Below are 52,535 nucleotides of genomic sequence, written 5' to 3' on the forward strand. Positions count from 1 at the left end.
ATGTTAAAACGTTAAATGGATGGTCTTCCGACTTCCGTGAAGCCATCGACTTTTCGGCTTACATCTATCACATTAGGTCAAAAAATGTATTATTCTCCCAAAAATAGTAGTTTTGCCATGCTGGTCGCGCGGACACATGGCACCTGCCGCCGACATGAAATGGGATTCTGTGGCCATGGATGAGTGTTTCTATTTCACCAATTGCTGCCCACAGGATGCCACATTCAACGATGGCAAATGACATAGCTTAGAGAAGAAGACCCGCGCCATTGCCAGGCAATATGGCCGCGTGTATGTCGTCACTGGGCCGATTATCGGTAAGAACGTAAACGGCACGATTGGCGAAAATAGGGTAGTGGTGCCCGATGCATTCTTCAAGGCTTGGTTGGTGCCGGTCAATGGGACGTATTCGGCCATCGGTTTTGTGTTGTATAATTCGCCTGAAGATCAGGATATTTCGGCCTCGGCCTGCACCATTGACGAACTTGAACTGCTGACGGGTTTCGATTTCTATCACAATCTGGACGACAAGACCGAGAAACGTGTTGAAGCCAGCATTGATTGGAAATATTGGAAAGGCGTTGGGATAGTTCCTTGATAGGAGAACATGCCATTTTTTCTTGCCAGATTTTGTTGGAAACAAAAACAATGGAAATAATATACTTTTTGACCCATAGCGGTTCATCTTATTAGCGTCCGTCAGGCAAGGACTTGCATCAGCAAGGCCACATTCGCCCGATTCGCGGTTCTTTCTCAACGTCCGGCAGGAAAGAACACTGCAATCCAATTTGTAACCACGATTGTCTTTTTCCAACCGCGAATCTCACTAATCCTCACGAATAAAACCCAGCTTTGCTGACAAAACCCCTTCGTGTAAATTCGTGCAATTCGTGGTTCATCTTATCAGCGTCCGTCAGGCAAGGACTTGTATCAGCAAGGCCACATTCGCCTGATTCGCCCGATTCGCGGTTCTTTCCTTGCGTCCGGTAGGCAAGGACACAGCAATCCGATTTGTAACCACGATTGTCTTTTTTCAACCACGAATCTCACTAATCCTCACGAATAAAAACCAGCTTTGCTGACAAAACCCCTTCGTGTAGATTCGTGAAATTCGTGGTTCTCCTTATCTGCGTCCGGAAGGTATTTGTTTTTCGGGCTCCGCGCCTCCGATGCTCTGCAGGGTAAGAATCGAGCGGTTGCGAGATTCAAAGACGGATAGAGAAAGATTTTGCGGGTTTTGTATGTTTTGGTTATAAAAAGGTCAAATTGTATATTGTTGCCTAAAAATAAGAGACGTAGCACGCTACGTCTCTACAGGTTAAACTACAAATTTGTCACAGTTTTGCAATGACTTTCAGCATCTGTTCGCCCAAGCCGATGGTGTAGCCTTGCGAAACGAAAACCACTTCATTGTTTGAGTTGGCGATGATGAATATTGGCAGCGTGGCATTGCTTAAATGCAGGTTGCTGATGATTTCATCTTGCATCTGTCGGTCGTTGATACCGTAGGTGATGTTGGATGGCAATTCGTTGAAGTTCTTTAGCTTGAATTTGCCGGAGTCTTCCTTGTTGTTGAATATGAAGAGCATTTGTAGACCGCAGTCTTCGAATTCCTTTTTGAAAGCCGAAATGTCTTGCATGGCGTGTGTGGTCGGCTCGCTGCCTTGGTCGAGGATGCCGAGGACATAGAAATTGCGGCCTGCGACTTGCAGCACGCTTTGGTTTTCATTGCTTTCGGCATTGTCGAAACGGTTTTCCGCATTGAAGTTGCCGATGATGCTCACGCCTTGGTCTGGCTCGCGCAAAATAAGGTTGATGTCGGTGGTTTCGCCTTCCTTGATAGTGAAAAATTCGCTGTGTTGCAGCACACTGCCATCGCTGAGGCGGGTGCCCGAAGTCAGGATGTAGAAACCGGCATCCAATGGTGTCGGGTGGTCGAAGGATGATAAGGTCATGCCGTCGTCAATGCCTGGGTCTTTGGCATCGTAGGCGAGAAGGTCGAAACTGCTGCCGTTGAATTTCTTGATGCTGAAATGGGTGTAGTATTTCGGGTCTTGTATGCCGTTGCTGATGCTGTAGTTGATGTTGAGGAAACCTTTTGCGTTGTCGGCGGACTTGGCAGCTTCAAAATTCACATTGTGCCATTGCGTGTCGTAATATTGCACTTGTCCCGTCACTGGGTCGATTTGTGCGGCAATGTCCAAGCTGCGTGCCATGGCTACAAAGAAAATGTCGCGTGAATGGCTGTCGGCGGCTTTGGCTTTCAAAACGCCGGTCGGGAACATCGGAATCTGGCGCACATTCAGCTCGTTCTTGATGTTGATGTTTTGTTTCACCCAATTGACAAGATTGTCAGGATTTGCCTTAAACTCTTGCTTCTCGGTTTCATTGAAATATTGTGAAAGCGTTCCTCTGTAAGGCGTAATCATTTCGTTGCTGACGCGAGGATTTAGGATGTATTGAGCGAAATGCATTCTTCTTTCAGCAATAGCAGTGCATGGTTCATCTTTTGGCATTTCGGAAGAATTGTCCAAATGGTCGATGAGCACATCTAAATTGACATCGCGAAGGTCTTTGCCAGAAATGACAAGGAGCAGGGCAGTGGCTTTGTCTTGTTGTCCTTTTTCGATGGCATAGTTCATGAAATGGCTGATGGTCTGGTGGTTGCCCCATGAATTGTTGAGGATTTCCGCCATCAAGGAATCGAAATGTTCGGCTTCGTTGGCTTGCTGTGCTTGGCAATTAGCGATATAGGCGTTGCGAATGGAATCTTCGGCGGCAAAGCGTCTTGTGTTTTCGGCTCGCATCTCATCGCTGACTTCGGGAAGGATGCTCGTAGCTACTGGCGGAACTATATCAAATTCAAAGTTTTCCGTGCAATTCGTGTCGTGGTCAAGGGTGATGGTGATTTCATCGGTTTTGCCGAAACGAATCATTTGGAAGCCGAAAATTCCGTCTTTGGCTGCGTAAGCCATCATGTCGCCCAAACCGCCTGTTATCCAAGTCTGACCGTTTTCATCGGTGTTTTTCGTGACGACGGTACAAAATTCGGCATAGTTGTAAATCTTGAACTCAACCGGAATGTTCGGCACAATTTGACCATCCTTGTCTTTCACCGTGATAGTGGCTTTTGCGGTCTCGGCATAGTTGTCAACCACGTTGATTTCGGTGTGGTTTTCGGTGCGTTCAATCACTTCTTCCGGACCGTAATAGCGGCCAAAGACGCGGGTGTGGAGCAGCAAGGCACGCGAAGCAGGCTCGTTGAACCAACCCAAGTCGAGGACAGGCTCGGGTTCGCAAGCACCGAGGAAATGCCAGTTGCCATCGACCCAGGCTTCCACCCAGGCGTGGTTGTCGTCGCAATGCGCCCAGCGTGGCGTGTAGACTTGCCGTGCCGGAATGCAAACCGTGCGCAATGCCGCCACCAATAAAGTCGATTCTTCGCCGCAGCGTCCCCAAGAGGTCTTCACGGTTGCCATCGGCGAACTGGTGCGCACGTCGCTGCCTTTGTAGTTGGCTTTTTCGTGGCACCAATGGTTCACTTCGAGAATGGCGTCGTAGAGGCTCAAGTTTTGTACGCGGGCTTTCAATTCCTCGTAATAGGTGGCGCGGAAATCGTCGAGGTTTTCGTTGTTGGTGCGCACGGGCAGCACAAAATGGTTGAATTCGCGTTCAGGAATGTCGTTTCCCCAAGGCATTTCTTCCTTCGCCTTGAAAGAAAGGTCGACATTCTCTTTGTAATAGTCGCCGGAATAATCCGTAATGTCGCCAAGCGGCATGTAAGCGTAAAGAAATTGTAAGGCTTCGCGCTCCTTTTGACTTAGTTCGGTGTCGAAAATGCTGAACAGGTCGCCTTCGGGCAGTTGCTGCATCTTGGCTTTCAAATCGTTTTCAACGTCGTTGCGTTGCTGTGCATCGCTGATGAAATGTGTTTCCTTTTGCGTGCAGGAAGCGAAAATCAGCAGAATCGAAATAAAGAAAATGATTGTTTTTTTGTTCATAATATTTATGATAGGTTAATCTGTTGTAAATCTAATGTTTAAATAAACGCTATTCAGCTTTTCAAGATTATTAAGGTCGCGAATTTACATCTTTTCAAGATTATTGCAATGAAAATGTTGGCTTTTTGGACGCAAATCTGTCATAAATCAGACATGAATCTATGCTGTTTGGGGAATTGCGGCAAGGCGTGAGTAGAATTAGAAAAGACGGTCCGAAGACCGTCTTTCCCTCTTACACGAAGCCCAACAATATGATGACATATTGTTTACTTTCTGTTCTTCTTGGCCAATGCGTAGGCTGCGCCCATGCCGATAAGCAGCAGGGCACCGCCGCCAAGTGGAGCATCCTGGTTTTCGTTTTGTCCGTGGATTGGAAGTAACGGAGTCCCAGAACCACCAAGTGTGTTCATGCTGGTTTCTGGGGTTTCGCCACGACCAAAGAGACCGCCGCCTTGTGGCTGGCCGTTGTCGCCGAAATACTGTGCTGAAGCACCGAATGTCATTCCGAGGACGATTGCGATTGTCAAAACTAATTTCTTCATTTTATTTCGTATTTATTTGTTCAACTTTAATTTATTTGGTTTCCGAGGCTGGGAGGTCTCGAGGTCTCGTGACCCCGAAGCCTCGCGTCTCGTATTCCATTTATTTAACAACAATCTTCTGTGTCATGCCGTTGAGGTTGATGATGTACAAACCAGCCTTCAGGTTCAGGGCCTTGTTGTAGCTGCCGCTGACGATTTCGGTGCTGACCACGCGGCCGAGCATATCGACGATCTGCATGGTGGCTTCGCCTTCGATGTGGTCGATGACGAGGTTGCCGTTGTTGATGTAAGCGTAGCTGTTGGCGTTGCTTCCGTTTTCTTCGACACCCGTCATGCTGAACACGAGCTTGAAGCGGTAAGCGTAGTCGCTTGTCGAAGCGTTGAAGGTGTAGCTTGGTGTGCTGAGCAGGTCGACATCGGCGCCGGTGAGGTTATCGATGAGGTGGATGTAGTGTGCATTCACGTTCTCGGTGTTGACGGTGATGGTGTAGCTGCCGTTCTTTTCGGCCTTGAAGCTGACCGGGATTTCGCCTTCGGCTTCGCTGCTGATGGCTGCAAATTCTTCGCCGTGCTTAGCCAAGCGGATGTTGGTGTGGTCAGGGTTGAGCATGAACTTGTGCAAGTCGTTGGCACCGTCGAAACGGACGATGGCGCGGTCGATGACATTGCCACGGTTCTGGCTGACGGTGAGGCTCAACAAGCTGGTTGGTGCTGGAACTGTCGTGCTGAGGGTGACGCTCAGGTCATCTTCGGCAGCTTCAACGAAGAAGCCTTCGCAAGGAGCGACGTAAGCGTTTTCGCTAAGAGTAAGTTCGGTGCCTTGAATCACATAGAATGACTTGCCGACGTAAGCGTTGCAAGCGTATGGGTTGCCGATGAGGTTGAAGCCTGGGAAGTCGATGCCATCACCAGCTCCAGCGTAGACAAGAACCACGTCGGTTGAACCAGCAGGAGTGAGTTCGCCGGCGAAACCGAGGGTGACAGTTTCGCTGTTAGCATAGAGGTAACCAGTTCCTCTTTCCACTTCGAAATTATCATCCTCTTTAGCGTTACGCCATTCAACTTCTTGAGCACCATCAAAGGTGTAGAGGTCAAAGTCATTGCTGGTAAGGTTGGTAACGGTTGTTTCATTGGTTGGGTTGGCGATGAGATAATAGTTGTCATTATCGCCAGTGTAGCCTGTGATGCTCTTTTGGAAGGTAGCCAAGACGGTTTCTTCACCAGTGTAGTAGAACTCTGCGCCATTGGCGAACACGAAGTTGGCAGTGTTTTCATTTCTGAAGAGACCGCCTTCATTCATTTCAAGTCTGCCGCTGACGGTGATTGGGCTGGCAACGATGATGTTCTTAACTGTAGCATCGGCAACTGTACCTCCAGTGAGGACTGATGTCATGTAGTAGGTGTTGGTGATGACAGATGCACTTTTCTTGTAGGCTTTGCAAGCTGAGTTTGCATTGTTTACAACTGTAATCCAATCTCCATAATCATATTTCCCGATGTACTGATAATTGTAAGTATTGTAAAACATTATACCTGAAGATTCAACCGCTGTCCATTCATCATAAGAACTATATCCCCAGCTTCCCCATTGGCCATAATAGCCCAAAAAGTTACCAGTATTATAAGATAATGTGGTTGTGCTGCTTATTTCACTTTCATAGTATTGCAGTTTCCAATTGCTTCCAGACGCTGCTAAAGTTAAAATATTTGCATTTGATGGTAAATTAGAGATTTCGTTATCCGCAATACTAACTTCATACATGTGATAATCTGTACTCCATAATCCACCCATAACATAATTATCGTACACTAATACGATTTCATCGCCAGCACTCAATTCTGTTGTGCTATTCACTTTCTTCCAAGTTTCGCCACCCTTAGCGGCAGGCACGCTTTCAGTGTAGCTGAGCACTGCATAAAGGTCATAGTTCTGTGTCGGTTGTTCCGCATTGCCTAAGACGGCTGGCTTTTCGGTGGTGTATGTGCCGATTTCAGCAACACCCCAGCCTTCGAATGACGTTCCTGCAGGAACGGCAACGTTTTGCGGACCGTCGTTGTTGACGAAACGGTCTTCCTGGCACTGCATGGTTCTGTCGAGTTGGTCATTCACATAATAATTAATGGTGTAGGATTGAAGTTGACGGAATGTAGCCGAAATAGTTACGTTGCTTGAAGGCATTGTGAAATAATAGAACCAATATTGTTGGGTCGGTTCGAAAGGATTACCTTCTTCCGGTGTAACTATAATGCTTTCGAGCGTGTAGCCTGTTTCAGGCTCTACTTCGAAATAAACAATAGCGCCAGCCAAAATGTCCTGGTATGGATTATCAAGGTAGATGGCACCGTTCACCACATCGCCGACAAAAACGCTGTAGCGCGGAAGTTCCTTGAATGTTGCGGTAACGGTGACATCGGAAGTCGGCATAGCGAACTGGTAAATGTTGCCATAGTTGTTGACTTCCACAGTTTCCTGGTTATCATTGCGTTTCACGACAAGTGAATTGACATCTTCAAAGTCGAAATAATAACCCTCGTAAGCATTGAAGTAAGAAAGGGTGACGGTTTCGCCAATTCCGACATGCGCGGTCTTGCTGACAGAGAATGAACCACTATACGTAGGTGTGATGACTTGCGAAACTGCGAAAGCTGTCTTATTGAAGGTAGCTGAAACGGTGACATTGCTTTCCGGCATAATGAATGAATACATCATATTCGTATAGGTGACGGTAGGACCTATCTCGCCGTCGGATCTTATAACGATGAATGAGTTTTCCACAAAGCTGTAGTCTTCATCAGGATTTGCGAAAAGGAAAACTTGTGTTCCGGCAGGATAGGCGGTGAGTGTGCCTTGGGTGCTCATCTGGGAGATGCTGCCGCCGACAAGTGCCATGTCGATGCTTATGTTGTAAACAGGTGAGAACACAGCCGAAACCGTGACATTGCTTTCCGGCATGATGAAGGTGCGGATGTTGGAGTTTTCAGGGTTGATAGTGACGTCTTGCTCATTTTCACCTTCGTCCAACACGTGAAGTTCTGTCAGGACGTAGCCTGTGGCAGGGCTGATGGTCAGTGTGACGGTGGTGCCGTCCAGAATGTCGCTGCTTGGGTTGGCGGTGATGTAGTCCTGAACGTCGGAGTCGATGGTTACGTCATAGCGTTCACGTTCGGTGAGGTCGACGCCAATTTCAACATTTCCTTCTGGCATTTCAAATGTGTTTCCTGGCAGTATTACACCGTCGAGTGTCCAGTAATTGAATGTGTAGCCTTCATCGAGATTGCTGTAACTGAGCGTGATTTCTGTTCCAGCAGGAGCCGCTGCGACAGGTTCACCGTTGTAGGTGGCCGAAACGCTGATGATGTCGTCATCAATTTCAGAATCGAAAGTAATGTCATACATATCAAGGGTGTTGTATGTGACAGACACGGTAACGTCGTGTTCAGGCATTTCGAAGGTGTTGCCCACAATCGGTTCTCCATCGACCCAGAATTGATCCAAGGTGTAGCCTAAATTGAAGTGAGTTGACAGAGTGACAGTGGTGCCAGCGGCAGCCTGTTCATAGTCTGCTGAGATTGTGCCGACTGCTGCATCCTCTGGCTGAGTGAGAGTGATGGCAAATTTTTCTGCACCATCTTCATAGGCAAAAGTGGTCTTTGGAAGGAATTGAATCGGACCAGTTGATTCGGAAAAATAAAAATACCGATAGTAAGCCGTGTTGGTTGATTGGTTAACACCATACCAATATGTATCAGTATAACTACCAGACTCTGTTTCATTGAATCCAATCAGCAGGTTGCCGCCATTATATTCGAAAGGTGTGGGGAAATTCACGGTTAATTTGCTGCCTGATATTGTCATTGTTTGCCCTTCAACAACATTTTCCAAGTCATCCCAATCATTAAGTCCCGAAAGCGTTGTGCCATCGACTTCACTTAAATAAACGCTCCAAGTTCCTGGAATATTCACATTCGCTTGTTGTGCATAAAATGTCATGCTCTTAATGATTCCGCCTTGCATGGATTCCAAATACTGCGCAGGAAAAATGAATTGTGATTTATAGTCACTATCAGCATAACCTCCGTAAATAGGTATCCTTGCATTCGTATTGTTTCCATCACATACGGTCAAAACCTTAGTTGCAGTTGGCATAAAGCTAACAACATCGCTCCATGCGCTTTCTTCTTCATCACTGCAATGAGCCTTAACTGCGCACTTGTATTCGGTTTCGGCGATGAGGCCAGAGAGCGTCACGCTTGTTGCGGTGAGGCCGCTTTGCAGTGTGTAGGTTGAAGAATTATTCAAATCGAAGGTAGAAGCAGCACCGCATGCGACATCGTAGCTTTCGGCAGAACCAGTCCAGCTTATGGTGGCACCTGTTGCGGTGATGTTGGAAACAGCCAAATCCTTTGGCTTCGGACAAGAACCGCTTTCAGTAATGTTTATGATTATGTTCGGACGTTCTGCAGTGTAACTATTACCAGCCGAAGGATTCATTGGATCAACATTAGTACCATCTGAGTATTGATAAATGCAAGTGTATTTAGGTGATGTTGATGTGTATTTAAAAGTAGCATATGAACTAGAATAATGCCCATAGTTGTTGTCGACAGCAATCATTAGGTTTTTGGAACTGTCATACTGGAAAGGCGTATCAAGTGTAAAGGTAACCCATCCTTGGCCAAAACTAACGGTACCTGTGTTGCAAACCAAATCTCCGTTGGTGACAGGTTCCCAATCGCTTTTATTTGAATAAGAATCGCGGTCAACACACTTCATGTAAATATTCAAATTTACTGTTGTAGAGCTGTTATTACTAACATTAAAGCTAATGGAATTGATTGTGCCGCTTGTTCCAATTTCACTTCCCAAATACAGCATTTGAGAGTATGAATAGTTGTAAAAGGCGTGGAATGGCGCATTAGAATTGGAATTCGTGCCTGTTCCAATCGGGATTTCTGTTTGTCCCCAGCTCTTAAAGCCGGCAAGCGCCAAGAGCGCCATGAGTAGAAATGTAAATTTCCGTGTCATTTTTTTTGTTTGATTTTAATTGTTTAACTTATTGATTTATTATTGTTTAAATTCGTGTTTGCCATACAAAAACCTGTGCCGAAACGGGCATAATGCGCCCAAAACGGCATAATTAACACGCAAATATAGAATTATTTAGGATAGGTTTGGAAAAAAAGTAAAAAAATTGGTAAAAAACATTTTAAACTGAACACGGATTGAACGGATTGGATTTTTTTGAACCGCAGATTACGCTGATTTTAGCTAACTACAATTTTTTCTCCCGCAGATAACGCTGATTCCCGCAGAGGTTTTTAGAACCACAGATTACACAGATTGCGCTGATTTTCAATAAACTACAGATTTTACAGATTACACAGAAATTATAAATTCGCCTTGCGCATAAATTGACAGATGGGCTGACGATAAATTGATAAAAGATACGCGCGATACGTGAAGTCAAGAAAAACCGCAGATAACGCTGATTCCCGCAGAGGATTTTCAACTACTTTAAACTGAACACGGATTGAACGGATTGGCACGGAAATGTTTTGCCCGCCAAATATCCGTCCGTAAGATCTGTGTTATCCGTGTTCTGAACATAACCGCACAAGCGGCTCCGGAAGATTCTGTAATTCCGATTAGGAAGTGGCGGACGGTAGGAAGCAAAGATTAGTGAAAGGATTTTTGTGAGATTTGTTTCCAAAAGACAAATAATTTCTACTTTTGCATTTCAAACAGCAAAAAACAGCAACGGTTATGGGACAGAAACTGCCAATCGGGATACAGAGCTTTGAGGACTTGAGGAACAAGGGATTCAAATATGTGGACAAGACTGCTATCGTTTACAAATTGGTTACCGAAGGCAAGTATTATTTCCTGTCGCGTCCGCGAAGATTCGGCAAAAGCCTGCTGCTGAACACCTTTGAGTCGTACTTCTTAGGCAAGCGCGAGCTTTTCAACGGCCTCGCCATTGCGGAACTGGAACACGACTGGACGGAATACCCTGTGCTGCACCTGGATTTGAACACCCAGAAATATGACTCGCCGGAAGCACTCAGCACACTCCTTGATGAAGAGGTTACAAAATGGGAACGCATCTACGGCAAGGATGAATCGGAATCCGCTATAGGACGCAGATTTCAAGGCATCATCCGCCGCGCCTACGAGAAGACAGGCCGTCAGGTGGTGATACTGGTCGACGAGTACGACAAGCCGATGCTTCAGGCCATCGGCAACACTGAGCTTCAGGAGGCCTACCGCGCCACGCTGAAAGGCTTTTACGGCGCCTTGAAGTCGATGGACGGCTGCATACGCTTTGCTTTTCTTACAGGTGTCACCAAGTTTGGCAAGGTGAGTGTCTTCAGCGACTTGAACAATCTGCGCGACATATCCATGCTGCCGCAATATTTCGACATCTGCGGCATCACCGAAACGGAACTTCGCGCAAATTTTGAAACGGAAGTGTCGGAACTTGCCGATGCACAGAAAATGACGGCCGAGGAAACCTACGCGGCATTGCGCGAAAACTACGACGGCTATCATTTCTGCGAGGAGGATTTGCCTGGAATCTATAACCCTTTCAGTCTACTCAATGCTTTTGCCAACCGGAGAATTGATTATTATTGGTTCGAGACGGGCACACCGACCTATCTCATGGAACTGCTCAAGCGGCATGATTATGTTCTGCCAGACTTAGAGCATGAGGAACCTGATGCCGATACGCTGAACAGCGTGGACATCGCCTCGACCAACCCGATTCCCGTCATCTACCAGAGCGGCTACCTGACCATCAAGGGCTATGACCCTGACTTTGAGCTGTACCGTCTTGGCTTTCCGAACCGTGAGGTCAAGCAGGGATTCCTGAAATACCTCATGCCCTACTATGCCAACACGGTGCAGGGCAAGTCGGGTTTCGAAATCAGCCGTTTCGTGCGCTCGCTGCGGGAGGGGGACATTGAGGGCTTCATGGAACGCATGCAGTCGGTTTTGAGTGCCTGTCCTTACGAGCTGGAGCCTCAGCAGGAACGCCATTTCCAGAGCGTGATGTTCATCCTCACCGCTTTGTGCGGTTACTACGTCGAGATTGAGGAACACACCAACAAGGGCCGCATGGACATGACCGTCAAGACGAAGGACTACATCTACATTTTTGAATTCAAGTTCAACAAGTCGGCGGAAGAGGCCTTGGCGCAGATTAATGAAAAGGGCTATGCTGAACCATTCATGAGCGACGGGCGCAGCATCGTGAAGGTGGGCGTGAACTTCAGCACGGCTTGTCGTAACATTGACAGGTGGGTTGTGGCGTGAGTTCTTGACGAACCGCAGATTACACAGATTACGCTGATTTTTAACAAACTGCAATTTATTTCTCCCGCAGATAACGCTGATTCCCGCAGAGGTTTTTTTGAACCGCAGATTACACGGATTACATTGAATTTCAATAAACTACAGATTTCCAGATTACACAGATAAATTTTTGAATGCGCCCTTCGACAAGTCCCTTCGACAAGCTCAGGGAGCGCAGGGAACAAAGCGCATCAATTTCACTGATTGGCTGGAACCAGAAAAGAAATTTACTTTAAATTTACTCTAAAATTTACTCCGAATTTAGTTCGGAGCTTGCTCCTCATGAATCAGTCGCCGCTAATGTAGAGCGGCTCTGATTTACTTTCTACCGCCTTGGCGGAACAGGCTTTTTTTGAGCCGCCTTAATTACTTTCTTTCACGTTCTGCCAGTTGGCATCGCGGTTTATGAAATCGATGCCAACGAATAAATATAGCTCTGAAACAAATACAAAGAGGCCGACCGAGAGCTGCACAATCGGCCTCGATGATAACCATTAAACTGAAACCTTAGTCTACATTGTCGTGCAGGAAGGAGTTTTCCGAACTCAAGCCGTTTTTTGAACTTGCATAGTGAGAAAGGTCGTTTCCGGCGTTGGTGCTGATGTCGATGTTGCGGCGCATGTAGGCGGGCTGGTTTTCCAGTTCTTCCAATCCTTTTGGTGTCCTGAAATTCATGCTTAAAGCTCTCATGCGTTGCTTTCTAAGCTCATCTTTGGGATCGACGGCCTTTTTCGACTCTTCTAAAGTGATGACATCCATTTTCACGGCATGTTTTGTCTCTAATTCCTCGTGTGTGATGACTCTCGAAGTGATTTCAAAGCCGTCGTTATCGTTGTCTTCTAAGAAAGGATTGTCGAAGTGTTTCACGGTTGATTTGCTTTCTTCGCCATTGAAAACCTTTGCAGGAGCTGGTGCGACTGGCTCGGTTGCAGGTTCCTTGACGGGCTGGAAAACAGGTTCGGCAGGAGTGAAATCGAAGCCTAAGTCTTCATTCAGGCTATGGACGATAGGCTTTTTCTCTTCCTGTGGCTTGATTTCCTCTTTCTTTTCGACGATTTCTGCCTTTGGCTCGACAACTTCTTGCTTGACAGGCTGTGTTTCGGCTGTTGCAATAGGTTGCTGCACCTTCGTTTCCTGCATTTGCGGCTTTTCGACTGTTTCTTGTTCTGGAATCACATTGCCGTTGAGGTCGTATCTTTTGCGTGTTGTCGGGCGTGAATCGCTATTGCTGCGCGAGGCCTGGCCGTAATAACTTGCAGAAGTGTTTTCACTTGCATCGTGATTGAAGCCTGTGGCAATCAATGTGACTACGAGGGCTTCGCCGATGCTTTCGTCGGTGCCGTTACCCCAAATCACGTCGCAGGTGTTGCCGCAGGCGTCGGTGGCTATGGCAAGGATTTCGTCCACTTCGTCGAGTGAGACTTCGTTGGTGCCCGATGTGATGTAAAGCAACACGTTCTTGGCGCCTTCAATGTCGGAATCGTTGAGCAGAGGAGAGTTGATGGCAGCCTTGATGGCTTTCTCGGCACGGCCTTCGCCTTCGGCTTTGCCTGAACCCATGATGGCTTTGCCGCTGTCGCGCATGACGGTCGTGACATCTTCAAAGTCGACGTTGACATAACCCGGCACGGTGATGATTTCGGCAATGCCTTTGGCGGCTGTGGTGAGCACGTCGTCGGCCTTGCGGAAAGCTTCGGAGAGCTTCATGTCGCCGTATTGGTCGCGCAACTTGTCGGTGCTTATGAGAATCAGGGTGTCGACGCACTTGCGCAGTTCCTCGATGCCGGCTTGGGCCTGCATTTTGCGGCGACGGCCTTCGCGTTCCATTGGCATGGTGACGATGCCGACGGTGAGAATGCCTTTTTCCTTGGCAAGTTTGGCTACTACAGGTGCAGCACCAGTGCCGGTGCCGCCGCCCATTCCTGCCGTGACGAAAAGCATCTTCGTGTTTTCGTCTAACAGTGCGTTGATTTCGTCTTTGCTGGTTTCAGCGGCTTGGCGGCCTATGTTCGGGTCGTTTCCGGCACCCAACTCGCGCTCGCCAAGGTGAACCCTATTCTGGACATTGCTTCTCATCAAAGCCTGGTGGTCGGTGTTGCAGAGTATGAAATCCACGCCTTGAATGCCTTCTTCCATCATGTGGTTGACCGCGTTGCCGCCTCCGCCACCCACACCGATGACCTTGATGTAGTTCGGTCTGTCCTGTGTTATTGGTCTAAACATTTCGTTCATGTTGTCCGTGTTTTGATCGTTTGTAAAAATTCTCTCGTAGTCTCGAACCGTTTATTTGATGTCGTCGGATGTGAATATTTTCCCGAATGTGTCAATGATTTTCGTGAAGTCGAACTTGGTGCCTTTTTTTGTTCCCTTGGTCTTCGTTTCGGGTTTAACAGGAGCAGCAACGGCAGTTTCCGTTTCCTCTGGGACGATGATTGACTTTTCGACCGGTGTCTTGCTTGCCTTTTCGTGTTCCAGCATTTCGCTCAATTCGGCACGGTTGATGCCTTCGATGACAAGGCCGATACCTGTTGAATACATCGGGCTGGCCAAATCCTTGTTCGTGTTTTCGGCAAGATGCTCGTTTGGATGGCCGATTCTGACCGGCATTCCGGTGCGGAATTCGGCGAGCATCTGAATGTGTTTCATCAAGGCGCCACCACCCGTGAGAACGATGCCGGCGATGAGTTTCTTGTCGGCATTGACCTTCTGGATTTCAACGTTGACGATTTCGAAAATCTCGTCCAAACGCGCTTGGATGATGTTGGCCAAGTTCTTGAAAGAGATTTCCTTGCCTTCTCTTCCGCGAATGCCGGGAATTGAAACCACTTCGTCTTCGCGGTTTTCGCTGGCCAAGGCTGAACCGAACTTCACTTTCACGTCTTCGGCATAATGACGGATGATGGAGCAGCCTGTGCAAATGTCGTCGGTGATGATGTTGCCGCCAAACGGAATGACAGCGGTATGGTAGATTTTCTTGTCCTTGAAAATGGCAATGTCGGTGGTGCCGCCGCCAATGTCGACGAGGGCGACGCCGGCTTCCATTTCGTCTTCTGCGAGAACGGCACGGGCCGATGCGATAGGCTCAAGAATCATGTTGTCCATTTCCAGGCCGGCGCTTTCGATGCACTTGATGATGTTCTTTGCAGCGGCTGTCTGACCGATGATGACGTGGAAATTGGCTTCAATCTTGCTGCCCAACATGCCTACCGGATTGTCGGCGATTTCGCCATCAACGTAAGTCTCCTGACGGTGAACGCCAATGATTTCCTCACCAGGTACCATGTTGATTTTATAAGTGTCCTGACGCATCTTTTCCAGCTCTTCGGCAGTGATTTCCGTTTCGCTGTTGTCGCGCATCAGTACGCCTCTGTGCTGCAGACTCTTGATGTGCTGCCCGGCAATGCCGACGTTCACGGTGTAGATGTTGACGCCCGACTGATCGGAGGCTTCTTTAACCGCTTTCTTGATGGCATCGACGGTTTCGAAGATGTTGGTTACAACGCCACGCTTCACACCTGTAGAAACGGACTTGCCGTAACCTAAGATTTCGATTTTGCCGTTTTCTGATTTTTTACCCACCATGCAGGCAACTTTGGTGGTGCCGATGTCTAAACCGACTATGATTTTACCTTCACTCATGACTTTATTTTTTTGTACACACTATTTGATTTTTAAACTTTAAATTCATTTTCTTGTAATTATTGAATTCCTCGCTGCCCAATTTATGCTTGAGAAAAATCTTCATTTTCAACAATTTGTCATCAATTTGGCAAGTGTCGCCCAAAATGACTTGCGCATTGACTTCGTTCACCGCAATTTCAAATTCCCCGGCATTATTGCGGAAAATCTGTCCGATGCACGATTCAATGAATTCGTCTTTCTTGATGGCTTGACGAATGTAGAGTGCGTCGGCAATGCCGCTGTTCTGATAGACGGAATCGGCCATTTTTACATCGGTTGGGAAGTCGAAGTTGCCGCTGGCTATCAGCACGCGGGGGGTATAGGCCTCGCAGGTCGGGAAAACTGCGCCATGCTCGGTCACATACATTGATTGGCCTGACTTGTTGAAAACCCTCAAGGCGGGTTCGTATTCCTTGGCGTTGATGTAAAGCACGCTGTCCAAGCCAATGTAGGATGCTGATTCCTCAATCCAAGGGTTGTCGTTCAAATGCCGCTCAATCTGCACCATGTCGATGTTGCCGATGGCGTTTTTTGAACTGATGTGGCAAATCCTGCCAATTTCGCAAAGCAGCGTGTCTTTGTTGACAAATTCATGTCCATTTGACCCTTCAAGGTTGATTGAAATGGATTTCAGCGGTGTCGAAAGATAGTTGGAACGGCTGAAAATGAAAAGCGTCACGATGCCTCCTGCCGTAATGATCCAGACCAAAATGCTTAAGATTTTCTTTACCATGTCTTTATTGTTTTTTCTAAAGGTTCAACAAATCTGTCGATGTTGCCAGCCCCCATTGTGACAAGGAGTTCAGGACGTTTGCTTTCGATTAGGCTCATCAGGTCTTCTCTTGGGCAGACCATTTTGGCACTCAGATTGATTTTTTCCAATAAGGCTTGCGATGTGATGCCTTCGATGGGCAGCTCGCGGGCTGGGTAGATGTCGAGTAAAATCAGTTCGTCGGCCATTGCCAGTGTGCTGGCAAACTCTTCCATGAAATCGCGTGTACGAGTGAAAAGGTGTGGTTGGAAGATGAGCGTGATTTTCCTGTCGGGGAAAGATGCCCTAATGGCCGACAAGCATGATTTTATTTCTTCGGGATGATGTGCATAATCATCTATGTAACAATGTCTTTTGTTGTTGACTCTGATGTCGAAACGGCGGCGGACACCCTTGAATGTCGACAAAGCCTTTGCAATGGCTTCACCATCAAGACCGGTTTGCCGTGCAGCGATGTAGGCTGCTGTGGCGTTCATCACGTTGTGCAGTCCCGCCATTGGAATCGTGATGCGCGTTGCCTCGTCTTTTCCATGAATGGTGAAAGTCGTGATGCCTTCGCAAGATGTGATTTTATCGGCGTAAAAATCGCAATCGTGTGAAAAACCGAAGCAGATGCCGTTTTTGCAATCGTCAACCGGCAGGCCTTCGCGATAAATCACGGCTTGTTCGGTGAGCGCGACAAAATCGCGGAAACTCTTGATCAAGTGTTCCTTGTCGCCGTAAATGTCCAAATGGTCGGCATCAATCGAATTGACGATGCTGATGTTGGGGTGCAGTTGCAGGAAGGAACGGTCGAACTCGTCTGCTTCGGCCACGAGAAGGCTGTCTTCCGTTTGTCCCAAATGTAGGTTGCTGTTGAAGTTGTTGGCGATGCCGCCAATGAAAGCTGTCGTGTCTTTGCCACATTCGCAGAGGATGTGGGCCGTCATGGCGGTTGTCGTGGTCTTGCCGTGCGTGCCAGCAATGGCGATGGTGAATTTCTCTTTCGAGATTTCGCCCAAGGCTTGGGCGCGTTTCATCATCTTCAGTCCACGACGCTTGATTTCGGCCAGTTCCTTTGATGTGCTCGGAATGGCAGGTGTATAGATGACAATATCAATGAGGGCTGGCAATAAGTTTGGGTTATCTTCATAATGGATTGCCATGCCCTCATTTTCCAATTGTTTTGTGAGAGGGGAAGGGGTGAGGTCGTAGCCGGCAATGGCGAAGCCGAGGCTGTGATAATATCTCGCCAAGGCGCTCATGCCGATGCCGCCGATGCCTAAAAAGTAAATGCTATGTTGTCCTTCGCCTGTTTTCATTTTGCTACTTGCAGTATGATGTTTACGATGTCTTCGGCGGCGTTAGGCCGAGCGAAGGTAGCGATGTTTTGTCTCATTTTTTGTTGTCTCTCGGTGTCTCTGAGCAGTTCCTGAACCTTTGAGACCAGAATCAGCTCGGTTTCGTCGTTTCTGACCATGATGGCGGCCTCGGCATCGACCAAACGTTGTGCGTTCTTGGTCTGATGGTCTTGGGCTGCGGTCGGCAACGGGACGAAAATGACGGGTTTTTGCACCAAAGCCAGTTCGGAAATCGATATGGCGCCAGCCCGCGAAATGACGATGTCGGCGGCAGTGTAGGCCAGATCCATTCTGTCGATGAAGACCGTAGGCTTCACCTTGCTTTCAAGATTATGCTGCTTGACTTCTTCGTTGGCTTTGTCGATGTATGATTTGCCAGTCTGCCAAATCAGTTGCATGTCGCTATTCTTGAAGGCTTCGATGCGGGCACTGATGCCTTTGTTGATGCCCAGGGCGCCTTGGCTGCCACCGACAAGCAGCACGATAGGCTTTTCAGGGTTCAGGCCGAAATATTGTGCGGCTTCTTCGCGTGTGCCGTCTGTTGCGATTATTGAGCGCAACGGATTGCCGGTCAGATGAATGCGGTCTTCAGGAAACCATTGGTCCATTTTTTCGTAGGCTACGCAGATGGCTTTGGCTTTCTTGCCGACATTGCGGTTGGTCTTGCCCGGGTAGGAGTTTTGTTCCTGAATGACGGTCGGAATATGGAGCCAGTTGGCGGCTTTCAAGGTCGGGCCGCTGGCGAAACCGCCGAAACCGATGACCACGTCGGGACGGAATTCCTTCAGTATGTTTCGGGCATCTTTCAGGCTCTTGATGAGTTTGAAAGGCAGACTGAAAATGGATTTGTCGAGTTGCAAACCGCTAATCCACAATCCTTTAATCGGATAGCCTGCTTTAGGCACACGATCCATTTCCATTCGGTTCAAGGCACCGATGAAAAGGATTTCGGTGTTCGGATATTCGCGTTTTAGCGCATCGGCTGTTGCTATGGCTGGAAAAATGTGTCCTCCCGTTCCGCCGCAACTAATCACAACTTTCAATTGCTCTTTCATTTGTATCAGTGTTTTCTGTTACTATTTCAGTGTTTTCGAGGTCTTGCCCTACCTTGTCATTTCCGCTTTCTTCCTCTTCGATGCTTTTGGTCACGCTCAGTATCATGCCGAGCATGAATCCGGTGGCCATGATGGAGGTTCCGCCCATGCTGATGAAAGGTAACGGCTGACCTGTGACGGGCAGCAATCCTATCGAGACGCCCATGTTAATCATGGCTTGCATGATCATCAGGAAGCAAAGTCCGAACGACATGTAGGCACCGAAAGTCATGGGGCGTTTGTTCATGATACGCATCACTCTCGTCAGTATGATGATGTAAATCAGGATGACGACGATGGCACCTAAGATTCCGTATTCTTCAACGATGATGGCGAAAATGAAATCGGAATAGGGGTGAGGCAGGAAATTGCGTTGTTCGCTCTTTCCGGGGCCTTTGCCGAAAAATGAACTTGATGCCACGGCGATTTTGGCGTAAGTCTGCTGATAATGGTGGTCGTCGAATGGGTCGAAGGCTTCTTCATCGTCTTCAAACATGGTGTTGATACGGTTAATCCAGGTCTGAACTCGTGATTGTTTCGGTGTGAATTCAAGGCTTACGGTAGCATCTTCGCTGACCAATTCGGTCAGTTCTTTTTCAGCTTTGCTGTTTGAAACGGAGGTCTTGGCGCTATCGTAGGCAATGTAGCATCCCAATAAGATGATTCCCAAACCACCGATGGCAAGAATATGCATGAATTTCACCCGACCCACAATGAGCAAAACGATACATGCGGTAAGCAATATGACTGCCGTGGAAAGGTTTTCGGTGAATATCAGTCCTGTAATAAGCAGAATCGGAATGGCGATTTTTGTGAGTACGGTTCTCAAATCGTGAATTTTGTCCTCTAAAACTACCAGCTCCCTTGCCGTGTAGGTGATAAGCGCTATTTTCGCCCATTCGCTTGGTTGAAAGGAAAAGCCGAACACATTGATGGTTCTGGAAGCCTGGTTGAGGTTGTTACCAAAAATCATGGTGTAGAGCAACAGCGGAACACACAGCCACAGCACGAATTTGAAAATCGTGGAGTAGTGCTGATAATTGATTTTATAGGCGATGAACATCATCAGGTAGCCGAGAAACAGCGTGCCTGCGTGCTTCATGAGCATTCGGCCCGTGTTGCCGTCGTAGTTGCGCACTACGAGGGCACTGGCTGCACTGTAGACCACCACCAATGAGATGATGCCCAACAGCAATGCCAGAATCCAGATGACCTTGTCGCCTTTCAATATCTTATTGATACCGTTCATCTTTAATGTGCTTTACACTGTTTCTGAATTGATTGCCTCTGTCCTCGAAAGTCTCGTTTTGTTTTGAAGACTTGCTGGCTGGCGAAAACACCACGATGTTGTCTTCTTCCGCCACGATGGAAGCGATTCTGACGGCTTCGTCCATGTCCTTTGCATCGTAGATTTCGTGAACAGAACTTTCAAAGGCGTTTCTTAGCTGGCTGTTGCCATCGCCTAAGCAAATCAAGGTCTTGACGTTCTGTTTGGCCATAGGCAGCAAGTCGTTGTAATCTACGGCTTTGTCGCTTCCGCAGGCAATCCACACGATAGGTTTCAAGGTGCTTTCAAAAGTAAACCAGGTTGCATTTACGTTTTCGGCCTTGGCATCATCGAAATACATCACTTCGTCAATCGTGGTCACGTATTCCTTGCGGTGTCCGAGGGTGCCGTAGTCGCTGAGGCTTTGCTTGATGCTTTCCTTTCGGATTTGGAGCACTTTCGAACTGATGGCGGCTGCCATGTTTTCGGCGCGTTTGGTGCGCGAGTTGCTTAATTCTTCAAAGTAAGTCATAATTCCTAAATCTTTAATATTGTTTGTAATTATCTGATTTTCAATGTTAATAAGGTGAGTGCAGCTAACAGGATGGTCACAATCCAGAAACGGATGGTGATTTTCACTTCGTGTTGCTTCATGCCGTCGCCTTGGAAGGTTACGGTGCTGTTTGGCCAGACTTTCTTGAACTCTTCCATCGAGGTGCGGAAACTGTCGTGCATAGGTGCTTTCTTCCAGATTCTGTGTTTCTTGCCGCGCTTCAGGAAAAGTTTCACATCGAGGTCGGAAAGGACTTCGAGCAACCACACGCCGCACAGAATAGGCAGCAGCAGTTCCTTGTGTATGATGAGTGCCGTGACGGCAATGATGCCGCCTATGGTCAGACTGCCGGTGTCGCCCATGAAGATTTGGGCCGGGAAGGAGTTGTACCAAAGGTAACCGATTAAGGCTCCGACAAATGCGGCCAAAAACACGACGATTTCTTCACTGCCCGGAATGAACATCAAATCGAGGTGGCTGGCCAGAACCGCATGGCTCGAAACGTAGGCGAAGATGAGTAAAGTCAAACCAATGATGGCCGAATTGCCTGCTGCCATGCCATCCATGCCGTCGTTGAGGTTGGAACCGTTTGAAACGGCAGCCACGATGAAAACGGTGAGTATGACGAAGAAAATCCAGCCACAAATGTATTTAGCCCTCGGCCCCATGAAACTGAACAAATCTGCGTAGTTCAGGTCATGATTTTTGAAGAAAGGTATCGTGGTGCGGGTCGATTTCACATCGGGTGTCTTGATGACGACTTCCTTGTTGTTTTCAATCTTCACATCCACTTTTTCGTTGATTGTGACGGCTGGACTGAAACGCAAGGTGAGTCCGACGATAAGGCCCAACAGAATCTGAAAACTTATTTTCGTGATGGGCTTGATGCCGTCTTTTCTCTTTTTGAAGGTCTTGATGTAGTCGTCGGCAAATCCTACGCTACCCAAAATGAGTGTCGTGATGACCATGAGAATCAGGTAAATGTTGTGCAGTTTTCCGATGAGAAGACAAGGAATCAGGATGGCGGCAATGATAATGACACCGCCCATGGTCGGAACACCTTTTTTCTGCGTGTTGTACGGGTCGGTCTTTTCATCGCGTTGTGTTTCAACTATGTTCTTGCTTTTCAGCCAGTTGATAAAACGCTTGCCAAACCAAATGGAGATAATCAGGGCCAAAATGGCGGCCACGACTGCTCTGAACGTGACGTAGGTGAACATTCCTGCGCCCGGAAAACTCTTTTTCTCCAAATATTGAAACAGATAGTACAGCATGTCTTATTTTTCCTTTAATGCTTCCGACAATTCTTCCTTGTCATCAAAATGATTCTTTACTCCGTTGATTTCCTGATAGTTTTCGTGCCCTTTGCCTGCCAAAAGGATAATGTCGCCTTTGTTGGCCAAAGCCACGGCGGTGCGAATGGCCTCGCGGCGGTTAGTGATGCTCAGCACATGGCGCTTGGCTTCCTCGTCGAGACCTTCTTTCATCTGGCGGATGATTTCGTCGGGGTCTTCGTTGCGCGGATTGTCGCTGGTCAGGATGACCTTGTCGCTCATCTTGGCGGCCACGGCTGCCATTTCCGGACGCTTGGACGTGTCGCGGTTGCCGCCACAGCCCACTACCGTGATAAGGGTTTCCTTGTGGCAACGCACATCGTTGATGGTCTTCAGGACGTTTTCCAATGCGTCAGGGGTGTGGGCGTAATCGACTATGCCGACAATGCCGCAATCGGAATGTACCATGTCGAAACGGCCATTGGCACCCTTCAGCTTGCTGATTTCGACTAATAATTCATTTTTGTCGAAGCCTAACGAAATGGCGGCACCGTAAATGGCGAGCAGGTTGCTGGCATTGAATCCGCCGACAAGTTGCGTGAACATTTCCGTGCCGTTCACCTTAATCATCATGCCGTCGAAATGGCTTTCCAGAACCACACCTTTGAAATCGGCATCGTGCTTCAGCGCGTATGTAAGGCGTTTTGCCTTTGTGTTTTGCAGCATGACGGCTCCGTTCTTGTCGTCTAAATTGGTGAGTGCAAAGGCATTGGCCGGCAGGTTGTCGAAGAATTTCTTCTTGGCATTGCGGTAGTTGGCCATGGTCTTGTGATAGTCCAAATGGTCGTGGGTCAGGTTGGTGAAAATGCCGCCGGCAAACTCAAGGCCTGCAATGCGGTCTTGGTCGACGCTATGCGAACTGACTTCCATAAAAGCGTATTCGCAGCCTTTGTCAACCATTTTCTTGAGCAGCGCATTCAGTTCAATCGGGTCGGGAGTGGTGTGCGTGGATGGAATGACTTCATGATCAACGATGTTTTCGATGGTCGAAAGCAAGCCGCACACATAACCGGCATCGGTGAAAAGACGGTATAATAAGGTGGCGATGGTGGTTTTGCCGTTGGTGCCCGTAACGCCAGTGAGTTTCAGTCTCTTCGATGGATTGTCAAAGAAATTGGAGGCGCTCATGCCCAAAACGTAGGCCGAGTTGTCAACCTTGATATAAGTCACTGCATCGTTGAGGGTTGCAGGCAATTGCTCGCAAACGATGGCGATGGCGCCTTTTTCAATGGCCTTGTCAATGTAGTTGTGGCCATTGACTTGCGTCCCCCTGACGGCAAAGAATAAGGTGCCGTTTTCGACTGTGCGCGAATCGAATGAAATCTTGCTGATGTCGAGGTCTTTGTTCCCGACAATCTCAAGCAAATTGCAGTTTACTAATATCTCTTTGACTTTCATTTTCTTGCTAATTTAAGTTCCATGCTTTGGCTTCCTCTGAGCGTGTCGCCGGGGTGCAGCGATTGTTCGCTCACGATGCCTTCGCCTGTAAATGTGGCCTTAATGCCGTGATTTTCCAAGAGGTAGATGGCATCGGTGATGTTCATGCCGATGACGTTTGGAACGGTGTTGTATTTCAGGTCAACGGCATCGATGCGGGCCGAACCGTCAATCGTCCTGTTGATAGTGACCCATTCCTTGCCGTCGGTATTGTAATCGGTGAATTGCTCATTCATGCCGCTGAGGAAACAGCTTGCTTCCGAGCTGTGCATGAGTCTCGGCTGTTCATTGATTTCGGTCTTGTAAGTTGCTGAAGCAGAATCTTCTTCAATGCCAAGACGCATGGCGTAAACCTTTTCTGCGATTTCCCTGAAACCAGGCGCGGAAACGCCACCTGCTGCCCAGAACTGACCATGGGCACGGCTGACGACGATGATGCAGGTGTATTTCGGCTTGTCGGCAGGGAAATAGCCTACAAACGTGGTGTTGTATTCTCGCCTGCCTGTCTGCGGGTCGCGGTAGCTGTAGCCTAAATGAGGGTGGCAGTATTGCGCTGTTCCGGTCTTGCCGGCCATCAGCACGTTGCTGTCTTTCAACTGGCGCTTGGCGGTGCCTCTTTGCACGACGCCTTCCAACATGCATTGCAACATTTTTACGTTTTCAGGCGGACAAATCTGTTCGTTGAGGACAACGGGATCGAATTTTTCGATGGTCTGGTTGCCGTGGCGGATCTCACTCACAAACTGTGGTTTCATCATCTTGCCGTTGTTGGCGATGGCGTTGTAAAGCGTGATGATTTGCATCGGTGTAACGTTCACTTCGTAACCGATTGACATCCATGGCAATGAGACGTTTGACCAAAGCTTGTTGCCTTTTCTGTCCGTATCGGTCGGGTGCTTGATGATCGGTTGCGCTTCACCGGCCAATCCTGTTCCTGGCTTTTTGTTCAGGCCTAAGGCATAAAGTCCGTCGACATATTTTTCAGGATGGGCCATGAAATGCTTGGTAATCAGCACGGCGGTGCCTTTGTTGGACGACTGCTCGATGATTTCGGCAACCGTTGCGCGACCGTCTTTTGAAAAAGAGTGGTCGTCGCGCATGACACGCTTCGAAAACACAATCGGACCCGTTCCGATATTGACGATGTCGGTCAGTTTGGTGTTCGGGTATTGGTTGAAAAGCACGGTCATGGAAGCGATTTTGAAAACAGAACCCGGCTCGTAACGCTCGGCCAAGGCGAAATTGTACGATTCCTCGTATTGTCCGTTCTTGTGGTTCAGCTTGAGGTTGGCGCAGGCCCTGATGTAACCGGTCTCGACATCCATGAGAATGGCGCAGCCTTGCTCGGCCTTGTTGGTCACCATGGTGTTGTTGAGGGCGCTTTCCACAATGTCCTGAAGGTTGACATCAAAAGTCGTCACGACATCGTTGCCGTTTTTGGCATCGGTGTCGTCATCGGAATCGACGGGAATCCAGTTGTTGTGGTGAAGGCGTCTAACGAGTTGCCGGCCGTTCTGCCCTTTTAGATAATCGTTGTAAGCGCCTTCCAAACCGACGTAAAGGTTCTCGGTTTCATTGACATAGCCAATGATGCGGCCTGCCAGTTCGTTGTAAGGTCTCACGCGACGTACTTTCTTTTCGGCAACGATTCCGCCACGGTTTTGGCCTTTGCTGAAAATGGGGAACTGCTGCATGGCGCGGTACTGCTCAAGCGAAATGCCTTTGACAACAGGATGATACCTTTTGCCTTCGGCTTTTGCCGTGCTGAGCGATTCTTTCCATTGCTTGGCCGTCTTTTGGGGAAATGCTCCTGCCATCACTGCGCTGAGGCTGTCGATGTTGTTTCTGAACAATTCCAAGTCGACGACACTGGCGTCAAAATAGATGTCGAAAACTGGCACCGAGGTAGCCATCAGTCTGCCGTCGTAGGAAAGGATGTTTCCTCTTGAGGCTTCCAATTCCCTGACGCGGTACTCCTTTTTCTCTGCCAAATCGATAAGTTCCTTGCTGTCTTTTGTCTGGACAATAACGATTTTCACGATGATGGCAATGGCGAACAGGAGTACCCCCGCATACATCAGGTAGGATCTCCTTAAACTTTCTGTTCTTGGTTCGGAACTCATAATCTTTATATTGTTTAATTGTTTGTTTTTCTGCGTTTTATTCCATAGTGATTCTCTTTAGCGGCTCAGTGGTTTCCTTGATGCCGTAGGGTGCAAGCCGAGTTGCCAACACCGATTGCTTCGAGTTTTGCATGATGGCCGACTTGAGTTGTATGTATTCAACCTGAAGGTCGTTCAGTTCCTTGGCGTTTTTCGCAATTTCGCGGGTGCGTTCTTCGGCGAGGTAGGTGTTGGTGATGAGCACCATGAGTAAAACTCCTACGTAGAACATGAAGGCGAAAAGTTCCGAGAATGTCTTCTTCGTCAGGAAACTTCCGTTCAGCACGTCTTTGAAACCACCGTTTTTCTTGTTGTTTTTCTCCATAATCATTTCCTTTCTGCAATTCTGAGTTTCGCGCTTCTGGCACGGCTGTTGGCGGCAATTTCGTCGTCGCTCGGAACGATTGGTTTGCGCGTTATTAATTTATAAGGTGTAAGCAGGTTGCCGAAAAAGTCTTTTTCTTCCTTGCCTTCGGCGTTGCCGGTCTTGAAGAAATTCTTCACCAAACGGTCTTCCAGCGAATGGTACGACATGATGACGATGCGGCCTCCGGGCTTTACCATGTCGGCGCATTGACTGAGGAATTGCGTGAGGGCTTCCAGTTCCTGGTTGACCTCAATGCGCAAGGCCTGGAAAATCTGCGCCAGTACTTTGTTCTCCTTGCCTCTCGGCAGGCGCTTCTCGACGGCAGCTTTCAGCTGGCTTGTGGTCTCGATGGGTTCGGCATTGCGTGCCATAATGATGTCGTTGGCAATGAGATGGGCATTTTGCAACTCGCCGTAAAGGCTGAACAGACGGGTCAATGTGGCGGCATCGTAGGTGTTGACCACTACGGCTGCATCCGTCGGGTTGGTCTGGCTCATGCGCATGTCTAAGCGGCCTTCGAAACGGGTTGAGAAGCCTTTCTCGGGTGTGTCGAACTGATGGGACGAAACACCTAAATCGGCCAAAATTCCATCAACGGGACCTCCGTTGTAGAGTTGCAGGAAATTCTTGCAATAGCGGAAGTTCTGCGGAATGAAGGTGAAACGCGGGTCGTCGAAAGCGTTCTTGGCGGCATCTTCGTCTTGGTCGAAAGCGTAAAGATGACCATCTTCAAGGCGCTCCAAAATGGCACGCGAATGACCGCCGCCGCCAAAGGTGACGTCAGCGTAAGCACCATGAGGGTTGAGGTTCATGCCCTCGATGCACTCGTTCAACATGACTGGATTGTGATACATCGTGAGGCCCTCCTTTATTTAATAAGTGTATTGATAATGTCTTTATATTTCTTCTTGTCGGCATTGCCGATGGTGTTGCCGTATTCTTCCTTATCCCAAATCACCATCTTGTTGATTTCCGTAGTCAGGACGACATCTTTCTTCAGGATTTCGAGATCCATAAGTTCCTTTGGGATTTGAATACGGCCGTTTGCATCGAGTTTTACAGGTTTGGCGCCGTTGTTGAATATCATGAACGCTATAAGCTGGTCTTCATCGGAATGATCGATTCTGGAATTGATCTTGTCTAACAATTCGTTCCAGCCTTTTTTTGTGTAGAATTCAATGCATCTCTTGGTATCTGTCTCTCTGGGACGCAACACAAAACCTTCGTCGGCCAAATCGCCTAACTGTTCCTTGAAATCGGCAGGAACCATCAGGCGGCCTTTGGCGTCGAGTTTGCAGTTATAACATCCTATCAGATATCCCATTTTTCTTTTTTGTTTTTCAGGTGGCGAAAATAATACATTTTTTCCCACTGAGCTACACTTCTACCCACTTTTTATTCAACGAAAGGGCTGAAGTTATCAACAGTCATTGTGAATTTATTGATATATAAGTAGATGAAAAAAACGGCTTGCGTGTTGGTTGGGAGACATCGAAGTTACGGGAATGCGAGAATACGAGACCGCTTGCCCCCGTAGCCTGCGGTTTCGAACTTCCATGTCCATCTGTTATGTAAGTATGTGATTAAAATAGTTTACATATTGAAGTTGTAACACATATAAACATTAGCAATTGTTTTCTTGAAGAACGCAAATTGCCACAAATTCTCAATAAATATATTAGAATTTGGCTGATATACAACTAATTACGATTATTAATAATTTATGATTCATTTACGAAAATTTGCGTTTAGCGAAGCGAAAAAAACAGCTATTATCGTTACAGGTTATTATTTAATTCTCACTAAATCGAAATGCTTTTCTGGCTTTTTTCCTATTTTTGTGGGCAGAATTTGTAGCGTTTTTGTTATGAAAACCGTACAGGAAAAGGTTTTAGACTTGCATAAGGTTCTTTCGGCAAAGGTGCCGAGACTGATGAAACACATGCCGGACTGTCTTTTTAAGAAGATTCAGCAGCTGATGCATGAAGATGAACTGAATCGTATCATGCTGAAATACAAATGTCTGGAAGGTGTCCGTTTCCTTACAGCCGTCATCAAGGATTTTCATGTGAAGTTAGTGCTGAAAGGCACAGAGCACCTAATGGGAGACCGCCGCATTGTGGTCGCTTCAAATCATCCGATGGGTGGCTTCGATGGCATGGCGTTGATTCAGACGGTCGGAAGCATCCGGGGAAAAGTGCTTGCTCCTGTCAACGATTTCCTGACTTACGTTCCGAATTTGCGTTCGGTTTTCATCCCTGTCAACAAGATAGGAACCGCCTTGGCAAACAGACGCGATAACATGCGCTTGCTCAAAGAGGCTTTCGCAGGCGACAGCACGGTCTGCTATTTTCCGTTTGGGCTTTGCTCGCGTATGACGAAAGATGGGAAAATCATGGATTTGGAATGGAAAAAGACTTTTGTCACCAAGGCAAGGGCTTCTTCCCGCGACATAGTTCCCGTGCATATCGATGGACAGAACTCAAGCTTTTTTTATCATTTGGCGTGTTTGCGTAAGTTTTTGGGAATCAAGGCCAATATTGAAGCGGCTTTTCTTATCGATGAGTTTTTCAAGCAGCGTAACCACACTTTGACCATCATCTTCGGCAAGCCGATTCCGTATCAGACTTTCGACAACCGTTTCACTGATGTGCAATGGGCCGAAAAACTCCGTCGGTTTTCCTATCAATTGCCGAATGATTCCGAGCAGACTTTTGACCCGCAAAAAGACTACGAATTATGACTCAGAAATTAAAAATACGATAAATTCAAGTTATTCAAATGATTATCAAGAAATCCTATTTTTTGTGTAGTAACACCAAAATCGACAAGTTGCCCAAGGACAACATGCCTGAATATGCTTTCATAGGCCGTTCCAACGTGGGTAAGTCTTCCTTAATTAATATGCTGGTGCAGCGCAAGGACTTGGCGAAGACTTCGTCGAAGCCAGGCAAAACCATAACAATCAATCATTTCGTGGTGAACGATGAGTGGTATCTGGTCGACTTGCCGGGTTATGGCTTTGCGCAGCAGTCGAAGAAAATGCGCGACGATTGGCGCGTCATGCTGAACAATTACATTTCACGTCGCCGCAACCTGATGACGACTTTTGTCTTGGTCGACTCGCGCATCGAACCGCAAAACAGCGACATCGGTTTCATGGAATGGTTGGGCGAAAACCAAGTGCCTTTTGTAATCGTTTTCACAAAGACCGACAAGCTCTCGAAAGCGGAACTGGGCACCAATGTCGAGGCTTACAAGAAACGCCTTTTGGAAGACTGGGAGGAGCTGCCGCCCATTTTCATTACTTCGTCGGAAAAGAAAGTCGGGCGTGACGAAATTCTCGATTACATCGAGCAGCAAAATGCTGAACTGGAGAAATATAAGAAAACAAATGGATTAAAATAATACATTAAAAATCAAATCATTATGGGTATCTTACTTTCAATTTTAATTGGAGCTTTGGCTGGCTGGTTGGCTGGCAAAATCATGAATGTCGGCATGGGCCTTTTGATTGAAATTCTTGTCGGTATTGCTGGCGGTGCCATTGGCGGCTGGCTTTTCGGCTTGATTGGATTGCATTCTACGGGTGGCTTTATCGGACAGCTGGTCGTTGCCGTTGTCGGTGCAGTCGTCTTGCTTTGGGTGGTTTCCAAAATCAAGAAGAACTGAGATTTGCTCACTCAATGAAAAACAGGCTGACTTTTGATTTGGTCAGCCTGTTTTGTTTGATGGTGTGAGTTCTTAAATTGCCCCTCTGTCGAGAAGCGTTACGATGGTTTCAATCTTGTCGTCTTCATCATTCAGTTTCGGGTTGTATTCCGTTTTCAGATTGTAGCCCCAAAGCCTTGCGAAACCTTGGTAGAACAAAGCCCTGACTTTACCTCTCAGCTCTTGCACAACCTTGTAAGATGTGTCGCCGGTTTCGCGGTCAATCAGGCGGATGAGAATGGCTCCTTGCGATATGGTGAGGTCCTTGAGTTCATCGGTGTATTGGTCAGTGATTTCCTTTTCGGCTTGTTTCATCAGTTGCCGGCGTTCACGGTCGTTGCGGGCAGCCAAAAGTAAGGTGTCGTAGCCCAAAAGTTTTTCTTTTGCGAGCTTGGCATAAGGGTAGGCTTTCCTGACGTTTCTCACCAAGCGGCGGCCAGAGGCAGTCTCTGTGATTTCGTAATAATGATTCATCAAGTTGATGTCGACTTCGGGCAATTTGACAATTAATGTAGTGTCGCCGTTTTCCTCGATTCGGCCATAAACCACATTCACTTTGCTCTGGTCGATTGAAAAATCAATGGTGCTTGGTTTCGCAGGCGTTTTTTCCACTGGTTTGATGGCGATTCTCCTGACCTTGACAGGATTATTGCTTGCCAATTGTGCGGAAACATTCAGACCGAACAATGTAAGAACAAATATGAAAGCAAGCTTCTTCATCTCGATTTGAATTTGAAACATGATTCCATTCGCAAATATTGTGCCAAAATGACCTTGAAGATGCCAAACTTCACTTAGCCTCGTATAAGTAATGATAAAATAATAAGTTGTAACGAATCTGAAAATATGGTTTTCCTTATAACGCAAATTGCCACAAAATCGTAGATTCTACGTAGTCAAATAGCCATAAATTTATGTTAATTAAACTGATAGATAGACAATTATAATTCTTGATGATTTATGATTCATTTATGATAATTTGCGTTTAGCGAAGCGAAAAAACAGCTATTATCGTCTTAATTATTGCTGTCCGCTAAAAATTGAGAGGAAGTCTGTAAGTGCATAAATCACAATGAATTATTGTCATTTGTTAAAAAGGAGGCTTACTTTTTGGCGACTTCATAATCACCACAATTTCAAGAGAAAAGCACTGCGACCGAAGTGTTGAAAGTTAGACTGGGGTGGGTGGGCTGGTCGTGCAGGACGACGGGGCAGTGCCCGCCCAAAAGTCTGCCTAAGGACTTGATTTTCATATATCTGCGTTTATGACATGATGTTTGAAATTCAAGTTCATAGGCCGGCGTGCGCTGGGCTGATTGTCCTGCCCTTGACTTTTTGTTGCTTTTGTGTCAAGGCAAAAGCAGGCGATAATTGTTAATGGCGTTATTTGTCCTGTTTGTGTAAATACTTGTAAATGATGTGCCTATGTTGTTGTCCTATAGCAAAGAAAAGTCAGTCATATATTATACAGCAGCCATAAATTATCGTATTTTATTGAAATTTAAATGATTAAAGATTTTTATCCAATTTTCGGCGGACAGCAATAAAAAATTCTTCCGTTTGTGCTTCTTGTATTAATCTTTTCCCTAATTTTATGGCATTGAAAGATCAAGTCCGATTTGCCCTATGACTGTTTGCTGCGGAATATCCGAAACATCACATAACACGCTGAATATCAGCCGTTTAGTACTTTACGGGGGGTACTGATACACAATGCTTTACGGAATGCCGTAGTTTTTTCCAATTATCTTACCTAGCGAAGCCGTGCGCCTTGGCGTGCGGCTTTGCCGCGTTCGGGCCGCTCACTGAGCTTGTCGAAGTGGCGGATTCAAGGATTCAAGGATTCAAAGATTCAAGGATTCAAAGATTCAAAGATTTAAAGATTTAAAGATTCAAGATTCAAAGATTCAAAGATTCAAAGATTCAAAATTCAAAGATTTAAAGATTTAAGGATTCGACATTCAATGATTTCACCAAGACGGACAAAACTTTTTCCGACGGTTGTAGCGGGAGCCGCAACTGCGGCCTTCCGCCAGAAATGCGCGGCTGCGCACTTGTGGCGTCGGGAACAGTGCTTTGTGGGTCCTGCAAGTTTTGGCCCGAAATCCCAAAGCGTCCAACTGATAAACGAACGAACTGCAGTTCAACAATAATTAACCTAATCATTAACAAATTCATTAAAATTAAAACTTACAAGATGAAGCAACAGCAGAAAATCGCCCTCAAAGGGCAGGAGTACGCATCTCCGCGGACGGAGAGCGTGGAAGTCAGGAACCAAGGAGTGCTTTGCAGCTCGGCAGCCGGCAACGGTGGCGGCGGCCGTGGCTCGTTCGGCATTGGCGTAGGCAAAGGCGGCCTTTCGTAAGTCACTGACAGCAAATCACTTATTAATTAACCAAACACATTAGTAACTATGAAAAAGATTTCATTACTATTAGCGGCACTGGCACTGGTGCTCGGAACTTCACAGTGCAGCAAGGAAAACGAACCCATGAAGGATGGCGGGAGGCAGCACATCGTGCTGAACGCATCGTTCGATGACGGCAACTCGAAGATTGCCGATGACAATAACGGCGGCCTCAAGTGGTCTGTAGATGACCAAATTGACGTGTTCCAGAATAATGCGAAAATCGGCTTTTTGAAATGCACGGATGCCGACAATGGCGTTTTTTCAGGAGACATAGACCTGACCACAGATGACCTGACCTTCACATACGGTAAGGAAATCGGTGATGGCTATTACATGGAGCAGTCAGGTGAACTGGGAGATGTGATTTATCTTACGGCATCTGCGCCATACAACGCCAAAGGCGACTATGATGTGACGATGACCATGCCCCACGCCGTGCTGAAGCTCGACCTGAGCGGATTTGCCGGCAGTGGAAACGTGACCATTTCAGATGGCACGAATACTGCATCGGTGGCAGGTGTTACCGCAGCTTCAACGGCAGTGTATGTGGCCGTGCCGGCAGACGGAAGCGAGAAGACCTACACCTTCAGCGGCAGCGATTGGGGAGCTTTGAAGATCTGGACACTTAACCCCAACACGTTCTACACGAAAGAAGGTGATCCGGCAGGCGAAGCGATTAAGATTGAGAAATACGTCGACCTCGGCCTTCCGAGCGGTCTGAAGTGGGCCACCTGCAATCTGGGCGCGACGTACGGAACGACCGATGCGAGCTGGTACGGCGACTACTACGCCTGGGGCGAAACGGAACCATACTACAGCAGCCAGGATCCCCTGACATGGAAAGATGGTAAATCGGGAGGTTATTGTTGGCAGAGCTATTGTGGAAATAGTGGCTTCGTTGAATGGAGTCCTGCACCTTATGACGGCAACGAAATCCTTACGAGCGGTTACGATGCTGCCGCCGCCAACTGGGGCGATGGCTGGCGCATGCCGACGCAAGCGGAATGGCAGGAACTGTGTGCCAAAACGGAGAGCACATGGACAACCCTGAACGGGGTGAACGGTCGGCTGTTCAGAGGCACAACGGAGGGTTACACCGATGTCGCGTTGTTTCTGCCTGCTGTGGGCTACCGCTCTGGTACTTCCCTCCTCGATGCGGGTTCCCGCGGCGACTACTGGTCGAGTTCTCTCTACTCGGGCAATCCCCAACACGCGTACCTCATGAGCTTCGGTTCGGACGACGTCGGTCCGCAGTGCTACCACTATCGGTACGCTGGGTTTACAGTGCGCCCGGTTCGCTAGTTCTCAGGATTTAGCTTTGCCTTGTTAAGGAGCGAGGCAGGGCAGGTGGGGAGGTGGGGCACCGCCAGCAAGGGCGCCACAAGCGCCCTCAGCGGCGGCATCCTGCACGAGAACAAAACGAAAACGGGAAGCTTCACTTCTTTATGGGAGTGGGGCTTTCCTTTTTTTGAGGACGTAAATTTATCACAAATAGTTGCTTTCGGGCTTGACAAAGGAAATGGAAAACGCAAAAAAGGATGATTATTGAATAATCATGTCTGCTGCTGCCAATCAGTCGCCTGCATGGAGCTTGGCGATGCCTGATTTGTTGAGTTTCTGCTCGGCGTATGCGCGGGTGACGACCAATTCCTTTTTGCCAATGTCGGATGGCATTTCAAACATGGCGTCGCTCAGAATGGCTTCCATGATGGAGCGCAATCCACGGGCACCGACCTTGAATTCCACAGCTTTCTCCACAACGAAATCCAATGCTTCATCTTGAATGATGAGGTTGATGCCGTCCATCTTGAAGAGTTTCTGGAACTGTTTCACGATGGCGTTCTTTGGCTCGGTCAGGATGCGCTTCAAGGCGGCTTCGTCAAGTGGATTGAGGTGTGTGATGATAGGCAGACGGCCCACGATTTCCGGAATGAGACCGAATTTCTTGAGGTCGGCAGGGGCAAGGTATTGCAGCATGTTGCTCTTGTCGAGGACTTCGGACGAGTCGCTGCTGTAGCCAATCACGTTGGAGCGTTTTCTCGAGGCAATGATGCGCTCGATGCCGTCGAAAGCGCCACCTGCAATGAAAAGAATGTCCTTCGTGTTGACAGGAATCATCTTCTGTTCCGGGTGCTTTCTGCCGCCTTGTGGCGGGACGTTCGAAACGGTGCCTTCCAGAAGTTTCAGCAAGGCCTGCTGAACGCCTTCGCCCGACACGTCGCGCGTGATGCTCGGATTGTCGCTCTTGCGGGCAATCTTGTCAATTTCATCAATGAAGACGATGCCGCGTTCGGCAGCAGCCACATCGTAATCGGCGGCTTGCAGCAACTTGACGAGAATGTTTTCCACATCTTCGCCCACATAGCCGGCTTCGGTCAGCACGGTGGCATCGGCAATGGCAAAAGGCACGTTGAGCATCTTGGCGATGGTACGAGCCAAAAGGGTCTTGCCTGTGCCGGTCTCGCCGACGAGAATCATGTTCGATTTCTCGATTTCAACCTCGTCGTTGTCGACTTTCTGACTGATGCGCTTGTAGTGGTTGTAAACGGCAACGGCCAAGGTGCGCTTGGCATCATCTTGCCCGATGACATATTGGTCAAGGAATTTCTTGATTTCCAGAGGCTTCTTCAATGAAAATCCAGACAAGGGATTGCCCTTGCCTGAATTTCCAAATTGTTCCTTAACGATGAGATAAGCCTGTTCTGCGCATTTTTCGCAAATCTTGCCATCGACTCCTTCAATGAGGAGCTTTACCTCGCTGGCTTTTTTGCCGCAAAATGAGCATACGCCTACTTTCTTAGTCGCCATGCTTATTTCTTTATGAGGACTTCGTCAATCATACCGTATTCCTTGGCTTCGGCGGCGGTCATCCAGTGGTCGCGGTCGGAGTCAGCCCAAACCTTGTCGTAAGGTTGGCCTGAGTGGTTGGAAATGATTTCGTATAGTTCCTTCTTGAGTTTCTGAATTTCGCGAGCTGTGATTTCAATCTCAGTGGCCTGACCTTCCACACCGCCCATTGGCTGGTGGATCATGACGCGTGAGTGAACCAATGCGGAACGCTTTTTAGGAGCGCCTGCGCAAAGCAGAACAGCTGCCATCGATGCGGCCATGCCGGTGCAGATGGTGGCGACATCAGGCTGAATGAACTGCATGGTGTCGTAGATGCCCAAACCTGCGTAAACGCTGCCGCCAGGTGAGTTCAGGTAAATCTGAATGTCGCGCTTCGGGTCGGTCGATTCGAGGAAGAGCAACTGGGCTTGGATGATGTTGGCCACATAATCGTCTATGGCGGTGCCAAGGAAGATGATGCGGTCCATCATCAGACGTGAGAACACGTCCATCTGGGCCACGTTCAACTGACGTTCTTCAATAACGGTTGGAGAAATGTAACCGTTGTTGTTGATTCTTGAAATGTACTGTTCCAATCCCAATGGGTTGATGCCCAGGTGCTTGGTAGCATACTTTTGAAATTCGTTGTTCATAAATGGTTCTGTTTTTTAGTTAGTATTATTTTGCTTCGTTGGCCTTCTTGAGGCTTTCGATGTAGTCTTCGTAAGTGGTCTCTTTGTAGGTGACCTTCATGTGTTCTTTCAGGAACTGGGTCATCTTGATGTCGGCGAGCTGGTTCTTGGCGTTGTTGATCTGTTCCTCTTCTTTCATCATGTTGTTGACGATGCTGTCGAGGCGGCCTTTCATTTCGTCGTCGAGGGTAGCGTAGTCGATGCCTGGGAAGATCTGCTTGAGCACGAAGGCGCGGAGTTCTTCGTCCTTAACAACTAGCTCCATGTTGTCCTTCACGATGGCGTCTTCGATGATCTGCCAACGCAAGCCTTTTGCATAGTTGCTTTCGTAGTTGGCTTCAACGTCTTCGGCAGAGATGTTGTTCTGGCCGTTTTCGACAATCCAACGCTTCAGGAATGCATCCGGCAGGTCGAATTTCACTTCGCTGACGAGCTTTTCAATCATATGGTTGAAGAGGATCTGGTCGGTTTCGTTGACATACTGCTTTTCCATTTCTTCCTTCACGGCAGCCTTGAAAGCGTCGAGTTCCTTGATGTCTCTGCCTGGGAACACCTTTTCGAAGAAATCAGCATTGAGTTCTGGCTTTTCTTCGCGGGTGGCGTCATCAATGATGATGTTGAAATCGCTGTCGGCTGGAGCGTCTTCGCCCAAAACCTTAGCGGCTGCTTCGTCAGAACCGAGGGCCTTGGCGAAATTGAAGATGAATTCAGCACCGACTTCCTTGCCGATGAGCATATCCTTCGATTCCTGATCCTTAATCTGGTCCATGTGGAAGAAGATGGTCTTCTTGAAGCCGTCTTCAACTTCTTTGCCGTCTTCGGCTTCGCAAACCTTCAGTTCCAGTTTGTCGTTTTCGCCAACGGTTTCTGCATGAACGATGTTAGGATTTCTTTCGATGATATTGTCGATGGTCTTGTTGACTTCTTCATCAGAAGCGAGCACCTTGGCGGCTTCGATTTCCATGCTGGCAAGGTCGACTTTCACCTCTGGTCTGATGGCTGCTTCGAAGCAGAAATCCATGTCGTCCTGCTTGTCGAGGTCGGCTGGCTGCTGGTCTGGGTCGTTGAGCGGATAACCGAGCAGGTTGAGGTTGTTGTCAGTGATATGCTTGTTGAGGTTTTCTGAAACGATGTCATTCAGGGCTTCCATCTTGGCTTGCGTGCCATACATCTTCTTTATCATGCCCATCGGGACCATGCCTGGACGGAAACCTGGCATGTTGGCCTTTTGTCTCAGACCTCTTAATATTTCGTCTAATCTTTTTGCGTAATCTTCCTTAGTAACGCTAATCTTAATGGAGATAAGGTTTTCTCCTTTTGCTGTCTGTGCGATATTCATTTTTTATCTTGTTGATTTTCTTTGTTTTGTGCGGATGAAGGGACTCGAACCCTTACTTCTTTCGAAACTAGATCCTAAGTCTAGCGCGTCTACCAATTCCGCCACACCCGCGTATAGCCTGATTTTTGAGGGTGCAAAGATACAATAATTATATTAAATAAGGTGTTTTTGCCTTAGTTTTTTACGTCAAGGGCATCACGGAGAGCATTTCCAACGAGCATGAAAGCCAAAACTAAGAGCATGATGGCAATGCCGGGAAGTATGGCAAGATAGGCGGCATCGAGGATGATGAAAGCATAGTTTTCCTTGATCATGCTGCCCCACGATGGCATGGGGGGCTGGACGCCAATGCCCAGGAAACTCAAGCCGGCTTCCAAAAGGATGGCCGAAGCGAAATTGGCAGCCGAAACCACGATAATCGGGTTGATGATGTTGGGCAAAATATGCTTGAAAATGATGCGGATGTTTTTGAATCCCAATGCCTTTCCTGCCTCAACGAATGTGGTTTCGCGTATGGATAGAATCTGTCCGCGCACGATACGGGCCACTTCGACCCACATGGTCAAGCCCACGGCAATGAAGACTTGCGCAATGCCTTTGCCCAGGGCAAACGTGATGGCGATGACCAAAAGCAGGGTAGGGATGGACCACACCACATTGATGAACCAAACCACCACATCGTCAACTTTGCCACGGAAAAATCCGCCTAAACTGCCGACCGTGATGCCGATGATCAGACTCAGGAACACGGCAATGAAACCGACGGTCAGGCTGATGCGGCTGCCCAAAACAAGGCGGCTGAGGAAATCGCGGCCAAACTGGTCGGTACCTAACAGGAATTTCTGGTGTTTCGTGCAGTTGCGCAAAATGTAGTTCTTAGCATCGGCTTGAGAATTGAAGTTTTTCTTCGTAATCTCTTGATTGCTATAGGTTTCAGTTCTGATAGTGCCACTTTTCTCAGGGTTGAAAAGGTATACCTCCGTCTGCGTTGCGCTGATTTTCAGACTGTCGTAGGGAATGAAAATGCAATCATCGGGCTTGCCTTGCAACAAGGTCTTGAAAAATGACTGCTTCGGATTAGGTATCTCTTTTGGAACCAACAGCATGTCGACTTCGAAACCAGGTTTCTGCGTGCTGAGTTCTAGCAACTGGCGGTTGGCATTGGGTGTCGGGTCGGGAATGAAACAGTAGGCGAAGATTGCTGACAAGGCAAAGATAATGATGAAAAAGGTGGCCGCCATTCCTAATTTGTTCTTGCGGAATCGCTGCCATGCAAGTGCTTTGGGTGACTGCAATTGCGTTTTGTCCTTTTTCATCATCAGTGTATTTATCTAATTTAATTATGTTGTCAAAATTATACTACATAATGGTTATGGGTTAAGATCTTTCGGCTATCAGTTATTGCCCTCAACAAATAAACGATTAAACCTTTCAACAATTTACTCCATCACCTGGCACCATTACCTTGCATCCGATGTAATATTGCGCATCTACTTATCTTTCAGCTCTCATCGGGTTGTGCAGGAAGTCGTCGTATGCGAGACGAATGCCTTCTTCCAATTCGGTTTTATAAGTCCAGCCTAAAGCTCCGGCTTTCGATACGTCCAAAAGTTTCCTTGGAGTTCCGTTAGGGCGGGTGGTGTCCCATTTTATTTCACCTTCGTAGCCAATCACTTTGGCGACCAATTCGGTCAAAGCCTTAATGGTCAGCTCTTTTCCGGTTCCAGCGTTGACGGTTTCGTTGCCGCTGTAATTGTTCATCAGGAAAACGCAAAGGTTGGCCAAATCATCAACATAAAGGAACTCGCGCAAAGGACTACCGTCGCCCCAGCAGGTCACTTCTTTCAAGCCGTTCACCTTGGCCTCGTGGAAACGGCGGATGAGGGCCGGCAACACATGGCTGTGCTCAGGGTGGTAGTTGTCGTTAGGTCCATAGAGGTTGGTCGGCATGACGGAAATATAATCGGTGCCATACTGACGGTTGAGGAACTCGCAATATTTCAGTCCGCTGATTTTTGCCAAAGCGTAGGCCTCGTTGGTCTTTTCGAGTTCGGAAGTCAGCAGGCAGCTTTCCTTCATGGGTTGTGGCGCCATGCGCGGATAGATGCACGACGAGCCGAGAAATTCGAGTTTCTTGCAGCCGTTCTTCCATGCTGAATGGATGACATTCATTTCGAGAATCATGTTGTCGTACATGAAATCGGCAAGGGCATTTTGGTTGGCTACGATGCCGCCGACTTTGGCAGCAGCCAAAAAAACATATTCGGGTTTTTCCTCTGCAAAAAATTGTTCTACAGCATCTTGGCGGCAAAGGTCGAGTTCCTTGTGTGTTCGTGTTATGATGTTCGTGTAGCCTTGCTTTTGCAATTCGCGAACTATGGCGGAGCCTACCATCCCGCGGTGACCCGCTACAAATATTTTACTGTCTTTTTCCATAAATGTTATTTTTGCTTCGCAAAAGAAATCTTTATAAAATCCTTATTTAAAATCTTTCAAAAATCTTTCTTTGACAGACCTGCTAGAATCTTTTGTCAACTTTGCTATATCAGTCTTATTTTTTCAATTGTTCCATCGGAATATCTTTCATACCATTCACTATAGATTCCGTCCGGTGAGAAATTTATCAACATTCCATAGGGAAGATGGGTGAGATTCAAATAGTTTTTCAATTGTTTTCTGTGTTCGTCTCCTATGTACTTGATTGATTTTAATTCAACGATAATATTCTTATTGACAACTAAATCCATCCTATAGTTCTGATCCAATTGCACATCATCCCATTAAATCGGCAAAAACACCTGCCGCTCTACGATATAATCGTTTTGCTCAAGCAAATATTTCATCGCAGCTTCATAAGCCGATTCAAGTAAGCCATAGTGGTATTTATTATAGACTTTCATGGCAACGCCTGTGATTTCCACAAAAAACACATACCGTTTATTATATTCATCTACCAAATTCATAAAACAAGACCACTATTATTGAATGATTTTTAAATCAGATTTTTGAATGGATTTCTGCCCGTCAGGGCATCCAAAAACCATCACCAAACGCCAACGCAATTGATTTTTGACAGATTTTCCATTAAGATTTTTGACCGATTTCTGCCCGTTAGGGCATCCCTAAAATCAATCTTCCAGCTGAGCCTTGAGGTAGAGTTTCTTGACAAACTTCATGTCGTGTTCGACCATGATTTTCACCAAATCCTCGAAACTTGTTTTGCGCGGATTCCAGCCTAACAAAGTCTTGGCTTTTGTTGGGTCGCCGAGGAGTTGTTCCACTTCGGCAGGGCGGAAGAAACGCGGGTCGACTTCAACCAACACTTTGCCAGTGGCCGTGTCGATGCCTTTTTCATTGACACCTTCACCTTCCCAACGCAACTCGATGCCAACGTGATGGAATGCCAAAGTGCAGAAATCGCGCACGGTGTGGTATTCACCCGTGGCAATCACGAAATCTTCAGGCTTTTCCTGTTGGAGGATGAGCCACATGCACTCGACGTAATCCTTGGCATAGCCCCAGTCGCGAAGTGAATTCAGGTTGCCCAAATACAGTTTGTCTTGGAAGCCTTGCTTGATGCGGGATGCGGCAAGCGTGATTTTTCGTGTGACAAAGGTTTCGCCACGACGTTCACTTTCGTGGTTGAAGAGAATGCCGTTGACGGCAAACATGCCGTAGCTTTCGCGGTAGTTCTTTACAATCCAAAAACCATATTGCTTGGCTACGCCGTAAGGTGAACGCGGATAGAAAGGCGTGGTTTCTTTTTGAGGTACTTCTTGAACCAATCCGAAAAGCTCGGATGTTGAAGCCTGATAAATGCGGCATTTCTTTTCCATGCCAAGGATACGCACGGCCTCCAACAAGCGAAGCGTGCCGACGGCATCTGCTTCGGCTGTATATTCAGGACAGTCGAATGAAACTTTAACATGGCTTTGTGCTGCAAGGTTATAGATTTCATCTGGTTGGACTTTCTGGATAATACGTACTAATGATGACGAGTCGGTCATGTCGCCGTAATGAAGGGTGAGAAGTCGCTTGTTCTTCATGTCGCGCACCCATTCATCTAAATAAAGGTGTTCGATGCGGCCAGTGTTGAAAGAAGAAGAACGCCGGATGATGCCGTGGACTTCGTAACCTTTTTCTAATAGAAATTCGGCAAGAAAAGAACCGTCTTGTCCAGTGATTCCAGTGATTAAAGCTGTTTTTTCCATTTGTGCTAAACTATTTATTATTAATTACTTATTGTCTTCTGATTGTCAAGGCAATGGCTTCATTGTGCTGGACGCAGAAATCAGTTGCATTGTCGACCACCAATGCAAGATAGCCGCCGCCGCCAGCGCCTGGCATTTTCCATGCCATTACACCGTCCATCACACTGTAACGGTCGATGAAACCTTGAACGCATCCCTGAATCATGGCGGGAAACATGGCAATTTGTGCTTCGAATGAGGCTTTATATGCTGATGCGAAATCTTTAAGATTGCGGGAAAGTATCGCTTCCCAGCAGTCGTTGGCAGCTTTTGCCAATGCCTGAACTTTTGGTAGGGTGATGTCTTTGCCTTCGACAACAGAACAACCCGCGCAACGTGGTTCCATAGGTATCATGCAAAGATGATTTTCCAACCATGATAATGTGGCAGGCTCATTACAGGTCTCGATTCTTTCTGGCCAGAAATGGTTGTCGTAATAATGGCGAGCCAATCCGGGAATGCAGATTCCGATGGAGTCTTGCGCACCGCTGATGTGTCCGCCTTCGCGTTCAGGATGATTTTCGAAACAGAAGACGAGACGAGCCAGCATCTCGGGATCCATGTGGGGCAGCTGATAAGGCCAGATGCGTTTGATTTGGTTGCGCGTTGAGGTGCTCAGGCCGCAACGCTCACGGATTTCAAATGTCGGTTCTAATGAAATGGTGATGGCCCAGCCCGGAGCATATTGGCTGACGTAAGGCTGGTCAATCCAAGTGCCGGCCAAGTCGAGACGGGTAGGAATCTGACAGGTTTCGTTCAAAGTCTGCTTGTCAGCTTTCAGCGTATTTTTAATTTCGGTGCTTGAACGCGCCTCAAGCCCTTCGTGCGGAATGCGTTCAAGTACAACGTATTCGATGCCGTGTTCTTCGCAGAAACGTCGCTTGTCTTCGTTTTCACCGTCACTGTTGACAAGAAGAATGTCGGGCTTAAGCATCTCGACGGTTGGAATGAAATCCATCACGCCGCTACCTTGATTGACGAAAGCGTCCTTGACATAGCGAACAGCCTTGACCATAAACAAGCGTTCCTCTTCAGGAAACATGGGCTTGTGATGCTTGTAGCCTTCAATAGTTCTGTCGCTCCCTATGCCGACATACAGGTCGCCATATTCGGCGGCTTGTTTGAAAAATTCGATGTGACCGCTGTGCAGCAGATCGTAACAACCTGATACAAAAACCTTTTTCATTGTTCCGAATCAAATATTTTGTCCATAAGATGCCATTTTGCGCTTGATGGTGCATCGGCGGCGCAACCTTGGAATTGTGCAACGTATGCTTCCCATTCCGCTTGACGAGGCAAGGTGGCAAGATGTGCCATGTCGCGTTCCCAATCGAAATCATCGATGGTGTCGCAGATCATGAAAAGAGTTTTTCCGAGGCAATAAATTTCCATCGATAGGATACCCGCCTGATGTTGACCTTCAATGATTTCTGGCCAAACATGCCGGTGTGCCTCAAGATATTGCGCAACGAGTTTTTCATCGTCGACGAGAGTTAGTGTTTGACAGTAACGTTTCATGGCAAAATATGATTTGTATTTAAATTTACAAAAATAGGAAATAATTCAATATAAAAAGAAAACTTTTTAAGTGGATAAATCTATACATTTGCAGGCATGAAAGACATCATAGAACTGAGACATCTGCTGCATTCGCAAGCAGAACTTTCCGAGCAGGAAAAAGTTACGAATTGTATTGTAAATGAATGGATTAGAAAAACGAATCCTGATTTGCAAATCGAAAAAATAGGTGGTTACGGATTGGCTGCATTATACAAAGGGAAACAGCCAGGCAAGCGTATTTTACTTCGCGCCGACATTGATGCTCTGCATATTCCGGAACCAAATGTTATGGATTATCGCTCACAGCATGATGGAGTTTCGCATAAATGTGGTCACGATGGGCATGCTGCCATTTTGTGTGGTGTGGCTCAAGCACTGTCGGAATGCCGCCCTGAAAAAGGGGAGGTGGTGTTGCTGTTTCAACCTGCCGAGGAGACTGGGCAAGGTGCAAAAGCCATCTTGAGCGATCCGCAGTTTGCTCAAATTGTTCCTGATTCGGCTTACGGTTTGCATAATCTTCCTGGTTTTGCGGCTGGTCAAGTTCTTGTGAGAAAAGGCTGTTTTGCAGCGGCTTCCTTTGGGCTGAAACTCGTTTTTGATGGCAAGACCGCCCATGCTTCCCAACCTGAGACGGGGAAAAACCCATCTGAATTGTTAGCCGTGTTGATTCATCAGTTGGAGAAAAAACGCGAAATGCTGAAAGTGGTGAAACCGCTGACAACTTTCGTGATTACTCATGCTGTTTTGGGCGAAGAGACTTTCGGCGTGGCACCTGGTCATGCCGAAATCTGGCTTACACTTCGCAGCTTTGATGATAGAAACCTTGAAATGCTTGCCGACCAAGTCATAGCCTTATGTCAAGCCAAAGCGAAAGATTATCTTTTTGATTTTCAATTTACTATGCGTGAGGCTTTCGCTGGCACTCATAGCAGCGATAACAACGTTGCCGTCATCGAAAATGCGGCAAAACGTTTAGGTCTAAGTCTTGGCCATTTGACGGAACCTTTCCGCTGGTCGGAGGATTTTGGCCGTTTTGGAACTGTCTGTCCGATAGGATTTTTCGGCCTGGGTTCGGGGTTCTCTCATCCGGCTTTGCACAATCCGGATTATGATTTTCCCGATGCTATCCTTGAGACGGGAATCCGTATGTTCTTGGAAATCATCAATGGAGAACTGAAATGAGTTAGAATTCAAGTTCAACGGTGTCCATTGGCATTGTTTCAAATCCTTGAATAATCTCTTCGGGAGTCTTCCCAAGATTCAGTATCGACTGCTGGGCTGATGGCACGAAATCGCTGTCAGGATATTCCTCAATCAGTTTTTCGTACAACATGCGGGCTTGCCCCAATTCGCCGAGTTTTTCTTCGTAGATTAAAGATGCTACCATAAACATTCCCACAGGTGTGTTTCTGTAGGAGGGATATTGTTTCATCAGTTTGTCGAGGAGACCAATTGATTCCTGAGGCTCCTTGAATTGAAAAGACAGATTCAAAGCCTTGAAAAGCCAATCGGCTGCGTCTTCTGCATCAGGATTTTGCTCGACATACTGGCAAAACAAGTCGTACACTTCGGGGAAGGCCTCCTTGTTGGCGGTCATATCTTCGTTGTAAAGAGAAGCTTCAGCTTTTTCAAGATCTTCGACTTTCGGTTTGCCGTTGCCGCAAGCCATCATCATAATGGCCAATGCCGCAATCATAGTGAGTTTTGCTAAATGTTTCATAATGAATAAATTATTTGTTTCCTATCTGATAAATGCTTGTTTTGGATTGAGACGCGATAATCGCATCTCTACAGGAAGATGCCTTATCTTCTTCTTTTCTTGGGGAAAATCATCCTGTAATCCACATCGCACTTGCCTTCCGAAATGTTGCGCAGCTTGCCGCTCAAAAGTGTCTTGCGAAGCGGAGCGATTCTGTCGACATGGACGTGGCCTTCCAGGTGGTCGTATTCGTGCTGGATGATGCGGGCACGTATGCCTTCGAACACTTCTTCGTGTTCCACGAAGTTTTCGTCCTGGTAACGGATGCGGATTTTGCCCTTGCGGACGACTTCCTCATAGATGTTCGGCACGCTCAGGCAACCTTCCTTAAATGTTGTGTCTTCACCAAAGAATTCAAGGATTTCAGCATTGATAAACACTTGCTTAAAGTCCTTTCCGTCAGGATAATCGGGATAAAACGGATTGCCGTCCACAATGAAAAGGCGGATGGATTTGTTGACTTGTGGTGCGGCCAAACCGACACCTTCGGAATGGGCCAGGGTCTCCCACATGTCCTGCATGAGTTTGTCTAATTCGGGATAATCAGGACCGATTTTGGCAGCCACAGCTTTCAGAATGGGATGTCCGTATGCTACGATGGGTAATATCATTATTGTGTTTAATTGTTTGTAGTTGAATTGTTTATTTGTTTGTTTTCTTGACTTCGTGGTTTACGGTTACAGTTTACTGATAACTGATAACTGATAACCGACAACCGATAACTGATAACCATTACAAAGAACGATTTAACGACGACATATACGATTGCAAGATAATGGTGGCACTGATGGTGTCGACCAAGGCCTTGTCTTGTCGCTGTTTCTTTTTCAAGCCGGCATCGAGCATGGTTTGGTGGGCGAGGACAGAAGTGAAACGTTCATCGTAACGGACGATTTTCATGTCGGGCAGCAGTTTGCGCAGCCGGTTGATGATGGGGTCGATGTATTTTGTGGAGTCCGACGGGTTGTTGTGCATGTCTTTGGGTTCGCCGATGACAATGGTTTCCACTTCTTCGTTTTTTACGTAATCGACCACAAAATCAGGCAGTTTGGCAGCTTCCACAGTCGTTAATCCGTTTGCAATGATTTGCAAAGGATCGGTGACTGCAACGCCACAACGTTTCTTGCCCAAGTCGATAGCCATGATTCTTGCCATATATTAATAAGGTGTATGCGTTTTTAATATGCGCTTTTCAAGCGTTTGATTTGCATTGCAAAAATAGTAAATAAAATTGTTCGGAGCTTCAATCGAGTCAAAAAAGGATTCTGAAAACCAATACCATGCTTGCAAAAAATGTCGTTTGTCCCTTGATTTTGGACACTGTTAATTTTGAGTTGGTGTTTTAACTTGTTTTTTTGAATGTTGAAAATCAATGCTTTAGTTTTGTTGGACGGCATAAATCAAAAAATATTGCGAAAGCGGTTGTTTGAATGGAAAAATTGTCTATTTTTGCAGTCCAAATTTGAAAGGAAGATAAGCAATGTCAAAGAAACAAAAAGACGCACGTGTAAAGGTCATCCTCGAATGCACCGAACATAAGGCAAGTGGTATGCCTGGCACATCCAGATATTATACCATGAAGAACAAGAAGAACACTCCTGACCGTTTGGAGTTGATGAAGTATAACCCAATCCTTAAAAAAATGACTCTCCACAAGGAGATTAAATAATTTAGAGTTATGGCAAAGAAAGCTGTTGCTACACTTCGTAGCTTGGATAAGACCTTTAGCAAGATTATCAGAATGAAGCGCTCAGAAAAGACTGGTGCTTACTATTTCGAAGAAACAGTAGTTCCTGCTGACAAGGTTCAGGAATTCCTCGCCAAGAGATAAATTGCTTAATTAGGTGAATTTTAATAGCTTTTCCATAACAACTTATGGAAGAGCTATTTTTTCGTTTTTATAACCGAAGGGAAAAACAGTTCCTCGAGCTCGTCGAAAGGACGTGCTGAAAAACCGGTCCCCTTCAAAAACAAAGCATTATGGGCCTGTTCTCATTCTTAACGAAGAAAAAAGAAAAGGAGACCAAGGAAGACCTTGACAAAGGTTTGGAAAAGACCAAGACTTCCGTTTTCTCCAAAATTACAAAAGCCATCATGGGCAAATCGACTGTCGATGATGAGGTGCTCGATAATCTTGAAGAGATTCTCATCACCTCTGATGTCGGTGTCGAAACAACCTTGAAAATCATCGACCGTATCCAGGCACGCGTGGCTCGCGACAAGTATGTCGGTACCAATGAGTTGAATTCCATCCTGAAGCAGGAAATCACTGCCTTGTTGCAGGAGAATGAATCGGGTGATGGAACCACATTCGACATTCCTGCCGATAAGAAGCCATACGTCATCATGGTGGTCGGTGTGAATGGCGTGGGTAAGACCACGACCATTGGCAAACTGGCTCATAATTTCAAGAATGCAGGCAAGAAAGTCGTGCTTGGCGCTTCCGACACTTTCCGCGCTGCCGCTGTCGAGCAGCTGCAGATTTGGGCCGATAGGGTAGGCGTGCCGATTGTCCAGCAGGGGATGGGTGCCGACCCAGCCTCGGTGGCTTTCGATACCATCAAGTCGGCGGTGGCTCAGGATGCTGATGTCGTCATTATTGACACGGCTGGCCGTTTGCACAACAAGGTCAACTTGATGCGCGAGCTGACTAAGATTAAGACTGTCATGCAGAAGGTCGTTCCAGATGCACCGCACGAAGTGCTGCTGGTTTTGGACGCTTCGACTGGACAAAACGCCATCGAACAGGCCAAGCAATTCACGGCTGCTACCGAAGTCAATGCTTTGGCTTTGACGAAACTTGACGGTACGGCAAAGGGCGGCGTTGTCATCGGCATTTCTGACCAGTTCAAGATTCCGGTAAAATATATTGGCGTTGGTGAAGGCATCGACCATCTCCAAATCTTTGACAGAAAGGCTTTTGTCGATAGTTTGTTTGAATGAGATTTTACCTTAAAAACACCAATTTTGAGTTGAACACAGATTGCACGGATTTCCACGGAAATGTTTTGCTGGCAAAACATAAATCCGTTCTATCCGTTAAATCCGTGTTCAATTAAGTTTTATCTTGTGTTCAATCATCGTTTTCTTCTATAATCTGACATCTTGAGAAAACCAATTTTAAATATCGTAACGCTCGGCTGCTCAAAGAATAAGGTTGATTCCGAACATTTGGCGGCCTTGCTCGAAAAACAATTCCTGATTCGTCACGATTCTGACCGCAAATCAGATGTGGTGATGATTAATACCTGTGGCTTCATCGGCGATGCCCAAGAGGAATCTATCGACACGATTTTGGAATATGCAGAATTGCGTAAGCAGAATAAAATCAGCAAACTGTATGTGATGGGCTGCCTCTCGCAGCGTTTCCGTAAGGAATTGCAGGAGGAAATTCACGAGGTTGATGCCTGGTACGGCGTTGAAAGCGTCGATATGGTGGCCGCTGACATTCTGAAGGAAGATGTGCCATGCGGCTTCGTCACACAGCGCGTTTTGTCTACGCCGAAGCATTACGCTTATCTGAAAATTTCGGAGGGCTGCAACCGCCGTTGTGCTTTTTGTGCCATTCCGCTGATTCGTGGCAGTCATGTCTCCGTGCCAATGGACAAACTTCTTGAAGAGGCGCAAATGTTGGCCAAGAAAGGTGTTAAGGAATTGATTCTCATTGCGCAAGATTTGACCTATTACGGCATCGACTTGGATGGCAAATCACATATCGTGGAATTGGTCAAGGAATTGTGCAAGATTGACGGCTTTGAATGGATTCGCCTGCATTACGGCTATCCGCTCGGTTTTCCGAATGAATTGCTCGATTTGATGCGCGAAAATCCGAAACTTTGCCATTATATCGACTTGCCTCTGCAACACATCTCCACGTCAATTTTGAAGCGTATGCGCCGCGGCGTCGACCGTGAGCAGACCATTGGCTTTGTCGAAAATGTGCGTAAGCATGTGCCTGACATTGCTTTCCGCACGACATTCATCGTTGGTTTTCCTGGCGAGACTGAAGCGGATTTTGAAGAACTCTGTCAGTTTGTCCGCGATATGCGTTTTGAACGCGCTGGCGTATTTGCCTATTCTCCCGAGGAAGGCACGCCGGCTTACGAAATGGAAGACGATGTCCCTGATGAGGTGAAGCAGGAACGTGTCGACAGGCTGATGGCTATCCAGCAGGATATTTCGCTTGAAATCAACGGAATGCGTGTGGGCAAAACTGAAAAGGTCTTGATTGACCGTCTGGAAGGTGATTATTACATTGCGCGTTCACAATACGATTCGCCGGAGGTGGATGACGAGATTTTGATTTCCGCTGACAACGATTTGGAAATCGGGAAATTCTATCAGGTGAAAATCACGCAGGCTGATTATTTCGACTGTTACGGTGAAATCATCCCTGAATAATCGTCTTCATGCAACAAACCCCGATTTTTTGTGTTATCTTTGCAACTGAGTTTTGGAAACATGAAGATTTCGGAAATCATCTCTATCTTATCAAAAGGCATCAGCATGGGCGTGGTGAACGTGTTGCCTGTGTCGAGTGGCACCATCTCGCTGATTTTAGGTGTGTTTGAGCGTTTTGTCAATTCAATCAAATCGCTGAATCACAAGAATTTCAAGCTGTTGTTTGAACATCGTTATTCGGAATTTGCCAAACGCACCGACTTGAAATTCCTTTCCATATTGATGTTCGGCGTTTTGGCCGGCATGGTGCTGACTTCCGTTTTCCTGAAATCAGTTTTTTCTTCACACGAAGTCTACACTTGGTCGTTTTTCATCGGCTTGATTGTGGCTTCGGTGATTTACATCCTGAAGACTTTGGATAAAGTGAACCTGAAAATAGTCCTTCTCATGGTTTTGGGAACGGCAGTCTCTTTTCTTCTGTCGATTCGTTCTAATCCCGTTTCAAACGATTCATTCGGCTATCTTTTCCTTTGCGGCATCATCGGCACGACGGGCATGGTCGTTCCGGGCATTTCAGGTTCTCATCTGATGTTGCTCATGGGAAATTACGAGCTGATTGTCACTGAGGCGATTCCGAACCTGACGCATTGGGGCACATTGGGCGAAGGCCTGAAAACCTTGCTGCCTTTTACCTTGGGCGCAGTGGTCAGTATTGTCATGTTTTCGCATTTGCTTTCGTGGCTGATGAAGGAATGGCGCGACGAGACCTTGTCGGTGCTGTCGGGTTTCATGTTGGGCAGTCTGCCGGTGGTTTATCCTTGGAAAGCGGCTAATCCCGATGTGTCGGAATACATTTTTTCCTGGCCGCCGTTTTCGTCGGAATTGCTTGTTGCAGTGGTGTTCGCCTTGTTGGGCGCAGGTCTTGTCTTGCTGCTTGAAACATTGGCTAAGCGGAAGGGAACTGTTGTCCGTTAAAACATAGTTAGGCGTGAAACTGCTTTTTGTTCCACAAAACCTGCAAATGTCGTGAGGAAAGCGTAAGGTGTTAGTCCCCCTCAAAAATTGATCTGCGTTCAGGTTGTTGTCCGTGTTTTTTCCTATCTTTGCTGCAATGAAACTGAAACATCTCATATTCTTTCTTGCCGTGCTTCTTGCGGCTTGTTCCACGCGGCACCCTGTAGAGACGCGATTTATCGCGTCTCCTAACAAACAATTACAAGCCATCGACAGCCTGCTATGGCAGCATCCCGACAGCGCGCTGATGGTGCTAGTGAATTTTGCGGGCAGCCCGAAAGCCGACAGCCTGAGCACATTTGACGGACATTATTTCCAAATACTGCTTTCCGAACTGCTTTATAAAAACGACTGCGAGCAGACCAACCGCGAAGAACTGCTGAAGGCGGTGGATTATTTTGATTCGATTGTGACGACTGATAACAGAGACGCGATTCATCGCGTCTCTACAGACAACCTTGTCTTTCTTGATGCGCGCGTGCATTACATTAACGGTGTGGGGTTTTATGAGCGTGACTGCGTGGTTGAGGCCTGTGCAGAATATCTGAAAGCCTTGAAGGTGATGGAAAGCCATTTTAAGGAGAAAGATTTGCTGAAAAACAAGGCAAAGTTTATGGCATATACCTACAACAGGCTTGGGAAAATGTTCTCTGGCCAGTTTATGATGGAAAATGCCATTACTTGCTATGAAAAATCCCTCGTATACTGCAAAATAGAACCCACTTCGACAACAGGTGTTGCTAATACGCTGTTCCTTATAGGAAAACAATACGACAAGATGAATGACTATGACGAAGCGAAACGGTATTATGATTGTGCTTTAAAAGACATTACGGATACTGGCAATTCGCTTTACAGGAATATCGTGTCAAGCAAGGCTTTGTGCGATTATGATTGCGGCATGGGAATGGAAAAGCCGGTTGAAACGCTGGAACAAATTGCCCGCCAATCGGATGATGAAACAGAAAGATTAGGATACTATTGGGCTATTGGAGCAATTTTCTTTGAAGAGAAGATGCTTGATTCGGCATTCTTTTATCTGAAGCCTGTCTATGAGAACACGGATGACATTAGTGTCAGGAACCAGATAGCAGGATGTTTGCGCGTCATCTATGAAAATGCAGGAGACCAGGAAAAAGCCGACGAATGTGTGCGTTTTATGGCTGGCAACATGAAACCGGAAGGCGAAAACCAGGCTTTGGTCTCGCAACTCGACAATCTGTTTCAGGATTACTTGAAACAAAAGCAGAAGAAACTGGCTGAGGCTGAACACGCAAAGCACATCAAAAAAACAGTCGGAATCATTGTGACTATTGCCATTTTGTTGGCATTAGGCATTGTTGTCGTGGCGAAACGGAGAAGCAGGAAACTGCTTAGGCAGCAAAAGGAGGAAGCGGACAGACAGCATAAAGAGGAATTAAGATTGAGGCAGGCGGAAACGGAAAAGGCTTTGGAAGACAAGGAGAAACATTACCGGCTGGAAATGGAGGAGCAGCAGCAAGCCCACCAAGCCCGGCAAAATGCCCTTTCTGGCCGGCTGAAACAGAGCAATCAGGAGATACGCGAACTGAAAGAGCAGATAAAGCAGCAGGACGATCGGTCGGCAAAAGCCGAAGCAGCCCCAACGTTTGCCGAAGAACCGATATGCCGCCTCATCGTGGAGCGGGTCAACGAAGGACAATTCAAGGCGAAAGTGGATTATGCCGTCTATAAGGATTCCGCCTTGGACAAGCAGCAGCTGTTGGACTTGCGTGTGGCTGTCGACCGCCATTTCAATCAGTTCACCGTCCGTCTCAAGCAGGCCTATCCTAAACTCACCAACAGCGACCTCGACTATTGCTGCCTTTATCTGCTTGGCCTGACCGATGCCGACATTTCCGCCTTGATGCAGCGCGCCTATAACACGGTTAATGAGCGCAGTACTAAACTGCGAAATGTTTTTGGTAGAGAAAACAACATTTCCAATACTTTAAGGGATCTTGCTGAATGTTTTCTACTAAATTGATTAGCAAGACGTTAATCAAAAATCCGAACCTTTCCGAACCATCATTTTCTTGCGGGGTTTTGGAGCCTACTCTATTTTTGCATCGTGATTTAAAATCTAATAAATGATGAAAAAAATGAAAAAATTGGTTCTGATGCTCTGTTTAATCCTTTCAGGAGCATGGTGCTACGCTAACGGCGCAGCCGGAACGGAAAACAAGAAAGGAGAAGGAATACCTCTAATTATAAAGGAGAAAAGAACTACTGATAATCCTGATAAAGGTGCATGCATTAACTCTTCCATTAGTGGGCATACACTTACCGTTGCCTTTACCGAAAACCTCGGCCAAGTGGTCGTTGAAGTGGAAACCATTTCGGGCGGCAATGTCCAGGGCCTCTCAATGCTTACCCCAAACGGAATGCAGTTCTACATTCCTTTTGAAGGGGATTACATGGTCACTTTCACGCTCCCCAATGGAGATGAGTATTATGGTGAGTTTACGGTAACAGAATAACAGTCAACAAATTACACCAACATATTAAAGGGCAATTCTAAATAAAACTCATTGATAATCAGATAAATATTTGTATATTTGCCGCAAATTTGAAGAGAAAAAGGACACGTACAAAAGGGCATACAGAAAGCTTGGCAACCAAGGTTTATTTGATTCTGAAGAAAGAAC

Annotated in this window: 43 protein-coding genes, 1 tRNA gene and 2 pseudogenes; 15 read left to right on the forward strand and 31 right to left on the reverse strand. The window is 47.1% G+C overall.

Annotated elements, in window-relative coordinates; translation table 11 throughout:
* Positions 1-112: 112 nt before the first annotated feature.
* Positions 113-598, forward strand: a pseudogene (locus tag AC06MN_RS04895) (DNA/RNA non-specific endonuclease).
* Between the two features lie 235 nt (positions 599-833).
* On the opposite strand, the gene AC06MN_RS04900 reads toward AC06MN_RS04895, so the two are convergent.
* The 4 genes from AC06MN_RS04900 to AC06MN_RS04915 all read right to left on the reverse strand — a co-directional run bounded on the left by AC06MN_RS04900 (position 834) and on the right by AC06MN_RS04915 (position 9,317).
* Positions 834-1,037, reverse strand: coding sequence for a hypothetical protein (locus AC06MN_RS04900; RefSeq protein ID WP_475671238.1), 204 nt, complete (start codon positions 1,035-1,037; stop codon positions 834-836).
* Between the two features lie 297 nt (positions 1,038-1,334).
* Positions 1,335-4,001 carry a transglutaminase-like domain-containing protein gene (locus AC06MN_RS04905; RefSeq protein ID WP_475671239.1) on the reverse strand — a complete coding sequence of 889 codons (2,667 nt, stop codon included), beginning with the start codon at positions 3,999-4,001 and terminating at the stop codon, positions 1,335-1,337.
* A gap of 266 nt (positions 4,002-4,267) precedes the next feature.
* Positions 4,268-4,543, reverse strand: coding sequence for a hypothetical protein (locus AC06MN_RS04910; protein ID WP_475671240.1), 276 nt, complete (start codon positions 4,541-4,543; stop codon positions 4,268-4,270).
* 100 nt (positions 4,544-4,643) lie between these two features.
* Complete coding sequence (locus AC06MN_RS04915) at positions 4,644-9,317, reverse strand: InlB B-repeat-containing protein (RefSeq protein WP_475671241.1); 4,674 nt, start codon at positions 9,315-9,317, stop codon at positions 4,644-4,646.
* 990 nt (positions 9,318-10,307) lie between these two features.
* Between AC06MN_RS04915 and AC06MN_RS04920 the strand changes: the two genes are divergently transcribed.
* Positions 10,308-11,858, forward strand: a complete 1,551-nt coding sequence (locus tag AC06MN_RS04920) for an ATP-binding protein (RefSeq protein ID WP_475671242.1) — start codon at positions 10,308-10,310, stop codon at positions 11,856-11,858.
* Between the two features lie 546 nt (positions 11,859-12,404).
* Here AC06MN_RS04920 and ftsZ read toward each other — a convergent pair.
* From ftsZ to AC06MN_RS04985, 13 genes are read right to left on the reverse strand one after another with little or no spacing between them, the layout of a single operon-like run.
* On the reverse strand, positions 12,405-14,129 hold the full coding sequence (gene ftsZ, locus AC06MN_RS04925; protein ID WP_475671243.1) for a cell division protein FtsZ: 1,725 nt from the start codon (positions 14,127-14,129) through the stop codon (positions 12,405-12,407).
* Between the two features lie 51 nt (positions 14,130-14,180).
* Positions 14,181-15,536, reverse strand: a complete 1,356-nt coding sequence (gene ftsA, locus AC06MN_RS04930) for a cell division protein FtsA (protein ID WP_475671244.1) — start codon at positions 15,534-15,536, stop codon at positions 14,181-14,183.
* Positions 15,537-15,540: 4 nt separating this feature from the next.
* On the reverse strand, positions 15,541-16,311 hold the full coding sequence (locus AC06MN_RS04935; protein WP_475671245.1) for a hypothetical protein: 771 nt from the start codon (positions 16,309-16,311) through the stop codon (positions 15,541-15,543).
* Positions 16,305-17,651 carry a UDP-N-acetylmuramate--L-alanine ligase gene (gene murC, locus AC06MN_RS04940; protein ID WP_475671246.1) on the reverse strand — a complete coding sequence of 449 codons (1,347 nt, stop codon included), beginning with the start codon at positions 17,649-17,651 and terminating at the stop codon, positions 16,305-16,307. The genes AC06MN_RS04935 and murC overlap by 7 nt, the downstream gene beginning before the upstream one ends.
* Positions 17,648-18,745: an undecaprenyldiphospho-muramoylpentapeptide beta-N-acetylglucosaminyltransferase gene (gene murG / locus AC06MN_RS04945; RefSeq protein WP_475671247.1), complete on the reverse strand. Its 1,098-nt coding sequence runs from the start codon at positions 18,743-18,745 to the stop codon at positions 17,648-17,650. Before murG ends, murC begins: the two co-directional genes overlap by 4 nt.
* Positions 18,717-20,033, reverse strand: a complete 1,317-nt coding sequence (locus tag AC06MN_RS04950; RefSeq protein WP_475671248.1) for an FtsW/RodA/SpoVE family cell cycle protein — start codon at positions 20,031-20,033, stop codon at positions 18,717-18,719. Before AC06MN_RS04950 ends, murG begins: the two co-directional genes overlap by 29 nt.
* A complete protein-coding gene (locus AC06MN_RS04955; RefSeq protein WP_475671249.1) occupies positions 20,017-20,583 on the reverse strand; it encodes a glutamate ligase domain-containing protein in 567 nt (188 codons plus the stop codon). Before AC06MN_RS04955 ends, AC06MN_RS04950 begins: the two co-directional genes overlap by 17 nt.
* Before the next feature lie 29 nt (positions 20,584-20,612).
* A complete protein-coding gene (locus AC06MN_RS04960; protein WP_475671250.1) occupies positions 20,613-21,878 on the reverse strand; it encodes a phospho-N-acetylmuramoyl-pentapeptide-transferase in 1,266 nt (421 codons plus the stop codon).
* A 3-nt stretch (positions 21,879-21,881) separates the two neighbouring features.
* Complete coding sequence (locus AC06MN_RS04965; protein ID WP_475671251.1) at positions 21,882-23,336, reverse strand: UDP-N-acetylmuramoyl-L-alanyl-D-glutamate--2,6-diaminopimelate ligase; 1,455 nt, start codon at positions 23,334-23,336, stop codon at positions 21,882-21,884.
* Positions 23,333-25,498, reverse strand: coding sequence for a penicillin-binding protein (locus tag AC06MN_RS04970; RefSeq protein ID WP_475671252.1), 2,166 nt, complete (start codon positions 25,496-25,498; stop codon positions 23,333-23,335). Before AC06MN_RS04970 ends, AC06MN_RS04965 begins: the two co-directional genes overlap by 4 nt.
* Positions 25,499-25,535: 37 nt before the next feature.
* Positions 25,536-25,862, reverse strand: a complete 327-nt coding sequence (locus AC06MN_RS04975) for an FtsL-like putative cell division protein (protein ID WP_475671253.1) — start codon at positions 25,860-25,862, stop codon at positions 25,536-25,538.
* 2 nt (positions 25,863-25,864) lie between these two features.
* Entirely contained in the window at positions 25,865-26,776 is a 912-nt protein-coding gene (rsmH, locus tag AC06MN_RS04980; protein WP_475671280.1) for a 16S rRNA (cytosine(1402)-N(4))-methyltransferase RsmH, read from the reverse strand.
* Complete coding sequence (locus tag AC06MN_RS04985; protein WP_475671254.1) at positions 26,773-27,228, reverse strand: division/cell wall cluster transcriptional repressor MraZ; 456 nt, start codon at positions 27,226-27,228, stop codon at positions 26,773-26,775. The genes rsmH and AC06MN_RS04985 overlap by 4 nt, the downstream gene beginning before the upstream one ends.
* 543 nt (positions 27,229-27,771) lie before the next feature.
* On the opposite strand from AC06MN_RS04985, the gene glsA reads away from it, so the two are divergent.
* From glsA to AC06MN_RS05000, 3 genes are read left to right on the forward strand one after another with little or no spacing between them, the layout of a single operon-like run.
* A complete protein-coding gene (gene glsA, locus AC06MN_RS04990; protein WP_475671255.1) occupies positions 27,772-28,647 on the forward strand; it encodes a lyso-glycine lipid O-acyltransferase GlsA in 876 nt (291 codons plus the stop codon).
* A 38-nt stretch (positions 28,648-28,685) separates the two neighbouring features.
* A complete protein-coding gene (gene yihA, locus AC06MN_RS04995; protein ID WP_475671256.1) occupies positions 28,686-29,312 on the forward strand; it encodes a ribosome biogenesis GTP-binding protein YihA/YsxC in 627 nt (208 codons plus the stop codon).
* A gap of 21 nt (positions 29,313-29,333) precedes the next feature.
* Positions 29,334-29,576 (forward strand): GlsB/YeaQ/YmgE family stress response membrane protein, encoded by a 243-nt coding sequence (locus tag AC06MN_RS05000; RefSeq protein WP_475671257.1) that lies wholly within the window; start codon positions 29,334-29,336, stop codon positions 29,574-29,576.
* Positions 29,577-29,648: 72 nt separating this feature from the next.
* Here AC06MN_RS05000 and AC06MN_RS05005 read toward each other — a convergent pair whose 3' ends face one another.
* Complete coding sequence (locus AC06MN_RS05005; RefSeq protein ID WP_475671258.1) at positions 29,649-30,335, reverse strand: DUF4294 domain-containing protein; 687 nt, start codon at positions 30,333-30,335, stop codon at positions 29,649-29,651.
* A 1,477-nt stretch (positions 30,336-31,812) separates the two neighbouring features.
* On the opposite strand from AC06MN_RS05005, the gene AC06MN_RS05010 reads away from it, so the two are divergent.
* Both AC06MN_RS05010 and AC06MN_RS05015 read left to right on the forward strand, forming a co-directional pair.
* Complete coding sequence (locus tag AC06MN_RS05010; RefSeq protein ID WP_475671259.1) at positions 31,813-31,980, forward strand: hypothetical protein; 168 nt, start codon at positions 31,813-31,815, stop codon at positions 31,978-31,980.
* Between the two features lie 48 nt (positions 31,981-32,028).
* On the forward strand, positions 32,029-33,327 hold the full coding sequence (locus AC06MN_RS05015) for an Lcl C-terminal domain-containing protein (RefSeq protein ID WP_475671260.1): 1,299 nt from the start codon (positions 32,029-32,031) through the stop codon (positions 33,325-33,327).
* A 270-nt stretch (positions 33,328-33,597) separates the two neighbouring features.
* Here AC06MN_RS05015 and clpX read toward each other — a convergent pair whose 3' ends face one another.
* The 10 genes and pseudogenes from clpX to AC06MN_RS05065 all read right to left on the reverse strand — a co-directional run bounded on the left by clpX (position 33,598) and on the right by AC06MN_RS05065 (position 42,653).
* A complete protein-coding gene (clpX, locus tag AC06MN_RS05020) occupies positions 33,598-34,833 on the reverse strand; it encodes an ATP-dependent Clp protease ATP-binding subunit ClpX (RefSeq protein WP_475671261.1) in 1,236 nt (411 codons plus the stop codon).
* 2 nt (positions 34,834-34,835) lie between these two features.
* Positions 34,836-35,507, reverse strand: a complete 672-nt coding sequence (gene clpP, locus AC06MN_RS05025; protein WP_475671262.1) for an ATP-dependent Clp endopeptidase proteolytic subunit ClpP — start codon at positions 35,505-35,507, stop codon at positions 34,836-34,838.
* Between the two features lie 25 nt (positions 35,508-35,532).
* A complete protein-coding gene (tig, locus tag AC06MN_RS05030; RefSeq protein WP_475671263.1) occupies positions 35,533-36,885 on the reverse strand; it encodes a trigger factor in 1,353 nt (450 codons plus the stop codon).
* Positions 36,886-36,914: 29 nt separating this feature from the next.
* Positions 36,915-36,996, reverse strand: a tRNA-Leu gene (locus AC06MN_RS05035).
* 62 nt (positions 36,997-37,058) lie between these two features.
* The gene (locus AC06MN_RS05040; protein ID WP_475671264.1) at positions 37,059-38,201 is read right to left on the reverse strand and encodes an ABC transporter permease; all 1,143 of its coding nucleotides are present in this window, start codon (positions 38,199-38,201) and stop codon (positions 37,059-37,061) included.
* 178 nt (positions 38,202-38,379) lie between these two features.
* Positions 38,380-39,321, reverse strand: a complete 942-nt coding sequence (locus AC06MN_RS05045) for a GDP-L-fucose synthase family protein (protein ID WP_475671265.1) — start codon at positions 39,319-39,321, stop codon at positions 38,380-38,382.
* A gap of 104 nt (positions 39,322-39,425) precedes the next feature.
* Positions 39,426-39,848 (reverse strand): annotated as a pseudogene (locus AC06MN_RS05050) (GxxExxY protein).
* Between the two features lie 165 nt (positions 39,849-40,013).
* Positions 40,014-41,096, reverse strand: a complete 1,083-nt coding sequence (gmd, locus tag AC06MN_RS05055) for a GDP-mannose 4,6-dehydratase (protein WP_475671266.1) — start codon at positions 41,094-41,096, stop codon at positions 40,014-40,016.
* Positions 41,097-41,124: 28 nt separating this feature from the next.
* A complete protein-coding gene (locus AC06MN_RS05060; protein ID WP_475671267.1) occupies positions 41,125-42,321 on the reverse strand; it encodes an FAD synthase family protein in 1,197 nt (398 codons plus the stop codon).
* Positions 42,318-42,653 (reverse strand): L-rhamnose mutarotase, encoded by a 336-nt coding sequence (locus tag AC06MN_RS05065; protein ID WP_475671268.1) that lies wholly within the window; start codon positions 42,651-42,653, stop codon positions 42,318-42,320. The genes AC06MN_RS05060 and AC06MN_RS05065 overlap by 4 nt, the downstream gene beginning before the upstream one ends.
* Positions 42,654-42,749: 96 nt before the next feature.
* Between AC06MN_RS05065 and AC06MN_RS05070 the strand changes: the two genes are divergently transcribed.
* Positions 42,750-43,877: an amidohydrolase gene (locus AC06MN_RS05070; RefSeq protein WP_475671269.1), complete on the forward strand. Its 1,128-nt coding sequence runs from the start codon at positions 42,750-42,752 to the stop codon at positions 43,875-43,877.
* 1 nt (position 43,878) lies between these two features.
* Here the strand turns inward: AC06MN_RS05070 and AC06MN_RS05075 are convergent, their stop codons facing one another.
* The 3 genes from AC06MN_RS05075 to ruvX form a co-directional block, all read right to left on the reverse strand.
* Entirely contained in the window at positions 43,879-44,415 is a 537-nt protein-coding gene (locus tag AC06MN_RS05075) for a tetratricopeptide repeat protein (protein ID WP_475671270.1), read from the reverse strand.
* An 83-nt stretch (positions 44,416-44,498) separates the two neighbouring features.
* Positions 44,499-45,065, reverse strand: coding sequence for a peptide deformylase (gene def, locus AC06MN_RS05080; RefSeq protein ID WP_475671271.1), 567 nt, complete (start codon positions 45,063-45,065; stop codon positions 44,499-44,501).
* A gap of 121 nt (positions 45,066-45,186) precedes the next feature.
* The gene (gene ruvX / locus AC06MN_RS05085) at positions 45,187-45,609 is read right to left on the reverse strand and encodes a Holliday junction resolvase RuvX (RefSeq protein WP_475671272.1); all 423 of its coding nucleotides are present in this window, start codon (positions 45,607-45,609) and stop codon (positions 45,187-45,189) included.
* A 325-nt stretch (positions 45,610-45,934) separates the two neighbouring features.
* Between ruvX and rpmG the strand changes: the two genes are divergently transcribed.
* The 7 genes from rpmG to AC06MN_RS05120 all read left to right on the forward strand — a co-directional run bounded on the left by rpmG (position 45,935) and on the right by AC06MN_RS05120 (position 52,367).
* Entirely contained in the window at positions 45,935-46,123 is a 189-nt protein-coding gene (gene rpmG / locus AC06MN_RS05090; protein WP_475671273.1) for a 50S ribosomal protein L33, read from the forward strand.
* Positions 46,124-46,132: 9 nt separating this feature from the next.
* On the forward strand, positions 46,133-46,285 hold the full coding sequence (locus tag AC06MN_RS05095; RefSeq protein ID WP_475671274.1) for a DUF4295 domain-containing protein: 153 nt from the start codon (positions 46,133-46,135) through the stop codon (positions 46,283-46,285).
* A gap of 149 nt (positions 46,286-46,434) precedes the next feature.
* Entirely contained in the window at positions 46,435-47,397 is a 963-nt protein-coding gene (ftsY, locus tag AC06MN_RS05100) for a signal recognition particle-docking protein FtsY (RefSeq protein ID WP_475671275.1), read from the forward strand.
* Between the two features lie 162 nt (positions 47,398-47,559).
* The gene (rimO, locus tag AC06MN_RS05105) at positions 47,560-48,855 is read left to right on the forward strand and encodes a 30S ribosomal protein S12 methylthiotransferase RimO (protein ID WP_475671276.1); all 1,296 of its coding nucleotides are present in this window, start codon (positions 47,560-47,562) and stop codon (positions 48,853-48,855) included.
* A 30-nt stretch (positions 48,856-48,885) separates the two neighbouring features.
* Positions 48,886-49,830, forward strand: a complete 945-nt coding sequence (locus tag AC06MN_RS05110) for a DUF368 domain-containing protein (protein WP_475671277.1) — start codon at positions 48,886-48,888, stop codon at positions 49,828-49,830.
* Positions 49,831-49,966: 136 nt separating this feature from the next.
* Complete coding sequence (locus AC06MN_RS05115; RefSeq protein WP_475671278.1) at positions 49,967-51,874, forward strand: tetratricopeptide repeat protein; 1,908 nt, start codon at positions 49,967-49,969, stop codon at positions 51,872-51,874.
* Positions 51,875-51,989: 115 nt separating this feature from the next.
* Positions 51,990-52,367, forward strand: a complete 378-nt coding sequence (locus AC06MN_RS05120; protein WP_475671279.1) for a hypothetical protein — start codon at positions 51,990-51,992, stop codon at positions 52,365-52,367.
* The last annotated feature ends 168 nt before the right edge of the window (positions 52,368-52,535 follow it).

Source organism: Candidatus Limimorpha sp., from assembly GCF_056203535.1.

Coding starts and splice junctions, on each gene's coding strand:
- AC06MN_RS05095 (WP_475671274.1), top strand. CDS start 46,133: ATGGCAAAGAAAGCTGTTGCTACACTTCGTAGCTTGGATAAGACCTTT.
- AC06MN_RS05040 (WP_475671264.1), bottom strand. CDS start 38,201: ATGAAAAAGGACAAAACGCAATTGCAGTCACCCAAAGCACTTGCATGG.
- clpP (WP_475671262.1), bottom strand. CDS start 35,507: ATGAACAACGAATTTCAAAAGTATGCTACCAAGCACCTGGGCATCAAC.
- AC06MN_RS05000 (WP_475671257.1), top strand. CDS start 29,334: ATGGGTATCTTACTTTCAATTTTAATTGGAGCTTTGGCTGGCTGGTTG.
- glsA (WP_475671255.1), top strand. CDS start 27,772: ATGAAAACCGTACAGGAAAAGGTTTTAGACTTGCATAAGGTTCTTTCG.
- AC06MN_RS04935 (WP_475671245.1), bottom strand. CDS start 16,311: ATGGTAAAGAAAATCTTAAGCATTTTGGTCTGGATCATTACGGCAGGA.
- AC06MN_RS04985 (WP_475671254.1), bottom strand. CDS start 27,228: ATGGGATATCTGATAGGATGTTATAACTGCAAACTCGACGCCAAAGGC.
- ftsA (WP_475671244.1), bottom strand. CDS start 15,536: ATGAGTGAAGGTAAAATCATAGTCGGTTTAGACATCGGCACCACCAAA.
- gmd (WP_475671266.1), bottom strand. CDS start 41,096: ATGGAAAAAACAGCTTTAATCACTGGAATCACTGGACAAGACGGTTCT.
- ruvX (WP_475671272.1), bottom strand. CDS start 45,609: ATGGCAAGAATCATGGCTATCGACTTGGGCAAGAAACGTTGTGGCGTT.
- AC06MN_RS04955 (WP_475671249.1), bottom strand. CDS start 20,583: ATGACTTACTTTGAAGAATTAAGCAACTCGCGCACCAAACGCGCCGAA.
- AC06MN_RS04915 (WP_475671241.1), bottom strand. CDS start 9,317: ATGAAGTGTGTTGACCGCGATTCTTATTCAAATAAAAGCGATTGGGAA.
- ftsY (WP_475671275.1), top strand. CDS start 46,435: ATGGGCCTGTTCTCATTCTTAACGAAGAAAAAAGAAAAGGAGACCAAG.
- AC06MN_RS05060 (WP_475671267.1), bottom strand. CDS start 42,321: ATGAAAAAGGTTTTTGTATCAGGTTGTTACGATCTGCTGCACAGCGGT.
- AC06MN_RS05010 (WP_475671259.1), top strand. CDS start 31,813: ATGAAGCAACAGCAGAAAATCGCCCTCAAAGGGCAGGAGTACGCATCT.
- tig (WP_475671263.1), bottom strand. CDS start 36,885: ATGAATATCGCACAGACAGCAAAAGGAGAAAACCTTATCTCCATTAAG.
- AC06MN_RS04970 (WP_475671252.1), bottom strand. CDS start 25,498: ATGAGTTCCGAACCAAGAACAGAAAGTTTAAGGAGATCCTACCTGATG.
- AC06MN_RS04950 (WP_475671248.1), bottom strand. CDS start 20,033: ATGAACGGTATCAATAAGATATTGAAAGGCGACAAGGTCATCTGGATT.
- clpX (WP_475671261.1), bottom strand. CDS start 34,833: ATGGCGACTAAGAAAGTAGGCGTATGCTCATTTTGCGGCAAAAAAGCC.
- murG (WP_475671247.1), bottom strand. CDS start 18,745: ATGAAAGAGCAATTGAAAGTTGTGATTAGTTGCGGCGGAACGGGAGGA.
- AC06MN_RS05065 (WP_475671268.1), bottom strand. CDS start 42,653: ATGAAACGTTACTGTCAAACACTAACTCTCGTCGACGATGAAAAACTC.
- AC06MN_RS04960 (WP_475671250.1), bottom strand. CDS start 21,878: ATGCTGTACTATCTGTTTCAATATTTGGAGAAAAAGAGTTTTCCGGGC.
- AC06MN_RS05070 (WP_475671269.1), top strand. CDS start 42,750: ATGAAAGACATCATAGAACTGAGACATCTGCTGCATTCGCAAGCAGAA.
- AC06MN_RS05005 (WP_475671258.1), bottom strand. CDS start 30,335: ATGAAGAAGCTTGCTTTCATATTTGTTCTTACATTGTTCGGTCTGAAT.
- murC (WP_475671246.1), bottom strand. CDS start 17,651: ATGAAAACAGGCGAAGGACAACATAGCATTTACTTTTTAGGCATCGGC.
- AC06MN_RS05015 (WP_475671260.1), top strand. CDS start 32,029: ATGAAAAAGATTTCATTACTATTAGCGGCACTGGCACTGGTGCTCGGA.
- AC06MN_RS04920 (WP_475671242.1), top strand. CDS start 10,308: ATGGGACAGAAACTGCCAATCGGGATACAGAGCTTTGAGGACTTGAGG.
- rpmG (WP_475671273.1), top strand. CDS start 45,935: ATGTCAAAGAAACAAAAAGACGCACGTGTAAAGGTCATCCTCGAATGC.
- AC06MN_RS05120 (WP_475671279.1), top strand. CDS start 51,990: ATGAAAAAATTGGTTCTGATGCTCTGTTTAATCCTTTCAGGAGCATGG.
- AC06MN_RS04910 (WP_475671240.1), bottom strand. CDS start 4,543: ATGAAGAAATTAGTTTTGACAATCGCAATCGTCCTCGGAATGACATTC.
- AC06MN_RS04965 (WP_475671251.1), bottom strand. CDS start 23,336: ATGAAAGTCAAAGAGATATTAGTAAACTGCAATTTGCTTGAGATTGTC.
- AC06MN_RS04905 (WP_475671239.1), bottom strand. CDS start 4,001: ATGAACAAAAAAACAATCATTTTCTTTATTTCGATTCTGCTGATTTTC.
- ftsZ (WP_475671243.1), bottom strand. CDS start 14,129: ATGAACGAAATGTTTAGACCAATAACACAGGACAGACCGAACTACATC.
- AC06MN_RS05075 (WP_475671270.1), bottom strand. CDS start 44,415: ATGAAACATTTAGCAAAACTCACTATGATTGCGGCATTGGCCATTATG.
- yihA (WP_475671256.1), top strand. CDS start 28,686: ATGATTATCAAGAAATCCTATTTTTTGTGTAGTAACACCAAAATCGAC.
- AC06MN_RS05045 (WP_475671265.1), bottom strand. CDS start 39,321: ATGGAAAAAGACAGTAAAATATTTGTAGCGGGTCACCGCGGGATGGTA.
- def (WP_475671271.1), bottom strand. CDS start 45,065: ATGATATTACCCATCGTAGCATACGGACATCCCATTCTGAAAGCTGTG.
- AC06MN_RS05115 (WP_475671278.1), top strand. CDS start 49,967: ATGAAACTGAAACATCTCATATTCTTTCTTGCCGTGCTTCTTGCGGCT.
- AC06MN_RS04975 (WP_475671253.1), bottom strand. CDS start 25,862: ATGGAGAAAAACAACAAGAAAAACGGTGGTTTCAAAGACGTGCTGAAC.